Origin of the sequence: Bacillus vallismortis, assembly GCF_004116955.1 — a bacterium.
Lineage (GTDB): Bacteria > Bacillota > Bacilli > Bacillales > Bacillaceae > Bacillus > Bacillus vallismortis.
Map to the genome: position 1 here is coordinate 3347501 of NZ_CP026362.1, position 56429 is coordinate 3403929.

Here is a 56429-nt window from a genome sequence, read left to right on the forward strand (position 1 = left end):
CTTATATTCCGTAATATATCCTTAGAAAGGAGGTGATCCAGCCGCACCTTCCGATACGGCTACCTTGTTACGACTTCACCCCAATCATCTGTCCCACCTTCGGCGGCTGGCTCCTAAAAGGTTACCTCACCGACTTCGGGTGTTACAAACTCTCGTGGTGTGACGGGCGGTGTGTACAAGGCCCGGGAACGTATTCACCGCGGCATGCTGATCCGCGATTACTAGCGATTCCAGCTTCACGCAGTCGAGTTGCAGACTGCGATCCGAACTGAGAACAGATTTGTGGGATTGGCTTAACCTCGCGGTTTCGCTGCCCTTTGTTCTGTCCATTGTAGCACGTGTGTAGCCCAGGTCATAAGGGGCATGATGATTTGACGTCATCCCCACCTTCCTCCGGTTTGTCACCGGCAGTCACCTTAGAGTGCCCAACTGAATGCTGGCAACTAAGATCAAGGGTTGCGCTCGTTGCGGGACTTAACCCAACATCTCACGACACGAGCTGACGACAACCATGCACCACCTGTCACTCTGCCCCCGAAGGGGACGTCCTATCTCTAGGATTGTCAGAGGATGTCAAGACCTGGTAAGGTTCTTCGCGTTGCTTCGAATTAAACCACATGCTCCACCGCTTGTGCGGGCCCCCGTCAATTCCTTTGAGTTTCAGTCTTGCGACCGTACTCCCCAGGCGGAGTGCTTAATGCGTTAGCTGCAGCACTAAGGGGCGGAAACCCCCTAACACTTAGCACTCATCGTTTACGGCGTGGACTACCAGGGTATCTAATCCTGTTCGCTCCCCACGCTTTCGCTCCTCAGCGTCAGTTACAGACCAGAGAGTCGCCTTCGCCACTGGTGTTCCTCCACATCTCTACGCATTTCACCGCTACACGTGGAATTCCACTCTCCTCTTCTGCACTCAAGTTCCCCAGTTTCCAATGACCCTCCCCGGTTGAGCCGGGGGCTTTCACATCAGACTTAAGAAACCGCCTGCGAGCCCTTTACGCCCAATAATTCCGGACAACGCTTGCCACCTACGTATTACCGCGGCTGCTGGCACGTAGTTAGCCGTGGCTTTCTGGTTAGGTACCGTCAAGGTGCCGCCCTATTTGAACGGCACTTGTTCTTCCCTAACAACAGAGCTTTACGATCCGAAAACCTTCATCACTCACGCGGCGTTGCTCCGTCAGACTTTCGTCCATTGCGGAAGATTCCCTACTGCTGCCTCCCGTAGGAGTCTGGGCCGTGTCTCAGTCCCAGTGTGGCCGATCACCCTCTCAGGTCGGCTACGCATCGTTGCCTTGGTGAGCCATTACCTCACCAACTAGCTAATGCGCCGCGGGTCCATCTGTAGGTGGTAGCCGAAGCCACCTTTTATGTTTGAACCATGCGGTTCAAACAAGCATCCGGTATTAGCCCCGGTTTCCCGGAGTTATCCCAGTCTTACAGGCAGGTTACCCACGTGTTACTCACCCGTCCGCCGCTAACATCAGGGAGCAAGCTCCCATCTGTCCGCTCGACTTGCATGTATTAGGCACGCCGCCAGCGTTCGTCCTGAGCCAGGATCAAACTCTCCGATAAAAGTTTGACTGACTACGCACATTGCTGTGCGATTTATAAAAATGAATTAACAGGTACGTTTTGTCTTGTTTAGTTTTCAAAGATCATTTTTTTGTGCGCTTTGTTAAAGCAACTTTATTAGTATATAACGTTACTTCTTCAAAGTCAACAACTTTTTCTTATTTAATTACACTAGCGTGCAACTGCTTGGCGGCGTCCTACTCTCACAGGGGGAAACCCCCGACTACCATCGGCGCTGAAGAGCTTAACTTCCGTGTTCGGCATGGGAACGGGTGTGACCTCTTCGCTATCGCCACCAAACAAATGCCTTCAGGATGAAGGTACTGGGCGTTTCTCACAGGATGTGAGAGCCCTTAGCGGAGTTTCTTTCCGCCTTTTAGAGAGATGTTCTCTCAAAACTAGATAACAGATATGACATCAATCAAAATGTGGTTAAGTCCTCGATCGATTAGTATCTGTCAGCTCCATGTGTCGCCACACTTCCACCTCAGACCTATCAACCTGATCATCTTTCAGGGATCTTACTTCCTTGCGGAATGGGAAATCTCATCTTGAGGGGGGCTTCATGCTTAGATGCTTTCAGCACTTATCCCGTCCGCACATAGCTACCCAGCGATGCCCTTGGCAGAACAACTGGTACACCAGCGGTGCGTCCATCCCGGTCCTCTCGTACTAAGGACAGCTCCTCTCAAATTTCCTGCGCCCGCGACGGATAGGGACCGAACTGTCTCACGACGTTCTGAACCCAGCTCGCGTACCGCTTTAATGGGCGAACAGCCCAACCCTTGGGACCGACTACAGCCCCAGGATGCGATGAGCCGACATCGAGGTGCCAAACCTCCCCGTCGATGTGGACTCTTGGGGGAGATAAGCCTGTTATCCCCGGGGTAGCTTTTATCCGTTGAGCGATGGCCCTTCCATGCGGAACCACCGGATCACTAAGCCCGACTTTCGTCCCTGCTCGACTTGTAGGTCTCGCAGTCAAGCTCCCTTGTGCCTTTACACTCTGCGAATGATTTCCAACCATTCTGAGGGAACCTTTGGGCGCCTCCGTTACCTTTTAGGAGGCGACCGCCCCAGTCAAACTGCCCACCTGACACTGTCTCCCCGCCCGATAAGGGCGGCGGGTTAGAAGGTCAATACAGCCAGGGTAGTATCCCACCGATGCCTCCACCGAAGCTGGCGCTCCGGTTTCCAAGGCTCCTACCTATCCTGTACAAGCTGTACCAACATTCAATATCAGGCTGCAGTAAAGCTCCACGGGGTCTTTCCGTCCTGTCGCGGGTAACCTGCATCTTCACAGGTACTATAATTTCACCGAGTCTCTCGTTGAGACAGTGCCCAGATCGTTGCGCCTTTCGTGCGGGTCGGAACTTACCCGACAAGGAATTTCGCTACCTTAGGACCGTTATAGTTACGGCCGCCGTTTACTGGGGCTTCAATTCGCACCTTCGCTTACGCTAAGCGCTCCTCTTAACCTTCCAGCACCGGGCAGGCGTCAGCCCCTATACTTCGCCTTACGGCTTCGCAGAGACCTGTGTTTTTGCTAAACAGTCGCCTGGGCCTATTCACTGCGGCTCTCTCGGGCTTGCACCCTAACAGAGCACCCCTTCTCCCGAAGTTACGGGGTCATTTTGCCGAGTTCCTTAACGAGAGTTCTCTCGATCACCTTAGGATTCTCTCCTCGCCTACCTGTGTCGGTTTGCGGTACGGGCACCTCTCACCTCGCTAGAGGCTTTTCTTGGCAGTGTGGAATCAGGAACTTCGCTACTATATTTCGCTCGCCATCACAGCTCAGCCTTATGGGAAACGGATTTGCCTATTTCCCAGCCTAACTGCTTGGACGCGGATATCCAATACCGCGCTTACCCTATCCTCCTGCGTCCCCCCATTGCTCAAATGGTGAGGAGGTGGTACAGGAATATCAACCTGTTGTCCATCGCCTACGCCTTTCGGCCTCGGCTTAGGTCCCGACTAACCCTGAGCGGACGAGCCTTCCTCAGGAAACCTTAGGCATTCGGTGGAGGGGATTCTCACCCCTCTTTCGCTACTCATACCGGCATTCTCACTTCTAAGCGCTCCACCAGTCCTTCCGGTCTGGCTTCACAGCCCTTAGAACGCTCTCCTACCACTGTTCGAAGAACAGTCCGCAGCTTCGGTGATACGTTTAGCCCCGGTACATTTTCGGCGCAGAGTCACTCGACCAGTGAGCTATTACGCACTCTTTAAATGGTGGCTGCTTCTAAGCCAACATCCTGGTTGTCTAAGCAACTCCACATCCTTTTCCACTTAACGTATACTTTGGGACCTTAGCTGGCGGTCTGGGCTGTTTCCCTTTCGACTACGGATCTTATCACTCGCAGTCTGACTCCCAAGGATAAGTCATTGGCATTCGGAGTTTGACTGAATTCGGTAACCCGGTAGGGGCCCCTAGTCCAATCAGTGCTCTACCTCCAAGACTCTTACCTTGAGGCTAGCCCTAAAGCTATTTCGGAGAGAACCAGCTATCTCCAGGTTCGATTGGCATTTCACCCCTACCCACACCTCATCCCCGCACTTTTCAACGTGCGTGGGTTCGGGCCTCCATTCAGTGTTACCTGAACTTCACCCTGGACATGGGTAGATCACCTGGTTTCGGGTCTACGACCACGTACTCATGCGCCCTATTCAGACTCGCTTTCGCTGCGGCTCCGCATCTTCTGCTTAACCTTGCACGGGATCGTAACTCGCCGGTTCATTCTACAAAAGGCACGCCATCACCCGTTAACGGGCTCTGACTACTTGTAGGCACACGGTTTCAGGATCTCTTTCACTCCCCTTCCGGGGTGCTTTTCACCTTTCCCTCACGGTACTGGTTCACTATCGGTCACTAGGGAGTATTTAGCCTTGGGAGATGGTCCTCCCGGATTCCGACGGAATTTCACGTGTTCCGCCGTACTCAGGATCCACTCAGGAGAGAACGAAGTTTTGACTACAGGGCTGTTACCTCCTATGGCGGGCCTTTCCAGACCTCTTCATCTACCTCGTTCCTTTGTAACTCCGTACAGAGTGTCCTACAACCCCAAGAGGCAAGCCTCTTGGTTTGGGCTAATCCCGTTTCGCTCGCCGCTACTCAGGGAATCGCATTTGCTTTCTCTTCCTCCGGGTACTTAGATGTTTCAGTTCCCCGGGTCTGCCTTCTCATATCCTATGAATTCAGATATGGATACCACTCCATTACGAGTGGTGGGTTTCCCCATTCGGAAATCTCCGGATCAAAGCTTGCTTACAGCTCCCCGAAGCATATCGGTGTTCGTCCCGTCCTTCATCGGCTCCTAGTGCCAAGGCATCCACCGTGCGCCCTTTCTAACTTAACCGTTAAAAAGTATCACTATGTGATATCTTGTCTTACTAATTGAATGTGATGTCTACTGTTATCTAGTTTTCAAAGAACACGTTTCGAAGGAATGATCCTTCAAAACTAAACAAGACAGGGAACGTTCTGTTTATAAGACCCAAGGTCTTATATTCCGTAATATATCCTTAGAAAGGAGGTGATCCAGCCGCACCTTCCGATACGGCTACCTTGTTACGACTTCACCCCAATCATCTGTCCCACCTTCGGCGGCTGGCTCCTAAAAGGTTACCTCACCGACTTCGGGTGTTACAAACTCTCGTGGTGTGACGGGCGGTGTGTACAAGGCCCGGGAACGTATTCACCGCGGCATGCTGATCCGCGATTACTAGCGATTCCAGCTTCACGCAGTCGAGTTGCAGACTGCGATCCGAACTGAGAACAGATTTGTGGGATTGGCTTAACCTCGCGGTTTCGCTGCCCTTTGTTCTGTCCATTGTAGCACGTGTGTAGCCCAGGTCATAAGGGGCATGATGATTTGACGTCATCCCCACCTTCCTCCGGTTTGTCACCGGCAGTCACCTTAGAGTGCCCAACTGAATGCTGGCAACTAAGATCAAGGGTTGCGCTCGTTGCGGGACTTAACCCAACATCTCACGACACGAGCTGACGACAACCATGCACCACCTGTCACTCTGCCCCCGAAGGGGACGTCCTATCTCTAGGATTGTCAGAGGATGTCAAGACCTGGTAAGGTTCTTCGCGTTGCTTCGAATTAAACCACATGCTCCACCGCTTGTGCGGGCCCCCGTCAATTCCTTTGAGTTTCAGTCTTGCGACCGTACTCCCCAGGCGGAGTGCTTAATGCGTTAGCTGCAGCACTAAGGGGCGGAAACCCCCTAACACTTAGCACTCATCGTTTACGGCGTGGACTACCAGGGTATCTAATCCTGTTCGCTCCCCACGCTTTCGCTCCTCAGCGTCAGTTACAGACCAGAGAGTCGCCTTCGCCACTGGTGTTCCTCCACATCTCTACGCATTTCACCGCTACACGTGGAATTCCACTCTCCTCTTCTGCACTCAAGTTCCCCAGTTTCCAATGACCCTCCCCGGTTGAGCCGGGGGCTTTCACATCAGACTTAAGAAACCGCCTGCGAGCCCTTTACGCCCAATAATTCCGGACAACGCTTGCCACCTACGTATTACCGCGGCTGCTGGCACGTAGTTAGCCGTGGCTTTCTGGTTAGGTACCGTCAAGGTGCCGCCCTATTTGAACGGCACTTGTTCTTCCCTAACAACAGAGCTTTACGATCCGAAAACCTTCATCACTCACGCGGCGTTGCTCCGTCAGACTTTCGTCCATTGCGGAAGATTCCCTACTGCTGCCTCCCGTAGGAGTCTGGGCCGTGTCTCAGTCCCAGTGTGGCCGATCACCCTCTCAGGTCGGCTACGCATCGTTGCCTTGGTGAGCCATTACCTCACCAACTAGCTAATGCGCCGCGGGTCCATCTGTAGGTGGTAGCCGAAGCCACCTTTTATGTTTGAACCATGCGGTTCAAACAAGCATCCGGTATTAGCCCCGGTTTCCCGGAGTTATCCCAGTCTTACAGGCAGGTTACCCACGTGTTACTCACCCGTCCGCCGCTAACATCAGGGAGCAAGCTCCCATCTGTCCGCTCGACTTGCATGTATTAGGCACGCCGCCAGCGTTCGTCCTGAGCCAGGATCAAACTCTCCGATAAAAGTTTGACTGACTACGCACATTGCTGTGCGATTTATAAAAATGAATTAACAGGTACGTTTTGTCTTGTTTAGTTTTCAAAGATCATTTTTTTGTGCGCTTTGTTAAAGCAACTTTATTAGTATATAACGTTACTTCTTCAAAGTCAACAACTTTTTTAAAAACATTTAGTGGAGCCTAGCGGGATCGAACCGCTGACCTCCTGCGTGCAAAGCAGGCGCTCTCCCAGCTGAGCTAAGGCCCCATTGGAATGGTCGGGAAGACAGGATTCGAACCTGCGACCCCATGGTCCCAAACCATGTGCTCTACCAAGCTGAGCTACTTCCCGATTGTCTATTCATTTAAAATAATGATGGCGCGCCCGAGAGGAGTCGAACCCCTAACCTTTTGATCCGTAGTCAAACGCTCTATCCAATTGAGCTACGGGCGCAACAAGTGCATTTTAAAATATCCCACTAGGATAAAAATGGAGCGGAAGACGGGATTCGAACCCGCGACCCCCACCTTGGCAAGGTGGTGTTCTACCACTGAACTACTTCCGCATATCGCAATAAAAAAAGCTTTCTCCTTTTTGAGAAACCTTGATAATAATACCTTAATAAAGCTTCCAAGCGGGCTCGAACCGCTGACCTCTTCCTTACCATGGAAGAGCATCTTGAAAGTTTATATCCGGTTTCTTAGGACAAAAGTAATTATAGCAGGGTTTTGATAAATGTCAATACGGTTTAAACAAATTTAGAAAGGTGGCGAATAATCGTGTTTGCCACCTTTCTGCCACCCTGGGTGGCGGACACCTGAAATTAACCCCGAACAAATAATTCATTAAAATTAAAAATGAGCCCAAAATAAAAAACCATCTATTATAAGATGGCTTTCATTTAACAACTTTCAATGTTCTTGGTAATCCTTCTTCCCAAGTTACATATTCTTTTCTTCTTAATGCATCCAAAAGGCCTTTTACTGTGCTTGTTGATTTCAAACTTAGTTCTTTCATTAGTTCTCTATATGATGGAGGAAACCCCTTTTCCTTTATATGTTTTTCAATTGCCTTCAACGCTTCTAATTGTCTCTCTGTGATTTTACGCATAATTCCTGACCCCTCTTTTAGTTGTTGCAGGAGAAACTGCAAGGATATTTTCGATAGTAAACGTCTTTGTTTGTCGGCTGGTGAAACAATAAGCTCGAATGTAACCCTGCTTAATTTGCCGAACAATAATTGATCTCTTTGTGATAAGGCCGTCATTTTTCATATAAATCATATCTAATGCTGTTTTCTCATTTAATGAACGTTTTAAAATCGATTCCATGCTTTCCTCCTCCTTCTTTACCATTATTTTATACGAACGTTAGTTCTGTTTCAAGTTGAAAAGCGAATGTTTGTTCTGTTATTATTTACTCAAGGAGTGATGAACATGTCTGAAGGAATTTTTGATAAACGGTGGGAACAAAAATTTATCTTGCCCGAACACAGAGAAGCTTTATTACATAGAAAGATCGAAACCAAAAAAATTGAAAAGCCTGTTCTTGATGGATACCAACTTGAGGAAATGGCGCGGGTTATTTCTGAAGCAATGGAGAACAATGCGGCTATGACCATTAGTTTTTATAGAAATGGCTTTATTGAGGACGTAACCGGACATGTTCATTACATAAATGAAGTTAATCAAAATCTACATGTAAAGGATTTTAAAGGGGATACTAATTATATAGCATTTGATTGGCTTGTTTTTGCAGAAACAAAATAACCCTCTCTAAACGAGAGGGGCACTGCAAGTTATGTTTGTAATCTTGCAGCCATTTGCATTTCTTCTTTTTTTGTGTTAGATAAATCAGTATGCACTTGCAAACTGCCTCCAATAAAAGCAATTAACCCAGCCACAATAACTATGGAGGAAACAGACAAACCGATTTGCTTTTTAATATTCATACAAGCAATCACCTCGCTGAATTTGAAGTTGTGCCTCAACCATCTGATCATAATACATTGTAGCATTTTCATAGTCTTTTGACTCTTTGAAGTAATTAGCTGTGAGAAGTGTCAATTCTTCTATATATGAAAACATGTGGATATTTTTTAGTTTATCTAATATTTTGGTGAGTGCTTTCTCATTACCACCTTCGACGTATAATGCTTTCAAATACTCATTCAACAATACAAAAAGATGATCTTCATATTCTTTCGATAACTCTAAACCCTTTTGTAAGATTATACTTGCCTCATCCTTTTTCTGTTTGAACAAAACAATAGCCAATGAATAAAAACAGTGAGGGAGTGTCTGGGACTTTATTTCTTCACCAACAGCAATAGACTCTTTTAAATACTCTTCAGCTATATCAGTTTGGTCCATATAGTGGTGACTCTCGCCTAGATTGTAAAGTGCTGAAGTAATTAGCCTTTTATGACCTAATTCTTTAGCCAACTTTAAAGCTTCTTCAAGATGCTGTAAACCTTTTTCGTAATGTTTAAAGTCGAGATAGTTACCAACAACTACGAATAGACTTTGAATTTTACGGACTTTGTATAGTGGGTGCTGATCATATACTTCAAGTGCTTTCAATATATGATGCATAGAGACGTGCGTTTGTTTCATATTGTAATATGCTTCAGCTACTTTAAAATGAAATTCCGCCTGCTCAATTTCATCCTTTACAGCATAAAGTTCTTTTTCTGCTTTACGATAAAAGTTTATGGCCTCTACATATTCTTTATGATCAAATTCATACATACCGCGGAAAAATAACGAGTAATACTTCAGGAGTCCAGTTAGTTTTTTTTGTGGAGTTTCAATCTTTTCAAGTAATTCAGCTATACTCGGTCGTGACGTCCTATACTTTTTCTCCGGTTCTAAGTAATCGAGCATCAACTGATGACGAAAACACATAAGAGAATAATATATCAGTAAATCCTGGTCCTCTTCCATTTTTTTAATTTCCTGTTCAACTTCAACTTTCAAAATTTCAGCATCCGGAACACTGAATTGACGAATCATTTTATACCAGTCGTTGATTTTAACGCCTACATGTGACGATGGCAAAACCAAATCCATGGCTTAACCTCCCTCTCCATCCTTTTTATGTAATATTTTATCATTTTCCATATAATGCTTGTCCGCAAAAAAACCGCAAACTTTTTCTTCGGTTCAATTCATAATTCTTAAAAATAAAATTCATAATAAAAAAGCAGGCGTTACGCCTGCTTTTTTGTAAGGACTCTATCAATTAAAAACAAAAACAAACTGAATAACAAGGACATAACTAACATGTCGAGTATAGTTATCCCCGAATCTCTCTTTATACCGAAGAACAAAATAGCTTGTAAAATTAAAGAGACCAAGAAAAACAATATGTACTTCATACTTTTCATGTTAGAACATCCCCTTTAGCGTTTTTATTTACCGATACAACGTACACTAAACCAAGCTAAACTTGCAGCTAAACCAACTACTCCGCCCTTAATGGCATTTTTACCTACTATTTTAATGATCTGAATTGCAGCTTCTTTCCAGAGTTTCTTTTCAAGTAATTTTTGTAAACCACCTGTAATAAAGCCGATTCCAGTGAAGTCAATGATCTTGTCTTTCAAGCAACCCATATATGATGCTGTCGAGAAATCTCCTGCAGGATTTGGAACACCTACTAGGTCAGATTCAGTGAGCTCCTCACCATTAACCATTTTAACAAAGGCAACGATAGGCGCAACGTTCTCAGGTCCGAATTTTTCAGAGACTAATTGCTCATTTACAACATATTTGCCATTTTCGAGAGTAGATGCTTCATCAAATATAAACTGCATTTCCTGTGCTAATTGGTCTTCTTCTGAAAGATTTTGCGCATTAGCAAATGGCGTAAACACCGCTACAGATAAAGCTAAAGCACACATCAAGGCAACAATAGACTTCCAATTTTTCTTTAAGGTAATCAACTTTGAAACTCCTCCTTTGGAAATGATTAGTATTACCTAATATTGTTATATCAATTATCCATGCACTTATCAACCATATTTTACATAATTATCAATCACGTGGTAATATTTTGATATCAAAACAGTTTAGAAGGGATAGATAATGAAAGTATTTGAAGCTAAATCACTGCTTTCTGAAGCTGAAAACCGAGCAAAGGAATATAAAGTAACAAGGAATCAAATGGTTAAATTAAAGAAAGCATTTAAAGCTGTCGCTGATTTAGATGATAGTGAGTTTTCTGGTAAAGGCGCCAATAACATTAAATCATTTTATGAAGATCAGGCTGGCATTGCTGACCAATGGATTGATCTAATTGAGATGAAAATTTCTTTTTTAACGAGTATTCCTGGTATTTTGGAAGACGCTAGCTTATCAGATGCCTACATAGAAGAATCTTTCTTAGAGCATGAGTTGGCCAATGCTAATTCTAAATCAAAATCCATCATGTCAGAACAGAAAAAGGCCATCAAAGACATCTTAAATGAAATACACGATATCCTTCCCTTAGATGTTTTTTCAACGGAAGATTTTAAAAATGAGTTATCTTCTGCTGAGAAAAAACGAAAAAATACAGTCGAGAAAATAAGTGAAGTCGATGAAAACCTAACGTCAGAATACGCCCTTTCAGAAGCAAATGAACAAATGATTCAGGCTGATTACCAAGCACTCATGAACGCTACAGCAAAAGGCAAGAGCGCCTCTCCCATCCACTATAATGCCAAGGCTTATAGGGACAGTGAAATTCATAAGATGACCGAGGATGTAAAAAAACAAACTACTGACTATATTTCCTTTAAAGATCAGCAGGCCGAACAAAGAAGAATTGCGAAGGAACAAGAGGAGCTCGCAAATAGGCCATGGTATGAAAAGACCTGGGATGTCGTTTGTAATTTTACGGGGGAAGTCTCCGGATATTATGATTATAAGAGAGCTGCTGATGGCGTCGATCCAGTCACCGGTGAAAAATTAACTGATGGGCAACGGGTGGCAGCTGGCGCAATGGCTGCGGCAGGATACATCCCTATAGTTGGCTGGGCCGGGAAATTAGCCAAAGGCGGAAAAGCTGTTTACTCAACGAGCAAAGCCATCTATAGGGCAGACAAAGCGCTTGATATCTATAAAACTTCTAAGACATTCCCTGCCCTTCAAAACTCCAGTAAAGGACTCTACGGTCTTGCGTCAGCGAATGGTTTTAGTGAAGCAATAACCGGCCGCGATATGTTTAGGAATAAGATTTCCGAGGAGAGACGTGAAAACAGCTTAAACAGTGCGCTTGCCTCAATTGCTCCGATAGGAATGATTGGTGCAGGTAAAGCATTAAAAATAAATTCTGGCGCAGGTAAACCTTCCAACTTATTCAGAGGAGAAGATTTCCCTTATGCAACAAAAAGACCAAATGGTATCGGTAAATCTCATATTTCACCTGAGACCGGGAACCTTGTCCCCGCAAACAAAAGTGGAATGTATCAAGGCCGTCAGGTAACTGTTACAGAACATATTTTAGGAGGGTATAGGAAAGGTGGAAAATCCAATAGTCCATATACCAGTTTTACAATTAACAAAAAGATAGCAAAAGGTTACGGGGAATATACTATTGAATTAAATATATCAGCTCTACGAAAAGCCATACGTTCTGGAGAACTAAAAGGAGTTGCTATCCTAAATCCAAAACAAATTGAGAGACTTATAAAAAACGACACGAGACAAACAGAAAACTGGAAGAAAAAAGCTCTAAAATGGACTAGTAGAGATACAGAGTATTTTGTTAAGGGTGAGATACCAAAAGAATACTTCAAAATGTTTCCTAAGGAGTGAAGAGAATGTTTCTTTATTATCAAAATGAGTGCTTAGGTGAGATAGATGGAGCAACAATAGAAGGACCTTGGGCTTATGGAAAAATTAAACCTAATGACAATATGGAAAAATTCAAAGATTTTTTTAGAGCAGTGGTGGATGAAGATGATCCCTCTGCAATCGAGAAGTTTGATGATGCTCTACTAGATGATGATAATTGGTTTATCATCGATGATGAGCAAAAAAAAGTAGGGATTTCTTTACCAGGAATCTACGAAGAAGATAACGAAATAAACTGGAGATGGAGATAAAAACAAAAAGGCCCCCTCATAAAGAGGCAGGGCCTTTTTCATTTCAATTTCTCTTCAATTTTCGCTTTTGTCTTAGGTCCATAAACGCCATCAGCAGTCAGACCACTTACTGACTGGAATCGTTTGACTGCATTTGCTGTTTTCGGCCCATAAACGCCATCAATGCCATTATTTTTCGCCCCTTTATCCGGATAAAAATAAAGAGCAGCAAGAGCATTTTGAACTTGTCTGACATTTGTTCCTTTCGTCATCGGACTTGTCACTTTAATAATTCCGGAAGGAAGCGGGTATGATGTCTTTTTGCCGCTTGTTTTAGCGCTGCTGGATGAAATGGATCCTTTTAGTTTCAACTTTTGTCCAACTGTAATTTTATTCGGATCTTTAATGTTATTCCAGCTCTGAAGATTTGCCACACTCACTCCGTGCTCTTTTGCTATTGCAGAAAGAGTATCACCTTTTTTCACTGTATATGTTGTTCCGGATCCTGAAGAGCCGCCTGAAGACGCTGAGCTTTCGCCTCCGATTTTTCTTAATTCATCAGCGATAGCGGCTTTTACTTCATCCCATCGACCCTCTGACAAAATCCGGTGAGGGCAAAATTTCCCGTTCCAGTCTTGATGTTTGCGAACTCGATCAACACCCCAGCCGCGTTCTTTAAGCAGCTGCGCCACAAACTTGATCGCCAGCTTTTCAGCAGCGTAGTATTTAGCACCTCCGGACTCGCTATAACAGATTTCGACACCAATCGACTTACGATTCCCGGGACCGTTTGTTCCGTCACCTGTGTGCCATGCATTGCGATTTAATGGTAGTCCTTGAATAACCTCTTTGTCATCAACGGCAAAGTGAAAACTAGTTGAACTGGTGTTTCCAATCATGTAACTGATCTCGTTAGCAGCTGACGCATCATTTGCCGTGTTATGGATGGTAATGTATTCCGCCGTCATGGGGTTTGGACATTTCAAAGCATATTTAGCTTCTGATACAAGATTCTTTTTAACTGAGATTGTCATATGTTTCCTCTCCTATTCTTTTTTTAGATAAAAAAGGCTGCCAGTTACCCAGCAGCTTGTTCTTTGTTTTTAGTTGTTTTTTCGTTGTCTTCTTCAATTACATGAAGCCGGTCCGTGATAGCCGCCGGAATCTTAACGCCGATCTGTGCCAGGTTCTCAGTAATTGAAAGCCCCTCATTTGCAATATAAAAAAGAACGGTTCCAAATGTTAGAACACCGTTCAGATTGAGAATAGTATCGACGATATTTGCCAAGATGACCACTAGAAAGCTAAGCATTTTTCGGACATAACCAAACCAAGCACTTCGGCTACGTAACTTCTTGAATTTCCACGCCTTAATTACGCCTGTTATAACGTCAAGGATGCTGAGAACTAACAATAAATCAAGGTACTTCACACCACCAAACAAATAAATTCTCGCTAAATCCAACGTTTCAAAGTTAATAAACACACTCGTTTCCTCCATTTCTTTATCACCTCCTTAGAGGCAAAATAAAAGGACAGCCTGACTTTATGAGACGGCTGTCCCTCTTACTGAAAAGTTTCCATTCGTCAAAGATTTGAGTTCCATCACGATTTCTTTAAAACCGGTAATATCAAAAGACCAGGCTTCTGACTTCCCTGTTGTGCTAGTAGCAAACGTGCCATCGTCCACTTTTTGCCCTCTCAGAGCTCGTTTTGTACCAGATAAGGATTTACCCCAAAATATTAATTCACTTGTCTCAGCTGTCCCATAAACCTCAATGAGCAACGTTTTAAATGATCCAACAGTTAACAGAGTACCTTCCCCGATTGTTTCTGTTTTATCATGAAAAACAACATCCATTGTTTTTGCTTGAGTGTCTAATGAGCTGATATTCAAGCCTTCAGTCTGAACTTTTAAGCGGCCATCATCGGTTAAGTTGCTCTTATCTATTTGCATTGCGAGCGGAGCAGCTGACGTAATAGGAACAGCTTGTTTAATATTTATATCTTCTTCCCCAGCGCCAAGCGACTGATAAAGCAAGAATTCGGACTGTTGCAGATTACCGTTTGCATACCTGAAGCGGAAATATCGCTGGGTTAAATAAATCCATTCAGTCTCGCCAAGCGTATTCGCTTTAACAACCAATGATGAAACTGTGGACCACGTATTCGCATCATTACTTTCTTCGATGAATAATGTTCCTTCACGATCAGAATAAGCATGACCTTTTACCTTTGAAATTAAGACTTGACCTAATCGATCTTGGCCATACTGTGTATATACCTCGGTTGCTTTTAAGACTTTGTTTGTCAGCAGCTCTGCATTACCCGAAATGGCAGCTACCGGCACTACAAAATCTCTGTTTCCTTCTCTGTATGGCTTGGCTGCCCCCGGTTTACCTGCTGCATCTGTTGGAAATTGAAAACTATACATCACCATTTACAAATCCTCCTTACTATTGTTTATCTTTAACTGCCAATCATAGGCGTTACATCGCGCCCACCCCCTTTCAGGCAAAATAAAAAAGCCCTAAATGGCTTCTCCTGTGATCTCCTTATACTGTTCTGCAGTGATTAGATTTTTTTCTATTCCTTCCTGTAAATCTTCGGGCGAGCAATCTTTGTAATGGATTGCCTGCTTCACCATTTCAGCAGTAGCCCAGTTATAATACAAAGCCAATACCCAATAATTCATACGTTATTCTCTCCTTGTAAGGAAAGCAGCTGTAGCTTTATTTCAGACAGAGCATTTCCTAATGTTTGGTTTAATTCTTCAAGCTTTTTGCGGGCCAGCTTCTCTTGTGACAATTCATGTGCAAGTAACTCGACCTGATCAGGAGGCTCATATGGTGGATTGCTTTTAGATTCTTCCCACCAGGCTTGCAATTCCTCCTGAGTAGGTAACGGCGCCCGGAGATTCCATTTCTCAATATATGAACCGTTACCGTCGTTCCGCAATTCATAGTCCTTTCTCGGTACCGCATTAGGATACTTGTACATAATTGCATCATACAAAATCATAAATGCACCTCCTAAAATCTCGGATAATTTCTTCCACCCATTTCAGTGATATCAAAATAGTTATACCATCCCGAGTTGTCAGTAATATAACGTTGAACATCCCCGTCATATCCAACATAGAGATAAATCTCTATATAATCGCCTGCATTAGCCGGAACAGTGGCGGCTCCATAAACACCTACATTGAATTGTGTTGTATCAGAAGGATTTGCTGGACTATTTCTGTAATGTGCTATGTTTTTATAAATCTTTCCGTTAAGATAAATCTCCATCTCATAGTTGGCATATCTTTGAACGTTCTCTATATATAAACCTGCATTGACTAAAAACATACCGCTATTAGGACAGATAAACCGGTTATTAGTGACATCAAAAGCATTATGACTGTCTTTTATCTTTCTATTAAACCGAACTTTCTGCTGTTCCCCTTTTATAAGAAGCTGCTTCCCGGTTGTACCAATATTCGTATGCACAAATCCAGATATCTTTTCCCACGGAGTCCACCCCGAACCACTCCACCAATGCCTGATCCATACACCCGTACTGTCAATATAAGTTCCAGACTCATTACCTGTGCCGTAAAAGTATTGTGTGAAGCGAGAATTATTAAACTTCTCGTTTTTTACAATTCCATATCGCAAAGGATATCCAGTCGTATTTCCTTGGCCAATATCCATAAGAGTAAGCCCAAGCGGATATGATTCTCCGCTAGTTCTCGCGTCTTGAATTGCATTTGTTCCCGTGAGGAGGGTGAGCTTCTGATTTGTAAAGTTGTTTTGAACAAATGCTTTTGCATCTGAAAGAGCCTTGTCAGCTTTCTCTTGTGATGCATTTTCTGTTTCGAGCTTCTTCCACCCCTGCCATCCGACAGTATTACTGTCCCAATAATTCGTAAAGACATTATTTCTGTAGTCCATGGCATAAACCCAGCCATAGCTGCCTTTACCATCAGATGATTGGTTTGTCATTTGATAAAACCCTCTCGTAGAGGCGGTAGAAGGAGAATTTACCGCTTTTCCATTTGCATAAAAGGTGCCCATACTTCTACCTCTATCTATAATTGCCTGGAGCATATCTTCGCCTTCATGCACTGCAAAAGATACACCCCCAACATCATTTGTAATTTTAGATAGTTGAGCACCATTCCATTTATCCTTATCACTTTTAGTAACATGGATATCTGTTTTATTGGCATGCGCATCGACTTTCTTTTGAGCTCCCTCTTCGGTTTCCATCTCAATCCAAGGTGTCCACGTTTCCCAGTCGTTTTTACGGATTCGATTGAAGGTTTTCAAACCATTCATGGCATCATACGCAGTTTGAACGAGCGTATTTCCATAGCTCATAACAAGGAGAAAGCATTGGGTCAAGCCTGGCCCGTTTAATCCGGCATTGTATATCAGATACATCCCAGTGTCAGTAAGTTCATTATAATCAGTTGTTTCACTGCTGGTTTTATAAAATACCCTGCCATTATCTTGCGTTAGTTTATAGAGCTGTCCTGCATTCCATTTGTCTTTCTCGTTTTTTGAAACATGGCGCTCATTGTTAAAATTATGTTGTCGAAACTCATAATAATCAGCCTGTTTGACGTCATCAACATTCCCCAATCCCAATTGTTCCTTTGTCACCTTGTGAGGGTTGTTCATGTCATTTTTATGTGCGGCTAAATCTTTATGCGCGTCTTCAATACCTTTCTCCCAACGGTTCACATCATCCTCATTGATCGGATCATCCGGCAGCCAGTCTGTTTTTGCTTCATATGCCATTTGTTACACCACCTCAAAAGTAAATCTAAAATCCAGCGTTCTGTTGTTACTTACATCTAAATCTGTTGTTCTTTCCGTAATCACGTTGTTTTGCTCATCAAGGACCTGAACACTCTCAATGTGTTTAATATCTTCTTCTCGATGAGTAAGTACCGTGACAACTGCGCCCTGAATGGTTATTTCCACAATCTTTGTTTCATTTCCATTCAGCAGCACTTTCGATATTCTACTTTTCAAATCTGCAGCTGTACGCTCTCTATAAACTTGCGTAATCATGGTAAAACCACCTCGTTATTATTGAGCGTGACGGAATAACCCACCATCAGCTCACTTACCTTTCGATATCGTCTGTTATTCAAAATGACAGTATCTTTTATTTGGAGTGGCTCATTTAAAGCAGCTCGCAAGGTATATGCCAAATGAGCTGGCTTCATATTCTCCAATGTTTCTATGAGCTCGCTCATGTGCTGCATATCATCTATATCAATATCAACATTAAAACGGTACTCTCCAGGAAGTAGCCGGACCTGAGTGGACGGATTCTTCAGGAACCTATTCAATGCCTGTTCAATGGCCATATATGTTGCGGGCGGTATATTGGACATTTTTGAGATCAGCCGCAGCCGGCGGATCTCGTACGTATCACCGGACTCTCGAGGCACGTTCAATATTTTTTCCCACCGCTCAAGTCCCCAGGTTGCTGTTGTGACAAACAGCTGATCTGTCAGATCAAAGATGCTATTATTTTGCTTTTCAAATTCTGGAGCTTCTACCTGAAGAAGTTCAGCCATTTCTTTCAATTTGGTAAGGAACGGCGGCAGGTAAGCAATCATTTCATCGATTTTGCTCAATGATGTTCACCTGCCCCAATTTAGGGATCTCCACGTCACTCAGAACCAAATTTTCAGCCAAACCGTTTATTTTAATATCTGCGTAATCACTTACTGAAGGTGAATTGTAAACGATATTATTGATCTGTGATAAGCGGATAACGTTATCTTCAAAGGCCATCTTTTTAAAGAGATTTAAAACACCTGATTCAATTTCCTGCTTCACCTGGTCAATAGAGCTATTGACCTCAGGAAGTACCTTAGCCGATATCTCTATCTCTTTCCAAACCGCACTCTCTACTGTGACAAAGGCACCTATTGGCGCTTGTCCCTCGCCTTGTCCGGGTTCAGGATCAATATAGTTCTTGACCTTGGAAATTAAAATATCGGATGCAGGTTCCAAGTTAGCGTTAGTCACGACAATTTTGACAGTTCCGTCCCCGTTCCAAAGCGGAAAGATTTTTGCCTTTCCGACTCCGTCAACTTCTTCCGCCCACTGCTTATAATGCTCTTTATTTGCACTAACAGCTTCCCGGCGTACGCGGGTAAAATATCTCGCTCTTAAACTGTCATCATTCTCTTCTTCACGTCCAGGAATCAGGATCTCTTTCACAATTGCTTTTTGAAGTCCTGGAATGGTATCCAATGACAATAGATTCTGGCCGGAAATATTCGCGTTCCCCGCTTCCCCGGCTGTTTCACATTCCAACGTCCCGTCAGCTGTATATTGAAAATAGAGGTTATCAACAAAAAAGCGGGAACCCACTGGAATGGTTACTCCTTCAGTAAACTCCGCTGCCCTGACTGCTTTCGTGGCAGCCGTTCGCTCGATGCCGGCTTCAGTAGCCCGACGATCTAAAAATTCCCCTTGTGCTGTGTCCGAGAAGACAAGTTCCAGTACCGTATCGAGCCAAATATAAGACTTGGCCAATTCTGCGGCTGCGGGAGCTAAGGCATTATAAATCACGCTGCCTTCCCTTGTATCAATGTCTGCTGAAATTCTGTTCAGCATTCGGTCCATGATTTCTTCAAGGGTTTGATCTTCAAACATCCTCACCAAGCACCTCCTCGATCTCCAATGTTCCCTCGTCCGTTTCGACTGTAAAGGAAACATGGAACGAATCACCTTGTTTTTCTATTTCAAAATCTGACACAGAGGAAACACGATCGTCATAGATCAGTGCTTCCTCTATCAGCCGCGGGATCTCCATTTTCTTATATGCGTCTGTTGTTTCATTATCTGCTAGGACGTCTTGAAGCTCATTTCCAATGTCATGGCTGAAAACAGAATAGGCGTATCGCTCAGTATGAAGGGATAAATATACAAACTGCTTGATCGCTTCAAGGCCTGTGATGATTTCATTTGTGATACGGCCATTTTCAAAATCTATTTTGTAGGTTTGCGAGGTCTCTATGACTTCGCTGTTATCTTCAATATCATCAAATTCAATTTCTGGCGAAAGGGCCAACCCAGGCACCCCCTATATTTTGTCGAGAATAAAAAATGATTGTCCGCCTTTTAAGGAGACAACCATCACATTCTCACCCATCTTTAGTTCTTCATCTCCTCCAGCGCGCAGCCGTTTAGGAATAATAATCAAATCAGACGGAATAATTAGCTTTTCATTTTCATTGAGTTTAATTTCAACAGGAGAAACGGAAACCACTTCAGCCGGCATAATATCCACCGGTGACTCAGAATCAACTGCACCGACAGCCAAATGTTTGATTGCTTCACTTAATCTCATGAGGAAACACCATCAGGGATAGAATTTTTCTCAACCACATCAATGGTCATCGTGTGTGTCGATCCTTTAAATTCGTGTTTGTCTGTATCGATCCAGTATGTCTTCTTAACCCCAACTTCCGGAATTGAAATATAGACGGGCAAACCACTCTGAAGATCCGGAATCCCAATCGCTTGAATACTTTTGAGTTCTTTTTTTACACCCTTTCTCTGTGCCTGTTTGACTTTCGCACGCTCCTGAAGCTGCGCCTGGTTAATGTTATCGGAAACCGTTTCTACATACTGAAGCACGCCGTATTTGCTGATACCCGTGTTGTCACTTGCGGTAGCCGTATAAGTTTTATTGTCTTTCTGACGCCGCAGCTTTACTCTTGTGGCTGTGTCATTAATGGACGTGCTGTATTGATATCCGGTGATATTCACACCCGTCTCCAGCACCCATACTTCTGACGGATCAGGCCAAGCGCGAAGTCCAAGCTTTCCCTTCGCAGAATATAATTGATAATTCCTTCCGGTTTGGCTTTTCGTTTGTTTCAAGGCTTTCAGAATCATGTCATAAAGGCTCGTATCGTCTTTGAACACAAGGGATTTAATGGTGTAACCCGTATTTGCAATGGACGTCGTCGGGATTTGAAAATCCCTCGCCAATCGTTTTATAATCTCGTCTGCACGCTTATTGGAGAACACATAAGCATCTTTGTTCTTAACCAGATATTGCAGCATGTCATAAGCCGTAAAGGTCAGCCCATGTTCTTCCGGATTGCGAGAAAACACAATACCTCGAAACAGCTCTTTCCCTTTCCACTTAAACAGAACCGTATCCCCTTCTGATACGCTGTAATATGAATGGGTTCCTTGTTTCGTTATGATCTTTGCTGTGATCGATCGGGGTGCCTGATACCGTTGTCCCTCAAGAGAAACACTTTCAGTTACCAGCTCAAGCCACTCCGTTTCTTTAATGACGAAAAGTTCTATCATGTCATCACCTGCTTACTGCGGTATCTTTAATTTTTGACCAGGAAAGATCCAGTGTCCTGGCTGTCTAATATTCCGTCTGCTACGCTTAATCATAGCCTTTTTATTGACGTTCCAGATCTTGCGCCATTTTGTACTGTCTCCATAAAACTTGCCGGCAAGGTCCCACAGTGTATCGCCTTTCTTAACGGTGTATGTTTTAGGAGCTGATTTAGATGGCCGTTTCTTCTTCGTCTTTTTCTTCTGCTTGATCTTCCGCGGCGAAGCAGTTTTGTATTCCTTCAGCTTTATTTCATAATCACGATCACCTATATCTTTTTGGCCCTCGCTATAAGAAAAAACCTCGATACTGCAAGTTAAATTAATTTTCGTTCCAGTAATTAAGAATTGAACCGGCTTTTTAAATTTCACCCATTTCTCGATCTTTGCAATAGCATTTTCAGGAGAAGGAAATCCTTTATACTCAGCAAGCGGGCTGTGTTTCTTTGGAAAAAAAGAAGAGAACGAAATCTCTTTCGCTCCCGGTTTATCTATAAAAGTGATCTCCCCAAAACTGGCCACTTTTACTGATTCATTTTGAATTGTGTTGGATATATCAATTTGTTCAGGAAGGACAGGAAGCCGCAGCTTGTCCTTCCCTTGCGAAATCCAAAATTCATAAACGGATCTAGTCAAACGCAACGACTCCCTTCGTCCCAATGTTGATATCTTGTTCAAGTTCATCGACAAGGGCCTGCTTAATTTTAGACACAAAGCTGTTCACGTCTTGATCATTATAGAAATGCTGATCACCATTAAACTGAATGACAACCTCTTTACCGCCTGCAGCTGTCACAGTTGTTTGATTGCTTCCTGCGGTAGCAGCTGTGACTTGGCCTGATGGTAGTTCAGTTTGACCGGTTTGAGCCGGGTCTGTGACTTCCATGCCGAGCGCCTTAGCTGCTTGAGCTAACAAATAGCGCCCGCGGATCCCCCGTTCTTCCGGAATGATCCATTCACGTTTATTTCCTTCCCCGACACGAGCAATTTGTTCTTTTGTGATCAGGCCGCCGTTAGCATAACCAACATACGGACCGCCATGTCTCAAGCTTTTAATGCCAGGCACATTGTCAATTGAGCCGTATCTGCTTTTAATGTAGCCGATCGCGGCAGCAGCGTTATGAATCGGGTTTCTTATGTTACCCATACCCGGCGCTTTATGCGCATTAAAGGTACTCGGTATCGTCTGCATGAGCCCTTGGGATGGATGTCCTGCCTTCGCGTTACTATCCCACAGGTTAATAGCGTTCGGATTACCTCCTGATTCATGCTGAGCAATCGTCAAGAGTCCCGGTAGCCAGCTCAACGGTGTTTTTGTGGCCATAAGAGCGGCCATAATCCACTGTTTCACATTCCCGCTCACCGCACCCATTCCTGAGTAAGCAGCAGCCAGTGATCCAGCTTGTTTTTCAGCATATTTTTTCACATCAACAGAATCCAACCCTTTTACAACACCGATAGAAGCAAAACGACCGAGACTCATCATAACTCGAGAAGGTGAATGGATATCTAACTCTTCACGGAAAGCTTTCTCGACTTTTTTTGCTAGTTCCTTGGCTGCCTCATGGACCTCACTGCCCTTTGAATTCATACCTGAAACAAAATTCCCGATCATTCCGGTTCCCCATCCGTTTGATGATTCTTTAGACTTCAAAAACGGCTTATTCACATGAGTATTTACATACTGATCAGTGCCAGTTTGTGAACTATTTTGACCGGACGCAAACCCTTTGATCGTACCAGTTCCCCATGAAGAGGATTTATTCACAGTGTTCTGGAATGGTGTTTTGACTTTCGTCTGCAAGAAGCCATCTGTTCCGGTTGCCGTACTGTTCTGGCCGTTAGCATAACCATTGACCACTTGTTTTCCGTAATTCGGAGAGTAGGAGATCAAATTTTTCATAGGTTGGCCAACGTTTTTCTGTTTCCAAGCATCCATTGAAACGACGTTATCTCCAATACCTTGATCAAAGCCCTGCGTGAACTGTTGACCGAAAGAAGCAGCCTGTTCATTAAGGCTCGATGTGTCAACGGTAGGAGATACTGTAGCGGAAACTGTTGATCCGCCGGCTAATGGAGAAACAGCAGTTTCACCACCTGCTGATGAAGCAGAAGCCATGTCATCAACAACGCTCATTCCTAATTTAGAAGCGGCTTGAGAAAGAAGCATTTTACCGCGTCCCTTGTTGTTATCAACAGGGATCACAAACTCTTTACCTGCTTCACCAATCCACGAAATGGTTGGTTTCGTAATATAGCCGCCCGTCGCATTCCTTTCAGCTTCAAGAACGCTTTTTTGTTTAGGAAAAATACTTGTTGGCGCTGATGGCTGAGACTGAGCAAGACCAATTCCTCCGCCACCGCTAGAATTTTTACCGGATGAGGATTTAACAGATCTTTTTTGATGAAGACCTGTTGCATCTTCACCTCTCCCTATGATATTGCCTATGATCTCCCCTCCAGCGTCAGCTAATCCTTTTAGCTTAATGACCCACCAGAAGGTATCTTCAAACTTCTCCTTAATTCCGTCAGCAATTTCACCTAAAGGATCACCCACATTTTTAGTGAACCAAGTTTTAACACCTTTCCACGCGTCTGTCACTGCTGTTTTTGCTGACTCAAATTTTTCTGAAATGGATTTTTTGGCATCTTCCACTTTTGAGACAATTGGATTCCAAACATTTTCACTAAACCAAGCTGAAACAGCACTCCATTTGTCAGATATCCATGTCCATGCTTCGTTAAGCTTTGTCCAGATCCAGTTTGCTGCATTAGTGACAGCATCACTTACCGGCGTCCACACATTATCCATAAACCAAGTTGAGACTGTAGACCATAAATCTGAAATAAAAGTCCATGCTTCGTTGATCTTCGTCCAAATCCAATTTGCTACGTCACTAACTGCTGTACTGATTGGATTCCAGACGTTGTCATAGAACCAAGTTGCCACTTGAAGCCATTTTAATTGGATCCAGATTCGCGCATAATCAATATGATCTTGTATCCAGCCAGCCACAGTTGCCACTGCATCACTAATGGGATTCCAAACATTATCCATGAACCAAGTGGAGACAGTTGACCATGTGTCTGAGATCCAAGTCCAAGCGTCATTTATTTTTGTCCAAATCCAATCAGCAGCATCAGTGACACCGTCAACTAATGGATTCCAGACATTATCCAGGAACCAAGTGGAGACAATCTTCCAGAGAGCTTGGATACCGTCCCAAGCAAATAGAAAGGCACCAACTACTAAATTTATAATCGGAACTGCTGTGTTATAAATAGGTGTCCACACGTTATCCACAAACCAGGATGATACGTCATTCCAGGTATCAGTTAGCCATTTCTTAGCATCCTCGAATTTGTCAGTGATCTTATCAATCTTGTCGCCGGCCCAATCACTAACTGGGTTCCAGACGTTATCCATTAACCAATCTGAGAAATCAGACCAAGTATCCTCGATCCAATCGACGGCATTTCCTGCACCGTCTACAATCCCATCCCATGCTTTTGACGCGCCGCCATCATCAAACCATTTGCCAATAGAGGATCCTAAATCAGACCCCCCTATACCGCCTGCGATACTCCCGACAACTCCGCCAACCGCAGTACCGACAACAGGGACAACAGAACCAACGGCTGCTCCCGCGGCACCACCTGCAGCAGCTCCGCCAAGATTTCCCGCAAAGGAACCAACTTTTTCACCTGCATTTTCTTTGGTCATCCCGAGCAAATCGGTTGCCGCTAATGCAGTTCCCAACAGAGGGATACCTTTCGCAAATTTACCGACACTTTTCAGAGGACTTAAAGCTTTCCCGAACTTTGAGGCTCCGCCTGTCGCTTGGCCTGCTGCACGAAGTTCGGAACTGGTGGTGTTTACTGAAGCTCTAGAACCTGCGCTTCTAACAGGATCAGCTGCTGTTCTTCCTGAACGCCTTCTTTCTAGCTGTTCGGATGAAACAGTAATAGATCTATTAGAAGGGTTCACACTGGTTGGATTTCCGCGCCTGCCTGAAGCATTTTTCCCTCTCCCTTTACGACTGCGGTCACTTCCGCCAATACCGCTACAGCAACAACATGTTAAGCCGCCGCTCCGTGGTAGACTAGTTGGACTCGAAGCAGTTCCAGAACGGCCACCCCGCCTTCCTGTATTACGAGCAGCCTTTCCATTCCGTCTGCCGCTTCGTGTATTAGGGTCACCTCCGGGAGTACGGTTGGGAATCAACTTTCGAATTACTCCCGCTGCGTCACTTCCGACAGTTCCAATTCCTTTTAAGAGCGGCCGTAGGATTTTCAAATATGCAATCAATCCAATTAAAGAAGGAATCACAACTTTAAAGGCTGTTTTTAAATCGTCCCAATGATTCACCGTCCACTCAATGGCCACATTCAGCTTGTCACCTATGGCCTCGCCAAGATCAGTAATATCCTTTTTGATCTCTTTGAGTTTTTCTTGACCTTCCTTGCTGTTTAGGAACGAGTCGATCTTGTCAAAGGCTGGGCCTAAACCGGTAAGCAGTGAGGTTCCCATATCCTTAGATATGCTTTCAAAATCCCGCATGGCGTCATTAATCGGCGTCATTGGGTTGTTATCCCGAAGCTGAGAAAAGCTGCGTTCCAGTTCACCTGTTGTTTTTGCACTTGTGCCAATGCCTTCAGCCATATCTAAAATCGGCTGCTTCAGGTCCTCATATTGCGTTCCTATTAGCTCCGTGGCGATAGATGCCCGCTTAGTCTTGTCTTTGACTTTTGATAAGGCATCAGCAACCTTAAATAAGCTTTCTTGGCCACTGATTGAACCATCTTTAAACCCTTTGAACATCTTCTCTGTTTCTTTGGCTCCGAATAGCGATTTGAACGCGTCCACTTGACTATCAGACATTTCAGTACGGCGAATGTTAAATTCACGCATACTGTCAGCGAGGTTGTCGAAGTTTCTCGCCCCGCCCTTTGTCCCTTTAATCATGGCATTAGCGATCTGGCCGCCTGTGAGTTTCATGTCTTTAAAAGTGGAACTGTATTCATTCATCGTGTCCAGCAAATCGTCGGCCTGGTCACCGGCGTTCCGGTACACATACGCGATTAAATCCCCACTGTCTTTCCCGGACATTTTCAAGTTGTTATACATTGAGCTGAAGGCCCGGTCCACTTCCGCCTGATCAGCATTCATGAGCTGTGCGATCTTGCTAGATGACTCAGTCAATTCAGCTAGGGCTTTTTTAGATGCCCCTGTCTGTTGTGACAAGGTTCTCAGAGATAAGCTGACTTCTTCCCGGGATCCTCCTGCTTTGTTGTCATAATAGATCTGGTCTGTCATTCTAGCAGCGTCTTTTTTGCTGACTTTCGAAGTCGCTGAAACATAAGCGTCTTGGGACATAGCACTTTTCCCGCTACCCATAATTGCACCAGCCGACAGTCCGCCGCCAACTGCCAGGGTGACAGTAGCGTTTTTCAGGCCGTCTAATTTTGCCTCAATTGCATCCAGAACCGCTGAAGCTTTGTCTTTAATAGAAACAGTAGGTTCAGCATGTTCGCTGTCTACATCGGACACATGGCGCCGGATCTCATCTAATTGGTTTGACGCATGATCACGAACTGAAACAGTTGGTTCAGCGTGCGAGCGACTCAAATCAGAGAGACCTCCACGAATTAAGCGAAACCGTGGTGTAGCTTGATCATTAACGGAAACCGTCACCTCATGGCTACCCTCAGTAAGATCCTCTGTTTGCTGGCGTATAGAATGCAAACCATTTGAAACCCGATCATCTAAACCGACTTCAATTGATCGAGTCCGCCCAGTCAAGCGGCTTGCTGATCGGTCAATTCTTCTTATAACCCGCTCTGTTCGATCTTCAGCATCAAAAATAAGAGGGCCATTAGCGGCCCTCTGAAGTCTCTCTGCATTCACTTGTATCTTTCGAAGCTTTCGGGTGATCTTATCTTGTAAATCAAACGTAGCTGTTAGTTTAGCCATAGTTAATTACCTCCCTTCTTCGCTTCCTTTTCTAACAGCTCAAGCTTGTAACTGATCAAACCATATAAGAGCGCCTTGAATTCTCTCGGCGCCTCATATAGTTCTTGTAATTCTGACGGGGCATATTTGAGCTCGTGCATAGCGTAATAAAGATACACGGTCTCTTTATCCCCGCCCTTTATTAGTTTTTTGCTGCTTCTTCAAGGTCTTCAGGATCATCCTCAAAACCATTGATCTCAATTGCTTTGTTCAGCCAGTTTGCATATTCACCGCCGACCGAAAGAACACGTTTTGCAACTTCCACCGGATCCTCTGTTTTGTAAGCTTCGCGCAGCTCTTTAGATTTAAAGTTCGGGTAAACAGTCGTTTCTACTGCAATACGAGCATAGAAGCGTTGGCTGTCCAAATCTTTTACACGGCCGCGTCCTTTTACATTTTTGTAAGTGGTGTTTTCTTTCTCAAGCTCGTCAATGCGTTCTGTCGTGATCGCTTTGAAAATAAATGGTACGATATTTCCTTTTTTATCAACAAAACGTTTAGAAATCGGCACTTCTACTTCTTCCGCTTCGATTGTTTGTCCTGGCATAAAGAATGAAAGATCATATACTTTTTCGTTTTGTTTTTCGCTCATGTTAATTAGCTCCTTTTGTTTTGGTTGTCTTTAGGCAATAAAAAAACACTCTCGGAGTTTGAGAGTGTTATGGTACAATATGGTTTAAGTACAAATGATTCGGCTTTCAAGGTGGGCGGCTACACCCTTCAGAAAGGGGGTGTTGCCATGACAACTTATCAAGCGATTTACTTAATGATTGCTTTCGGTATGTTCACCGTGAGCCTTCTGACGTTCATCGTTGCCTTGTTGTCGCTACTAAAGAAAAAATAGACCCACCCTTGAGAGCCCGCTAAAGTTCTAAGGGATTGGTCTATTCGAAAATCCTTCAATGAGCTGCCCATTGGGCCTCATTCATTTGTACCGACCCGGTGGCCGCCGGGTCTTTTTTTATTTTATGCATTTCAACAAAAAGAAATACATTGAAGCTTATCTAGTTACTATCAGTAGTATCGATACTATCAATACTATTCCCGTTGGAAGTGATTATAACACATTTATATAATTATTTGTGTCATCTGTAACCTTTTTCTGTTACTTTATTTATCTAAAAATTAGAATGTTGATTTCAACTGTTCAGGAAGATCAAAGTCCTCGAAGGTAAACGGTACTTCCTCTTCTAATGCTTCGGAATCCACATCCAGTCCTGCAATCTTTGCAGAATCAAAGTTCACATCATAGAGAGTAACCCGCTCAGTCCCACGGCCAGATGATTTATCATCAAGCACCGCTTGCAGAGTGAAATACGGATCTTCACCTTTTTTCACATAATTAAGCATCAGCTGCACAAAGCGGGATGTGACTTTATAAAATGTCGCTGTACCTGTACCGTTTGCGCCTGTCGTTTTATGACCGGTCATGCGGCGCCCCATAACGTTGACTTCCGATTTATTTTTCTCCACATTCGCTTCAAATGTTTTGATAAACGCCAGTTCCTCACCGTCCAAGAAAAGGCGTCCCTCTTTACCAGATATCGTATTCTGTGCTTTAAAAGCCACCTTACTTCACCTCCACATTAAAGTAGAATTTCTCAGCTGCATCAACTGGCTGCACAGCAAGATCAATCAGGAAACCGTCACGATCGCTATTCAGGGCGATTGTGATGTCATTCTCTGAATCAAAATTGGTAATGCCCCCGTTATCTTGAAGAACACTCAAGTATTGAGTAATCAATGTTTTCACGAATTGAAGACCGTCATTTGTAGCAGGAACGTCGCTGCCGCTCGCTTTACGGGACTTAATCAATGCTTTCAATTGTGATGTCAGGTCATTATTGATTGCATCCAGCACCCGCACAATTTTGTTTTTCTGGAACATCTTATTCTTCTCAGCTGTAAGACTTGTGAGAGAATTAATATCCTTCTCAACAGAAACAGATTTGTCTCGAGAATCATAAGTAAACAGGAATTCCCCGTTCGCCAGCCGCTGAATTACCTGGTCGTTATCCAGTCGAGTAAGGACGTCCACCGCTCCCGCATATTCTACGAACGTCAGCGACTGATTGAACGTCGCTCCCGCGCTGGCGCCGGCAACCCAAGCAGTGGCTTTTTCCGGAGTGATCTCCGTTCCATCTTCAAGCAGAACCCCGCCTGTGACATTAATAATACCTTCGTGATCGCCTTTGTAATTAGAGAGTACGCCTTGAACCTTTAAGCCTTGATTGTCTCTCAGACGTTTGATGAATGCGACAAACGTCGCTTTCAATTGCTCATTATCCTCAACAGGCAGCGCGATTGTATCAAAGTATTCAGTTTCAGCCGCTTCTAAGAAAGCAGTGTAATCGGCATTTGTCGGTGTCTTATCTGTTCCACCTGACAAGCGGATCCCGAAAGATGCCGGAAGATCCCCGCTGACGTCCTCCGGAGCTGTGCCTGTTAGTGGAATAGAAACTGTTAAATCCCCTTGTCCCGTAAACCCGACCAACTTATTAGCTTTCAGTTCCTCGGCTTTGGATACTGTTTGTTTATCCACTTCAGACTGATCCAGATAGGTTGTGACATCCACTTTTGAAGAATCAATAACGTTTTCTGTAATTCTGATAATGATGTCATTTCCTTTAGTCCCGCCATAAAGAGCGGTTGCCTTTACGCCTTCACTAATGTCTGCTTGAGCACGCAGCCCCTCCGTCAAACGGTAAAGCAAGACTGTACTTGCCTTCTTCATTGCCTCACGAAGAAGCAACAACGAAGGATCATCAATGTTCAATCCCACTTTTTTATTCAAATCCTCGATGGAAGAGATAGAAATGAATTTCTTAACCTCTCCCCAGCTGGATGCTATCGGCAGCGCCACTGTTCCACGTTCGCCTACTGATACCCGATCCTCTGCGGTCGTTTTAAAGTTAAAATAAATACCGGCACGCTCTTTTTCCTTACCGACTGTAAATGTTCCGCCGTTCATCTATTTGACCTCCTTCTGAAGAAACTGAGTGATCAACTTCTTCGCTTCTGATTTAGTGATGCTGTTTTTTTCTACATGAAAAAGAGCACCGTCAAACACCTCGGGCTTTACCCCAAAGAGCTCTCGACTGTGCTCTCGCAAATTCTTAATATAAAAAGCGTTTTCCGCTTTCTCTTTTTTAGTGGCCATCATTTCACCCCGCTTGTAAAATCAAAGTTTTCAAGAGAAGGATGCTGTTCTCGTTCATACCAATAGCGACTCGTCCAATTTAAGACAATGCTCGCATAATCATCTGAGATACGGGTTTCTATACGTGATAAGCGAATAAAATTACCCGTATCTTCACCAGATTCCCGTATGAGCGGAATTAATCCTCTCTTACTCCTAAGTGTATCCGCAATCCTTTCCGCCTCGTTATGTGCCTCCTGCGCGTTTTTGTGAAAGAGTTTCACGTTTAAAACATAGGATTTTTGAAACGTAGATACTGTGTCCACCCCATCGACTGTGGAAGCCGGTGGAAGGTAAAGAGATGGGACAACAAAATCCTGCGGTATTTCTTGACTATACACTTGTACAGGATACAGTTTGTATAGGTAGCCCATAATTGAGCCCACTTCTTGATTCATGGCAGCACCGCCTTAAAATTCTTCATCGATCCACTGCTGCAGCTTCCGCTCAAGACTTCTCTCAAACATTAGTTCAAAGATGGTCATAGCATTATCCCAAAAGCCGGACCCATCAACCCATTGGAATTTCAGCAGCATTCCGGTTTTGGCAGCGGGATCATATTCGAACCGTTCACCCTTCCAGCGTCCGGGGACCCACCGGCGATCCTGATTTTTAGATGGATCAATTGTAAAGTGCCCGTCATTCACGTATGAGGCGTATTCCAGATTTGTTCCGACATCCAGTTTTAAGCTGCCTGATGTCATTGAAAAAATATTATCCTGGTCACCTTTCTGAAAGGAATTGAGCAAGCGGCGGGTGTCCACGGTCTTTGTCCTGATAATCTCATCTTGGATGGTATCTAAGAACTCAAAACCCATTGCTTCAAGCCACTGCTCATATTTCCTCTTCATTCCCCCTCGAGAAGCCCGGTCTAATGATTGTATGAACTGATCGAGACCCCTAATTTTCATAAGTATTCCACCTCCCGGACTGCCGTCACTTCCCAATGATGATTCTTGATCTTGCGCGGCTTTTGTAATTTATAAGCTGTACCTTCCCAAATAACCCTGTCGTTCAAGCGAATATCTGCAGAAGCTGGGAAATGGACCAGAAATGATTGATATATGGCCGTGTTCGGTTCCTGCTGCACAATGGATTGGTTCTTTTCTGTGAAGTAACACGGCAGTCCCGCTATATCTGGAACTTCAGGATATGAAAAAGCCGGCTGAACATCTTCAACCGGCACCCCAAAGGATTGTTTTTTGTTTTCCGCTTTCTCCTGCAGGTGATAAACATCGCATCGATGAGTTAATAAAGATCGATAGCTCATATGGACCTCATCCGCATTTTTACTTCTGTACCTTCCAAACTTGGCTCAGATGATACAACATAATCTTTAATGAGTGTGTAGACGTCTGGTTTTTGAATAGAGCTGCCGTTTCCAAGAGAATATGAATAGTCTCCGATCTTCTCGGTTGTATATCCTTTGGTGATTGACTCATCAGAATTAATTAACGCGAAATACTGCGCCATTTTTAATAAAGCCAGCCGAACCGTTTCAGGGAGCGGATCATATTCTGGGCCTGAAAAATCATGGCCAACTTGATAGGTTATTTCAGCTATACCTTCTATGATGTCCTGAGTAAGAAGGGAATCAGACCGATCCTTTACAGAATCAAAAACAGTGTAATTCTTAAGGTCAGCAGGAGTGATTAACACGCCGCTCACTCCCCGCTGTTTTCTTGCTGATTAAGGATGAAGGCAATTCTTTCGTCTGCGTTTTTGAAGTGAGACGGATTGCCACCAAGATTAGAAATAATGGTTTCATGATCCGGTTTGTGCATACCTTTCAATTGATCTTCTGTATAATGTGTCGGCTCTTCTCCGCCATTTTTCTTGTCTTGCACCTCATTTACTTCAAAGGCTTCGTTTTGCTTCAAGTAAAGATACAATTTTCTTGAAACCGGCTGTTCTTCTCCGATTTTAAAGACTTTGTCCATTACGTGATAGTTCTTGCCTTTAATGAGTTTAGCTTTATACATAGCTCCTCACCTACTCTTTCACTTTCACGATTTTAGCCACAGCATCTTCCTCTTCGAATGTGCTATCCAGCTTAGCTGTCAGGACGATGATAAATTTACGCGCTCTAATATCTTTATCTACTTCAATTCTGATATTACGAGAGAAGCCTAGAATGATATTCTTCGGATGTGTAAGGATGATATCAGAAACATCAGAAGCCGTATCCCCTTCGCCAATCGTATAAGGCTGCATGTTCGCAATTCCCTTGACCGGAACACCAAAAGCGGAAGAAAGCCCACCTTGAACAGCTGCGTCCCCTAAGCTCGTTTGTCGATCAGCAACACGATCTTTCCACTCAACCTCAATACCAGGAGAAGTATAGAAGCGGAACTCCTGCGGAATACGCAAATATTTAGGCGGAACAGCTTTATATCCGCGTTTAAAGATTTGACGTGACAACTCTTCGCCCGCTGCGTCAACAATATGAGAAGCGGCTTGTTTACGGATTCCGTTTATCTGAGCTAGAAACGGATCAGATGAAGTTGTATCCCCATTGACAATTAGCTCTTCAATATCAACAGCGGCCCGTTCCGCTAGAATTTGCATGATTGTATCCTGGAGACCTTCTCCTTCAATGTTATTTTCGAGAGTGTCATAAGTGATATCAATCTCTGCAATTACTTCTTTTGTGCTGAGGTTGACGGTACTTGTTGTCGGTACTGCCTTTTGATCATCAGCCAGAGCCTTTCCTTCTTGGGCTGCTCTTAAAATACGTTGGCCAAACCCGATTTTTTCGATTTTCTGAGTGTCGTGATCCATTTGAATAACTCGAGAATCCTTCAGGATAGTTGGTGTATCTTGAACCATTCGAATAAATGCACGTGCCTGTGTAGGATTCATTAAACCGCCGCTTTTTAAGCTAGACAGCGTCATTTCTGCTTTTCTAATTGCCTCTTGGTTTGTCACTTCATTTCCTCCTTATGAAAAGAGTCAAGGTTTAAAGGAGCCCTGACCAGATTGATTTATTAACTTGTGTTTCAGTTTCGGAAGTTGTTTCATCTTGCTTGGAAATTCCGCGGCTTTTTTCAATCGCTTCAATACGATCAGCGAGCGGTTGAACAGCATCAGTAATAGCTTTTTTCAACTTCTCAGCTTCTTTTTCAGCCTCTTCTTCCTCAGCTGCTTTTTCTTCGTCTTTCTTCTTTTTAGGATCCTCATCTTTTTCTAATTCTGCGAGCTGCTTCTTAATTGGATCTAATGCTTCTGCAATGGATTTTGCTACATCTTCTGCGTTCATTTCTTCTTCCTCTCCTTCCGTCTCCACCTGACTCAGCAAATTGCCGAGAGCGGTATGAGCGCTTTTAATTTCTTGTAAGTTTGAAGCCGAGAATTTCCGGCCGGCTTTTTGCAGTTCTTCAGGCTTTGATCCGATCGCTTTCAATATGTCATTAGAGATCAACACTTCCTGAGCGATATTCACAAAGTCTTGCAAGGCTTCTCTGATTTTTTCGGGATCCGTCTCCATACCTTCGGAGTAATCCCATTTGAATAAAGCAGAGTTTAACGCATCTTGTGCCGCCCAAAACTCACGGCGTTTACGTCCTTCATCATACTTGTCCTGTACAGCGCCTTTAGAAAGGCTGATATTCCCGGCAAAGAAGTTTTTGAGAAAATTAAAAAGCCCTTTCTCGTCTGGAGAAACAGGCTCTTCTTGTTTTGCTATATCAGCTACACCAGCCATGGAATAACCGGTGATCTCGCCTTTCTTAATTTCCTCCCATACTTCCTCGGAGGCTTTTGTCACAAGGACCCAGGATCCTTTTTTAATGGTTTCCCCATTCATTTCAAAGTCAGCGGGTGCGACATAGGACTCTACCACCGCGCCAACGCCCCCCTGAAAGTCATGCTGCTTATCAATTTCACGGGCATCTTTAAGGAATCCATGAGCGGCCTTTTCGATTTCTGCAGCTGTCATGAAATCCCCGTGAGCGTCCACTGTATCAGGCTCATATACGATACCGTACACAAGTTTTTGCTCGTCTGCTTCTTTTGCAATGACCTTGACTTCCTTTTGAAAGTCCGGCTGTTTTTCTGATTTCATAAAAAAGAACTGCTTTTGATTAGCAGCCTTGTCTACATAAGAAACATGTGTGATTTTGGCGTTTACCAATTCTCTTGGCATGTTGTTCACCTCCTTCCAAGAAATTAGTTTTCAACATTAGATTTTTGAGTGTATTTACTTAATGCTTTGGCTGTATTTAGACAACGAGTACGAAAAAGAAGTGCATCATCTCTTGTTAACAGGTTGTTTTTATCTAACAAGAGGTCTCGTAATTTCAAGAGATTGAAAAGTGCTTCCGCTAACGAGTCAGGAAGAATTCTAGTTAAATAATTAATGCTATTTATAGTTATGGTCCGTTCAGCTTTACCTTCTCTTTCAATTATTAAATTTCTAATAATGATAGCAACTTCTTTCCATGACTCCCTTATAATAATTCTCGGTGGTTTAACATATTGAGGTTTTTCTGTTTGAGTATTTTCAGATTCTTTCACACTCTTAGAATCTACCTTTACTTCTTCAGATAGTTGACTTGCCTCTTCTAAATTCTGATCCACTTTTTCCAAGAGTCTATCGAAAATAATTTCCACGTTCCCCACTTTAAAGCTAAATAGCCTATTTTCTATAACCGTATTTAGACTTTTGCGAATAGCAAATACTATTACTACTGCGGCCAACGGCCATGAAGTTAAAATTGTTTTTAGAAGATCAAAAACCTTGCTCCATTCCATAGATAATTCTCCATTCCTAGTTTGATATGGAGATTATACTATTTAATTCCATGTTTGCTAAGGCTTCTCTTCGAATCTCTTCTTTTTCTTCAGGCGATAAGCCTAAAATATCGTTATCTACAACCGGGGATAAAACACAATGGCAATGTACCCGCTCGCCTGCTGACAGTTTAGAATCCCTCGGAAACATGCAAGTCTCACTGCTACCTGGTATCTGGAATTCTTCATCTACTCCAATAACTGTACCATCAAGATCGATGTGATTTTCACGCGGGTTGTTCTTCTTTCCTCCGCTGTGCCGCCATTTCTTTTTCTTTACTGCCGGCGATTGTGCATAAGATTCATGCTGCGCGGCAGAGGAAGCTGCAAGCACTTCAGTTATGGCCGTGGTACGTGCCCGGTCCCTATCAAACTGCGGCATGTCTTTGAGCGTCAGCTCAATGTCCTGTATGGACGAACCGTTCTCAATGGCATCTGTCAGTACGTTTTCCACTGCTTCATGAGTATTCAGCTTCATGATCTTGGCCAACTTTTCAGACCAACCTTTGATCCAATCCGCTGCCCTGGTAGATAAAGCTTCAAATGGGACATCCGGATCCAATGAATCCATGATCACTCCGGCCAGTTCCTCAACGGTCTGCTGCAGAAATCCCTCGGTAAGCTCCTGAAATTCTTCCTCGAAGTCATCTTCTGCAAATAAGTTCTGCGTAAAAAACACCAGAAGAGTTTCCAGCGTCTCTTTTGAGTCTTTACCTATAAAACCATTCAGACCATCTAAAAACTTCTTACGCTGGCGTCTGAGCAATCTGGCGATGCCTTTTTCATATTCTTCGACAAAATCGGGTATCTTAGACAGGCCGGGGAAATCAGGTACGACCTCCACGATCTTCTCTCTCTCATCTTCCTCGGCTTTTTGAATAAAGAGATTTAAACTTTCCAGCAGCTTATCCGTTTTGTTCATCGCTTTAGATCCTCCAGAACATCCCGCATGTCTTTTAGTATGCCGATGACATTAGGAGTGCCGCTTTTAGACTTAAAGAGCGCAGCCAACGGATCAGAAGCGGGCGCCGCGGTATTTTTACCTATCGGCCTGCTGTACTCTTCCTCTGGCCATTCTTCAAGTGTCTTACCAAGAATACGTCCAGCAAGATCACGCAGATCATTCGGTGAGACTGCGCCAGCATTAATAAAAGGAGTCAGAACCTTTGCTATCTCGATAGGATCCCGGAAATCCGGTCCTTTTAACTGCAGCTCGACCTTATGAATTTCAAGATCATTTAAGAATAAAGCGTTCAGCTTACCTGTGATTAATTTTCTTTCCGGCTGAAATACTTGTTCCTCAGTGATCTTTCTGGCCGTGTCAGCTGTCGCCTTGTTATAGTCCTGGGCTTCGCCAGTATAGAGCGGCGGCAACCGGAAGGCAGAGCGGAGCTTGTCCCTGCTCTTTTGGTCATATTCCAGGAATAACGCATCTTGCTGAAGGATTTCAGCCAATGACTTGATTTCAACTTTAACTGGTGTGATTTCCTCATCACCTTCAATGTTTTTCCCCTTGGCTATCCCTTCCGCTTCAAGCAAAAGAAACTTATGAGCGTTTTCCACACCTTCAAGACCGTTCATATAGTCCTGCAGCTGCTTATATGAGTCTTCAGAGAGCATTCCATTTTCAATGGTTATAGCAGCGGGAACGTGCCGGCCCTGTTTGAAGTACATGAAATTCAACTCTTCAGCCTTACGCGCGCCGTATAAATTGACAATGTGGCCAATCCACCGCGGCTTCCCGTATGCTCCGCTCCCTATTTTAAAATGCACAACCTCATTGGCCTGTTTATCAAAAGGAGTTTTGTCGCTATATTCTCCTGTTTCGGAATTCAAGATTCGAGGATCTCCGTATTCTTTGAAAAACACCCTTTTGCCATTGACGATCTGCACATATTTCCGGAAGCGTTTTTGACGCCGGATCTTCTTTAACGTACCTGACTCAAAATAATTGTATGGAACCTCAATAGGTTCTGATAATGAGCAAACTCGGACATATTCAGATGCCATATGTTCAATGCCAGCCGGTTTCCCGCTCCCGTTTCGTATTACTTCGATATATCCATTACCGGTCTTTTCCCGGTCTTCTATGCTAAAACCCAATAATGTTTCAGCTGATTCATCAAAATGAATATACTTAATGAATTCTTCAAGTTGCTGCCACTCTTTATCCGCTGCCGTTTTTTCTGCAGAATCCACTTCATCAGAATTGATATCCTTTGAGTATTTCATCTCGAAGCCGAAGCCCACTATATTGGTCTTGTACGCATCGACACACTGCTGTAAGATCGTCGAATACTCTGCGATGTGTTTAAGCTCTTTAAGGTTATACGGCGGGGGTATGATATTTTCTCCGTACATATCTTCAAATTCATCTTTATAAATCTGTTTTGTTGTTTCAGTAGGCGGAGCAGCTTTAAATACTCGCGCTTTAACTGTAGATTTACTCATTCACTTACCCCCTTTCTCTGCTTCGTGGTCTTGACCGTTTAGGTCTTCCTTTTGATTCTTCTTTCAAATCGGTTACCTCGTAATCATCAAGCGCGTACCATATCGCTGAAAGTGTATGCGGGTCTATGGTGAACTCGTCTTCTATGATATGGCCCAGCTTATCTTTAGCGTAGGTGAGCGGCTTCAGTTCATAGATCGTATTCTCACATCGATCAGAACAAATAATTTTCTTGAACCGCTTGATCTTCTTTGTATATTGAAGGCGGGATCCTTTATATTTGTGGGCGCCCACCATGTTGAATCCTTGCCGTTGAAAATAACGGATCGTTTTGGGCTCCGCTGAGTCCGCCTTTATTAATTCCTTAGTCTCAGTAAATTCACTGAGTTCTTCGGCCGTCTGATCGTCCGTCATTCCATTTTTGTAATACTCCCAATAGATATAAAGGTATTTCTTTTCATGGTCCACAGCGAGCCGGACAACGGCGTTATACGACTCCTCAAAACCAAAGTCCATGCCTACCCGCTTAAGCGGTCGATTAATATTAGCGATTGCTGTCATAACCTCTTCATGTGACCGCTCTTCAAACTGCGGCAGCACACGAACCCCATTCACGCCAAAATGACCTTTCCGCGCAATTCGGTAAAGGTCTGGATCGTATTCTTTCATTTCATCGAGCTGCTTCACATAGCTTTTCGGAAGAAATAAATTATCGTCCGCTGTTGAGTGGTGATAATAGGTGTCGTTAATTACGACAGTCCGCTTTTCGTATAGCTCTTTATCGTCGAGCACAAACCGTTTTTGGCGGTCATCTTTGAAGAAATGTTTATATGTCCAGTTATCTTCTCCGACCGGGTTTGTTGAAAGAATCATATGAAGCGGCAATGTTGGGTGACGCAGACGTCCAAGCAGCTCCTTGAACCCCTCATACTTCACCTCAGAACATTCCTCAATCCATATGAGAGAAACGTTATTGATCGATTTCAGTTTGGCCGGCTTATCCAGCCCTTTAAATATGATCCGACCGCCGTTTGGAAAGCGGATCTGCATTGGTGAAGAAACGCATCTAACAATATGATCGATCTCAAGGTCATTGATAATTTCATCAAAGAGGGAAAAGGTTGAGTCCCTATGCGTGTCGTATACTTCCCTCACGACAAGAACGGTCCGCTTCTCTTCCAGTAATTTAAGAACAATCTTGAGTGCCACATGATAACTCTTCGAGGATCCATAACCGCCGACTAGAAACTGAAACTTTTGATTCCAGTCAAAAAGAAAATCTTCAAAGTGTGGATTTACTTCCTTGTTAATCATTTGCCCTCATCCTTATGCTTACGCTCAATAGTAATGTGAACAGAATTATCGACCGGACGGGCTGTGAGCCTTTCAAGTTCTGCCTGCTTGGTCTCATTTGTAAGATAAATACCACGTAGCTTCAATTCTTGTTCATCCATGGATCGAATCATTTCGTATTTCTGACGGATGGCTTTTAACCGCTTATCAGTGACGCGGGTCATCGCTTCTTCCAAACGAAGAATCTTATCTACACTCGGCTCAGATACCTCTTCAATTTCGGTAACGACAAGGCGCTCATTCATAAGTGCCTGGTGCTTTACTAAACCTGTTTTCTGGTCCTTGGTCGGCACGATGTCTTTTACCTTCCGCAATTGCTGAAGGACGCGGCGTTGCGTTTCATTCAAGCCGTTTTCTATTTTGCTTATTCTCTGCATCATCCGCCGCTCCCGAAGGTTCAGCTCCCTTATTGTTAGATCAATTTGATAGAGCGGGTCTGTTTCGATCTGGCCAAACAGCTCTTTTTCTGTATCATCCATGAAATCAAATAAGATTGATTCATACTCACCAGTTCGCACAGAGTTTTTATTTCCTTTTGGAGCTGCGCCGCCTCTATTCCCTTTGGCGTTTTGATTGCCAGGCGGCGCTTTTCCCCCCTTATTCCCTTTGGCGTTCTTACTTCCTTTTGGAGCACCAGGGCGTTTAGTAACGTTACCATTGGGTTTATCATTTTGTTTAGTAACGTTACCATTCAATTTTTCTTCCCAATGATCTTGGTTTTTCCACTTACGAATAAGTGACGGGGAGCAACTGAGCTCCTCAGCTATATCTTTTAGTAAGCGGGTTCCGCCGCTTTCTTCCCACAGACGAAACGCTTCATCTCGTTTAGGATCTCGTGGTCTCGGCATTACATCTCACCCACCTCCGGACCTCATAATTAAGTTTGAGTTTGTTTTTAAATTTCTTCGTGTTTAAGCAGATATATTTCAAGCTCGACAAGCTTTTTCAGATCATCAACAGTGCTGAGCTTTATATGGCCATCTTTGAAGTCTCTGACCCATTGTGCTATGCCTGCCTGTGTGATTTTCCGATAATTTTGGATTGATTTATTAAGACCTTCTGCAAGTTCCGCTTGGTGCAGGAGAAGGAGATTTTCTTTTTCATCATCAGAAAGGGAACATACGTTTCTGTTTTCTATTGCCATCCTCCCTGTCCTCCAGTACAATATGAGATTAGAGCGTGATGTTTCCACAACGCGGCCGCGTCTTGATCACGCTCTTTGACAGGGAGTTTCTCTCTGTTTAGAAAAGGAGGGTGTTGTCAGCACCCTCTTTTTTTATCTTTTTGGATATGGTTTGCTTAAAGGCAAGATTTTCTTTCGAATCTTTTTATTTAATGGCATTAGGTATTTGTGTTTTCCAGTAGTGATATATTTCTGTGCGTTTGGATCAATATTTTTTCTAATCCAATCTATCCTTTGACTGCCCTTGCCGTATTTCGAATGTATGGATTTAGGATGTGTCTTTTTCCCATTGATAATAAAATAATGTTCACCATCGGTTTTACCTGCATAAATCCAGTTAGTGGCTTGATAAATACCGCCATGGTGATGTTGTTCTGTGTCAGCATAGCTGACTATCAATTCAATATTTGGCGATTGCTCCTTTAAAAACTTTATTGATTTAGCCAGAATTTCTGAAACAAATGACTTATGTTTGGTCAAAGCCACTCTTGTTAACTCACAACATTCTTTTTGAGTTAAGCCGTAAGGAGAACCAATTCTGCTATTTGCTCCCCTACTAAAAATCACAACACCGATAAATTTCCCATCTTCCCATGCACCTATTTTCACTAACTTACCAGCTGGCAAGCTTTTGCTGTAATGAAAATTTTCACAGGCGAATTTAGCAGCTTCATGAGTTGCCCAAGCAATTTTTAGGTCTGTCAATCTCTTTCAAACTCCTCTCCACAGTGTGGACAAATAACCAATTTTGAACTTAAAACTCCCAAGTCTCCCTGATCTTCTTCAGATCCTTCTTCAAAATTAGGAATCTCTATATCTCCCAACATACGTTTTAGATCAACATCGCTAAAACCAGTTAACGCTAAATCTATTTCACCTTCATTACTCAACTCTTCTAACAGAACCGATAGTTTATCCTCATCCCAATTACCACTAATCTTGTTTAATGCAACGTTGAGAGCCTTTTCTTTATTCTCATCTAAAGAAACAACGGAGACAGTAATTTCTTTTGGACTTTCCTCCATTAGAATCTTGTATCGTTGGTGACCCCCAACAAGGTTGCCGGTCTTTTCATTCCAGATAAGTGGATCAATGTATCCGAATTGTTCTATGGATTTTTTCAGGGCATTGTATTCCGGATCGCCTGGCTGAAGATCAATACGAGGGTTGTATGCAGCGGGGTTAATCTTTTCTACAGGTATTGTTCTAATATTCATGCTGTATCGCCTCCAATAAAAAAACACCTTATTCAGTAAGGTGTTTGGTGCTTTTTTATACTCTTCTTCTAAAATATCTTTTCTCCGGCATTTCATCTAAACACTCTTGTAATAATCTTTTATAACTGCTTATCTTTCTTAGTCTCCCAAACTCCTCATTGGATAGGAGACACCATCCTAATAGTGCAGCAAGAAAAAGTAACAATATTGCTAAAGGAGCCATATCAAAGCTCCATCCTAACTTTTCTAAATTATTCAGGGCAAAATTTATTGTACTCCCTATAACCAAAGACGAAATTGCAAAAAGAGCCGTGATTAAATAACCTATTGTTTTTCTAATTTCGAACTGATCTTCAAGCCTTCCTATGAATAATTGTATTTGCTTCTTATCATGCCGCTTTTTGATTTCTTTTTTGAATTCAATTTGTTCGGATAAGCTTTTGTTATGTATACCTTTTTTAACTTGTTCCAAATATGCGAGGACGCTCTTAATCTCACCAAACTCATTTATTTCTCTACTTTTACTCATAAAAAATCACCTCCTAGTCTATATCGGAGGTGATTTCTCAAAATTTAGGAACTAAAGAGACAGCGCTTATTTGATGTAAAATTCGTCAGTATAGAATGTGCCTTCTGTTTTGATGTGATTTCCTTTGGAATCATAGCGCTCTACTTCAACTTTAACGCGATATGTGCCTTTTTTGTTGTCGAACATCTCCTTGATGCCCCAATCATCATAATCCTTCTGATCGGGCTTAAGTGGGTTTGGAGAATTCGAGTTAAGAGTCCTCCACTTCCCGCTCTCTTTCCGCTGAGGAATAAGGTTAGGACCTGCAATATAGTCATTGTCATTTTTGACTGCAACTCTAACGATCTTGTCCTCTCCTAAAATGTGATTCTGTTTTGTTGGATTGGCGCTTACTCCCTTTAATGAAGCCATTCCGATTTCCTCCCTTATTTTGTTTTTGTGCTCCTATCCCTCTCCAAAGCACCGGGCATCCATACTCCCGATACATGATGGCTGTTCCCATCATTTCACTTTCTCCGGATCCGGCCGCCTACACGTCTGAAGGTGTCACGTCTCGTTCCCATGATTTCTTCCCAATCCCTTCTCGTCAAAGGTTCATCTGCCTTTGTTGAGGGACTTAACACTTTTTTTAGCTGCTGTTTCGTGTCAGCAGATAAAACGTCTCTCATCTTCATCTTTTATTTCTCCTTGCCGAATAAGCACCGCCTTACGCTATTCGCTTTTATTTATTTGTGGCCCGCCGATTTCCCCCAGGAGGTAAGCAAAGAAAATGGAGAGCCGGTTTAAGACTTTCCTTGCAAGCGGGATCTCACCGCTTGCGTTCCCCGTGACTATCGCGCGCAATGCTGCATAGACTCCAGTCGCTCCTCCTGTGAAGCTAACGACCTTCATAGTCATTCGATACATCCGGGTGCACACTTGATAAAGGAAAGGTGCGTCTCCTGGTTTGGCCATAAAAAAACGGCCACTAATCAGCTGTACAAATTTCCATGTACAAAAGATCAGCGTCCGTAGGTATCTCCTTTTTGGACTGTTATTCACGTTCGTTTTCTTCTTGTCTCTATCGTATGACAAAACGCTATCGAAAAAAGTACCCATTTTATCCCCTATTTTGTCGGCTTTTTATCGGGTATTTGTCGGTAATTTTAGAAATACAGATACTAAAAAAAGAGCAAACCATTTAGGCTTGCTCTTTTACATCAATCCCACCATTTTGTAGAAACACTTGTTGCTGGGTTTGTTAATTTCTCAAGGTGTAACTCCGCTTTTTTATTATCTCCATCAACAAAACTACGCACATTGAATATTACTTCATATGTTCCTTTTTGGTTAGATAAAGTAAAGCGAGAAACTGTATCATTAAAAGTTGGATCCTCTTCTACAAGTTTATACATCCATGTGATACCAGGGCCAATATATGGCTGAGATATCTGAATTCCAAGGTCTCCTCCACCTGAATAGAATGTTTTTGATTGAATCTTAAATGTTGAAGATCCTAAATAATCCCACTCACCGGCTCCTAGAAGAGAAAATAAGCTTACGTCATCTGATATTTTTCTAATCTTAGGTTGTACGCTAGATTCATCGTTAACTCCATCTTCTGGACCATCTTTCGCTACAACTGGATCAATTACGTCAGATCGCCCATCTTCCGAACCAATTTTATCGCCAATAGGATCAATTTTATACTCTTCCGCTTTAGCCTCGCCAACACCGACAATAGACATGAAGAACCCTGCAACTATAGCACTTACAAAAAATACTTTTTTCACTTTCCCTTATCCCCCACACAAATTATTTTATTTTTTCAATTGATTTAACAGGTACTTCTGGCGGATTCAAATACAGGTCAATCCTTTGAACAGTCACAAAGACGACAGAAAAAATCAGTGAACAAACAAACGTTAATAATAGTATTTTCCAAAGTTTTAAGTCTTTCATCATCTCTCCCTCTTTTCTTATTGGTAATATTCTACCTATTCCAATAATAGGACCAATAGGTAAATAGTTCAAGTGGGGATAAGGGGTTATTTGTTAAAAACTTTTGAACATGAAATTCAAAAAAATAAACAGAACAATTATCGTCACAACAATAATTGCTTCTCTTGTAAGATTCTTGTCATCTTCTTGTTGCTGCTTCTTTTTCTTAATCTCTTCTCTATATTTTCTCTGAACCTCTTTCTTTTTATCATCCATTATTCATTCTCCTCTGAGTCCATTTTCTTTTTGATCATTTGCACCCCTCCTTTCAGTTATTGCAATTTTATCGTGCAACAAATAAGTTCACCAGTGAAAAAAGCCTTGCCTATAATGTGTTACTAACCCTTCTTACTTGGCTGCGACCCCATTTGATGAATTTAAACATAAAAACAGCCCTCAGATTATTCCGAGCGCTGTCGCGATGTTGTATATAGCTTGTCTTTTCACCTGATAGAACTTATCTCTTTTAAGACCCAGCTCAATCATGATTTCAAGATCCTTTATTTTCTCCGGAGACAAATATTTCTTTTCTATGATCCTATATTCATCTTGATCAAGGCAGTTCTTTAGCGCCCTGTCCATCTGCTTGACCTTCAGCTCATTATATTCGGTGTTTTTACGAAGCTGCGGAAATAAACCAATGACTCCCTTTTCCTTTTGTTCTTTCCTATTCTCCGCTTGAATTTTTAAAGATCTGTATGTCTTAAGCTCTTTAATAACAGTGTTTCTTACTTCTTTTTCATTTACATCCGGAAGAAATGACAATTGTTTAATTACTTGCATAGATTCTCTCCTTTTTAAATTAAAATAGACATCTGATATCAGTATTAACTGATTTCAAATGTCCTTAGTTTCACTTATTTTTATATAAATCGTATATTTTGAATGCCTTTTCAACTGTATCATGGAAGCCTGGAACACATTCATCTTCTCTTAATTCATATATTTTATCTTTTTCAATCCACTTTATTTCAGAATGTATTTCTTTATTATAACTAAGTTCATCTTCTTGATTTAATATTTCAGCAACAAATAAAATGCCAGGCACAACCCTCTTTTCTGACGTTATCCGTATATTATATGTTTTTACTGGTAATGGTTCTTCTTCTAAAAAACCCAAATCAGCATTAAAGTCATTTTTATAATTTAACTCTAAACATGTTTTAACAGATTGATTCATAGTTAGTTGACCACAACCAAATTCCCACAATCCCGCCAACCTTTTTTTACTTTCTGAACGTTTTGCTATGAATACTCTATTTTTGTTATCCAAACAGACAGCTGCACAGTGTATTTCAGCTAACCTTTCTCTAGGAACTTTATACTTTACCCCAATCTTTTTATTTACCTTTTTGACCTTACTAATTTTTTCGATTATATTTTCCAAATCTTTTGTTTTATTTAAATCTGCTATTATTTTTCCAATTTTATTAATATCCTGATGTTTTTCCTCGATTACATTCCTTACCAGTAGCGATTCAATATGTTCATCATAATCATAATCATCTTTACTCCAACTATCACCAAACCAAATAATAGGATAGCGTCGATTATTCCATATTCCTTTTAAAGTTTCATAGGAAACTATTTTATATGAATCATCAATTACCACCCTGTCTTCTCTTTCAAATGATTCAATTTCTCCCTTTTTCCTATTCAAAATATAGGCCAGATCCGCACTAATAAGCACTTTTGATTTTTGGGCAAACTTGGATAATCTAAAACCTAAGTCAATATCTGGTCCTAAGAAGTCAACCTGTGAGCCATCTAACCATTCAGGATTGTTACCTACAAAAAAAACAATGTTTTTAGCGGTAGTTTCATTTTTATTCGGCTCATTGGGTTGTTGATAAATCACATCAGCCAACCAAATAGTACTTTTAATAAATATTATCTGTTTCGCATAAGGATAGTCCTTGTATAACTGTTGAATTACATCTTTTATTACTTTACTAACTATTGGAGCACATTTATATATCTGATCAAACTCTGTTACTTTTAAGTATAACAGCACTTCATCTCCAATATACTTCCAAAGCTTTATTTCCTCTCCATATTTATTCTGAAGTAATGTTTCTATTAATTCATAAAACCTTTTAAAAACCTGTTGCCATTCCTTAGTTGTTTTAAATATGGTGGAGTTGACTAAATCAAACGAAAAGAACAAATACACTCCATTGTATTGACTATTATTAAGATCTTCCTTCACGTCAGGTCCTACTTGAGATAGTGCATCTTTAACTAACTGTGCAGATACAGGTCTTCTTTCCACTACTTAATCACCCCAACTAAAAATACCAAGCCATCTTCCTCTTAAGGTTGCAGCTTCTTCTGAAACATCGAATTCACTAGCTATATTTGTAATATTGAATAATCCATCAACTAAATTAGCTCGAGCTACTTCTTTAAATTCATGTTCTGGCATGAGGATCGCAGCAGCAAATTCATTAGCTTCATACTCTTCTGTGCTGTGCCCTAGTCTATAGTAGACAGAATCCCTGTAATCACCAACCGACTTCCAAAGATTGTCATCAATTAAATAACCCATATGTAAAAAAAGATGGCCAAGTTCATGTGCAATTGAAAATCTCCTTCTATTAAATGGACTGTTTGGAGAAATTTGAATTATGAAATTGTCCTCATGTTTTGAAATCATAGCCTCTAACTTATCATCATCAAATTCTTCATAGATAAGAGTGCCTCCTAACATTTCAGGAACTTTTTCAATTTCCACAGGAATCTGCAAATCCAATGCATTTTTTATTGAGTTTGCAATATCATTTATAGCCTTTCTTTTTTTCGAGTCCAAATTTAACACCTACTTTAATAAGATCAAAAAAGTTCCAATATTATATACAAAATTACAACTAATATTGTTATCGTGCTACTAACACTAAAAAATTTATTTTTCCTTTTTATAAGAGTTCCAATTGAAATAACTTGTGTTGCTAAGTCATATGAATAGTTATCATTATAGGAAATATCCAAACCGTATCTTTCGTTTAGGCTTTTAATAAGAGACTGTTGGTTTAAGTTTTCTACATTCTTATAAAACATTAAGTTATTAAGATAATTTTGATTCATGCAGTTACAGTTGTTTTTAAATTTTACTCCTTTAGATGGCTTAAATGAGTAAAGATTAATTAATAGGTTTATTATCAGTATTATTAAACAAGTTTTTAACCCTAAAGACATCTTTCCATGTAACTGTTGAACATATTCCGTCGCACCAAATAATAAAGCTCCATTAAAAGTTAATAAGCCAGCATTTTTTGCTTCTGAAAACTTTAACCATTCGTTAAAGTCTTGGTAAAGTTCTTTGAGATAAATAATATCATTACTTCTTGGCAAGTTAACATCTCCTCCATGAATAAAGAATACCTTTACATTCCGGAAAGTCAATTACCTATCCTAAAAATTCACAAAAAAATTAACTCAAGGATAAAATAACATTTTCACGGTTTATATCCATAATCAAAATGAATTCTTGTATATTTATTGCCAGTCGTATGCACGTTTGTAATGCCGTACTCAGGTGTATCTGCTAAATATGCGCAGCCATCATTGCCGTCAAGAATAACCAGTTTTATTTTGTTTCGTTCAATTAAGTCTCCAACGGAAAGTTGGTGTAAGTTTTCAAGTTCAATAGGTCGGTTCATTTTTCAGCACTCCCCGTGTTATAATTAATTGTCGAGATTAACTAAACCGGGGCCTTGTGCTGCGGTTTTTTATATATCCTCTTCCTCCTCGCCCTCTTCTTCTTCCCAAGCCATCTCAAAAGCAGATTCTAAAAATTCCAATCGCTTTTCAAGTTCTTCATCTGTCATCTTAGAAAGATCCGGTCCGTGCTGGGACCATCCTGAAATCTTCCGTAAGACGTTTTATAAGATACTCTCTCCTTGAGGCCACCAATAACCCTCCATCCATTTTTAAGCCGCTGGAGCAGCTCGTATTTTCTCAAAGGCTCATAGAGGTGGACTGCTCGTCCATCCTCCATGCGAAACAGCAAATACCAACGCCGCTGCCTTTTAACCATTAAGCCGCTCCGTGTTCACCCTCATCCTGGTTGTCTTCCTCTTTTTCATCTGAGGAGGATGGATCAGCTTCATTGTTTTGATCTAGAGGAACAGGGGGCGCTTCTTTTTCCAAAGGTTCCGCTTCTGCAGCTTGATCTTGTTTCCAATCCCACCAAGCTTCAGCAATTGGAGCAATTTCTTTTCTGTACTCGTTAATGAGGTCTATAGTGGCACTTGGAGACATTCCAAGCTCATCTGCAAGCCTGCGGTATGATTCCCCTTCAATACGGCGTTTTGCAATTTCATCAATATTTTCAGGAAAACCATCACGAACTGGAGGCGTACCTTCAGTGATGAAAGAATCAACAATTTCTCGATCTATCTCCATTGGTTTTTCTTCAATTCTTGGTTTTTCTTCGGGGAGCCCTAACTCTGCCTCAAGTTGTTCCGGTTCAGGATCCGCGACATTAACAATTCCTCTTTGATCAACCGTGTAATTTGTAATTGGTTTCTCAGTTTTCGCATTTATTTCTAAGACATATTGAACTGTTTCTGATTCCAGCTGAGCTTGTACTTCCTTATCAATCATTTCAGAAAGGCGTGAAATCCTAGATCCACCTAATTCTTTTGTGCTGACCTCCAAAACGATTTCAGTAATACCTTTAGGCTTCATATTCACCTTTTTAACGAGAGATTTTAGATTAATGAAAGACATAACTGCTCCTCCTCTTGTGATAGTGGCTTCACCTGTATTTCGATTCTTGGATTTTGGCTATAATACTTACTGACATGAAGGTCTACAATTTGGCTGTCATCATGCCAGATGACTTTATTTAGTCCGTCCTTAATGCCCTTTATATAGTTATCAACATCTGGCTTTTTGCTCGGCCTTAATAGCCCTTGTTCTGCTTCTGCAACTTTTTTCTTACTGAAGCTTTTCAGAGTGGATTTATAAACCCTTACTGACAATTCAAGTGGTCCTTCTAGCAATTTAGATGGCCGATAATCTGAAGCAGCCAGCTTTACATATTGCTTAAAGTCTCTTGATTTCTTTGGATCATATAGCCTGGTCATCCCATTAACCGTGGTGGCTCTCGGTCTCCCTTGGGCTACTGGCTCACCGTAAACTGTAAAACTAATCAATGCTGTTACCTCCCGTCAGCTGATTCCAGCTGCTCTATTTCAGTCATTATTAAATCCGCGTTCATGATTATGAATGTTAAGGAGCGGAGCGTGCCGAGCATCAATCTCCCTCCTCGAAGGACATTTCACGGCCAAACTTGCATTTAACGTTAATATGTAGCCGCTCCAGTTCCGGCAAAGACAGTTCATACAGCTGTTGCCCGTCCTCCGATTCATACTGGCCATACTTGATAAGCTCATTCGTTAAAAATTCCCGCCGCTCGTCTGTGGCAGTCTGTGTTATATCTGAAGGCATAATATGTGCTCCTTTCTTTTAAGCGAGCTTCTCTTCCATTTGTCTATCAAGGTTTAAGAATCGGCCGTACTCTTTAATAAAGGCAGCCATGACAGTGCCAACCGAGCCGTTTCTTTGTTTTGCAAAAATGATCTCCACTATGTTTTTTAGGTCGCTTTGCTTATCGTAATAGTCATCCCTATAGAGAAAACTAACGATATCGGCATCTTGTTCAATGCTGCCTGAATCTCGAAGATCAGACATCATCGGCCGCTTATCTTGTCGCTGCTCAACACCGCGAGAAAGTTGAGAAAGCAGAATGATTGGAATATTGAATGTCCGGGCTATGTTCTTCAATTCGCCTGTTATGCTTGCGACCTCTAAGTTTTTCGTTTCGAATTTTCCAATAGGTCGGATTAATTGAAGATAATCAATCACAACCAAATGCTTTTGATCCGGGTGTTCCTTTGTGGTCTTCCGAATGGCAGAACGAATATCAGCCACTGACTGTGACGGTTTGTCGTGAATATAGATGTCTAGTTTTTCATATTCACCGATGGCCCGATTCGCGTTTTCATAGTCTTTTTCACTGAAATACTTGTGCGGGTTTCTCCATTTTGTACCTTCGATTGAACCTAAATTGCTGAGCATCCGGTTAACAAGTTGACGGTCGGACATCTCCAAAGAAAAAACATCCACAACTCCACCTTTTAACGCCGCATTCTGGGCCAAATTTAGAGCGAAAGCTGTTTTTCCCATGGAAGGCCGGGCAGCTACGATAATTAAGTCGCTATCCTGCCAGCCTCCGGTCATAGCGTCTAGATCAGCTAGCCCAGTTTCCACTCCTGTTATTTCGCCTTTCTCTTGATACATGTCGTTGTATATTTCAGTTAAAACATCCATCTTGGTGCGATTATTTTTAATTCCAATCTCCTGCAGCTCCACGGTCTTCTGATAGACTTGCAAAATACCCTCATCGCTTGGGTTGTTTGCAAAATCAAGCGCTGTTTTTTGCATATCTCGAAGTTTAAAAGCTTCATAGATTAATGTTTGATAGGTTTCAAAATTAATAACAGAAGGAACCGCACTTGCTAGATCTACAAGATAAGAGGTACCACCGATCGCTTCGACTGTATCCCCTAACTCTGTAACTACTGTCACCATTTCAACAGGCTGTCCGGAGGAATCAACATCACGCATAGCCTTAAAAATCCGTTTATGCCGCTCATCTGCAAAATGCTTTGGCTCCAAAGTGGTTTCCTTAATCAGCTCTCCTTCAACAAGGATACAGCCCAACAGGCTCTCTTCTGCTTCAAGGTTTTTTAGCATGTTTTGCATTTCGTTCCCACTCTTTCTGTTGCTCTAAAAATTCATTTTTCTCTGGTTGTTTGACGCTAATCTCCGCAATTGTTGGAGGGAATGGTTTATTTGCAATATGCTCATTTATCTTTGTTTTTGCGGCTTCGAACGGCATTTTTTGAAGATGGTCCATCCACAATTCAATTCGCTCTTTCCCAACATCGCCGCTTAAATCAAAACGCGGATATGCTGCGGAAAGCCGCAACAATAATTTCATTGCTTCTGCTTTTTCCAAAGTAATCACCTTCCTAATTCACCTTAATGCCGTTCTCTCTAGCATAATCCTCGAGAGCAGCAAAGCTTTTTTCTTGTATCGATCCTCGCGGCCTAAATTCCGAGACATTAGAAGGCTGTTTTTCGCTTTGTTTAGCAACCCATCTATCACGAATAATTAGTTCACAGTAAGAAAAAGAATTTATCTTGTCTCCTGGATATTTAGGTTTATATTGATCAAAAATTTCATCTATCCAAGTCAAAACATCGTCGATAGGTATCTCTGCCTCTATGACTCTTTTGATTGCCGCTGTATCTACAGCAGATAAAAATAGAGAGCCTTTTCTCGAAGTGAATTTTTCTTCGATTTTTTGGAAAGAAGTCGAGCCCTCGTCCTTCTGTTGAGGTGCTTTTGGCTTTTCTTTAGCCTTATTTTCATATGTAGGCTCTTCAGCAGCACCTTGGAATTTTGAATAATTTAATACAGTCCAAAGCATTCCGTATTCAGTTTCCTCTGCAGTAATCATTCCTTTTGCCTGAAGCCTTTCAGCTGCAGCTTTGACTGCGGCTCTTGTGAATTTTGTTAAACCTCTGCCCTTTTTAATCGCTAAGTCATCACATAGTTTTGAATATGAGCGGATATACTGGCCTTTTTTTAACTCATAATCATTAATCTTCATACCGTCCTGAAACGCAGCTTTGGCAATTAAGAAAGTGAACAACCTAAAGCCGACATTATCTGTAAAGATCTCATGATCGACCATTGACTTATATAGCCTCACCCATCCAGCCAAGGGCCTCGCCTCCTTTCCATCGCTATTTCTTTCTGCAGATAGCTTTTAAACCTTTGATTGTCACAAGAGTAAGATTGGGTTCATATTTTCGAAAATACGTTGAAACGTACATTAGTAGAGTGTCCTTACGCATATCTGGGGCCACTGTCTTGGCCAATGACACATAACAATAAGGGTAAGGAACCGCAATTAAGTCATTGTCAGTCATGGTATATAAACAACCTTTCCAGTCAATTTCATGATGTCTTCTTTAAAAAGCTCCTCGTCGCTGTTTGATTCAGAAAGATGCAGCAGCCAAATTTCCTGAACCCTGCTCAAGTCATTTGCCTTCAAAAACTCTTTTACGTTTTCTAAACTGAAATGCGACTGTAAGAGTCGTCTTTTCATAAATAGCGGTGTACGGCCGCTTTCGATGTTTTCGTTCAGTATTTCATTCGAGTAATTGCATTCCACCATAATGTGAGTGAGTCCTGGAAACTTATATTTGATGTAATAGGTATCAGTGGCAAACAGAAGCTTGTCACCATCCTCATTAGCCAACAGAAAGCCATACGGCTCCGCCACATCGTGCTGCACGTCAAAGGGCATAATAGACCAAGAACCAACTTTAAACGGCTGTTTAGCGCGCACAGGCTTTATTCTGTGATGAGAAATGCCAATTGCTCCGGCCGTCCCAGGAGACATGTAACAATCAATGCCGGCTTTCAGAACATCCTTAATTGCTTTGCAGTGATCCCCATGCTCATGAGAAACAAGGCAGCCAGCGAATTGAGACATTTTGTACTGAAACCCCTTCTGCATTTGTTTAAAGTTGATGCCGCATTCCAAAAGAAGCGGGGTCTTACCATCGGTAACCCGATAGCAATTCCCCTTACTGCTCGATGACAGGGCTGTAATTTCAATCAAAAATCTGGCCCGTCCGATTCAAAGACTGAGGGCTTCTCATCTTTTTTTGTTGGTTGGGGCTCCAGCTGTTCTGTTTGTGGATCCGGAATTGGTTCGATATCGATAACCTCTGCATTCGCTTTTTCATTTACCTCACGGCGCACCCGTTCTTCAGCTGGTATATCATCGTTAGCCTGCTCCTCTTCCTCTGTGTATAGATTCCCTAAGTTATTAGGGAAAGCTTCACGCAGGGCATTTACTATTGCTGTTTTTCGAATCATATTTAAGGGCATTGTCTTCCACGTGGATTGTCCTTTGCTGAATTCATCCAGGCTTATACGCACTGAAATTGGTTGCTTCCTATCCGCACGGTAAACGTCAGCCCATCCTCCAATTAGATTATCCTTAGGAAGCTTGATTGCACCCTCTATTTCAACCATATCTCCTTCACGCTCAACGATAATCCCAGCTTTAAACCCTTCAAACTGCTCGTTATTCTCTGCACGCTTCATAAATGCTTCTTTACCAACAATCATTTGAGCCGGTGAGCCTTTAAATTTCACAAGGTAAGCTTCATTTAAAAACGGATTGAGTTTTTGATACTTGCAAAGATTTATAAACATTGCTGCTTCTTGATCAGTTACATCGGAGTTTCCACGAACCAAAAAATTCTTTACTGTTTTTCCTGTAAGCTTCACGGATTCACCGTTTACTGAAAACTCAACGGGCTTAGTCATTAATTCATTTTGTTCACTCATTTGAATCCTCCTCGTCTTCGTACACAAATTTCACTTTTTTTCCTTTATGCTCAATCAAGAAATCTTCAAGCAGATCAGCAAAGTCGGAGGGTCCTACTAAATCTCTTTCTAAAATCGCGTCTTCTGGACATTCAGAAAGCGGACCCACATGCATGATTTCTTTGCCATTTATAAGCAAGGTTTCACGGCGTAGATCTTCCCAACCTTTACTCCTAACAACTGTTACTGTGACAATTTCACTCATGCACTTACCTCACAATCTACTGGAATGAGCGAGCTATCATCTAATTCAATCCGCAGCTGTTTATCTTTCTCGGAAACAATCAGGCTGAGGATCTGTGAATTTGTGTTGATCAATTTCGTCACTGCTTCAGAGTTATCAACGAAAATAGGAGCAGTGATTCCGTAGTAATCATTAAGCGTGTTAATGATGTCCAGTCCAACATTAATGCGTGCAGCATTATTTAAGCCGGACGAATAAGGCACACCTCCAAAAAGGGTTTCACACGTCTCCTCAAGTCCTCCATTGATCTGGTCTTTGAAGAGCTTGAAGCGAGCATATTTAAACTTGCTGTTTATCTTCTCTTCAAGGAGATTCACTTTAGTGCGAACAAATTCCTCAGTCAAAAAGAGTTGTTGTTGCAGCTGTTCATATTGTTCTGCTAACTCTTTTTGTTCTTGCTCAAGCTGTCTTACCCGATCATTAACATGCTTTGCGTGATCAATTTTCGCTTGATCTTTTTGAAGCAGTAAAATCTCTTGTTTTTTACTGTTGATATCATCCTTAATCAATTGCACGGCTTGATCCGTGGAAGATTCTAATTCCTGAATGTCCTTCTGGATGGTCTCGATTTCAGCTTGTTTATTTTGATAAATTGGATCCGCTGAAATATCTGATCTATTGCTTTGCTCGCCCTCTAATTCTTTTTCAAGTGATAATAAAGTCTCTTCTTCACTCTTATAGGCATCCTGCAAATTAGATATTGCAGCTTCTAATTCCTGAATAGCATCCTCAGACTTTTCTTTTTGACTCTTAAACGACTTGCCTTTTTCATTGATTTCAGCTAAAGCTTGGCTTTTATGAAAATTGAATTTTTCAATGGCTTGATCAATTTTTTCTTTCGGTAATTCTTGGCCGCATGTAGGGCATTCAGTTTGATGTTGATCAAACGTCTCCTCATTCTTGTCGCACCAACTCTGGCGCAGCGACTCGATTTCCGTATTTAATCGATCCAAATTGTCTTTTTTAAGTGATAACTGCCGCTGATTCGACTTAATCTCCATTGAAATTTCATCAATCTTGCTTTTCACAGGGTATAGCTGCTCTTTAATCTCATTGATCTTTTTGTATTCTTTTTCCTGATGATCATTTTTGATTTCCTGAAGATCATTCTGCAGCTGGAGAATTACTTTCCTCTTCTCAAAAATAGCTTCACCATTACGAGCTGAACGAAGTTTCTCCTCCAATGACTCAACTTCTTTTTGAAGAAAATTTATCTCGTCATGTAATTCTTGTTCATCTAGACCAGATGTATCTTCGACTGTGCGCTGGATTTCATCGATTCTTACCGGTATTGCATCGAGCTGTTTATTTATTTCACGCTGTTTTCCCGCGATCACCTTTCTATGCTCTTCAAGCGACCGTTTCTTTAAGATGCTTTCCAGGGCAGCCACAGAAGGGTTTTTACTGAATACTTCCTCGGCTGTTACATCGCCGCTAATCTCAAGTAGAATCTTCCGTCTGTCTTGCCATTTCAATTGCTCATTGAAGAATGATGGAGAAGTAATGAGTTTAAATTTGTCTTCTGCAATAATTGAGCTGACTCGATCATTAAACTCTTTTTTCTTTGATGGCACTTCGTTAATAAAATAGTCAGTGGTATGTCCAGAGAATACGGCTTCGGCACTACTCCGCTTTCTTGTCCACTTCTCGGAGTACACCTTTTTCAGAGACAATTCAGCTCCATCGATCAAAAACAATCCGCTGACTTCATGATTCAGTCCGCTAATAGGCTTGTTTTCTTTTGTGAGGGTTTTAATCTGAAAATCCTTTTTGTTTTGGCTGTCCTTATCAAATAAGAGCCAAATAAAAGCATCAAACAAAGTTGTTTTTCCTGTTGCATTATCACCGTAGACCTTGACGTTCTCGCCTCGAGTATCAAGAGTAAACTGTCTAACTCCCTTAAAATTGCGAAGTTCTAATTTGAGCAGTTTAATTTCCTTCTTCATTTCGCTTCACTTCCTTTCTCTTTAGACTTGAGAGAAAGATATTCATTTCGTGCCTCAGCTGTTGGGAAGTGAAAACATGCATTCCCCTTAATATCAAAGGAAATTGATCCACCTACAGTGGCAAGATTAATCTGATCGCGTCGTTGATCGCTAAACGGCTCAGTGTAAAAAAATTCATTCATTTGTCAAAGACCTCCAAAGATTTGATTTTTGGAAGGTGATACAGTACACTATCAATACCAAAGTTTGTAACACCTTCTACGGCTCGCTCTGCAAAGCGAGCTTTTTTCATTTCACTTTTTGAAGTAGTTCCTGAACACTATCAGGAATTTTGTGTTCACATTTGCTGCAATAAATTTTGTAAGATCGTTCTTCGACCTTTCCGCAATTAGGGCACTCCCTTGGCAGAATAACCAGGTAAAACACCGAAAATCCTCCTTTCTGATGCTTGTACGCATCGTCAGACCAGAGAGAGGTGGCAGTAAGTTAAAAGGGGGAATGGATGGATAAAAAAGTTCTCCCCCTGGCCTGACGACAAGAACAAGCTTGCCGTGCTCATAAAAGAGCGCTATAATACTTCCGTAACGTTTTATTTGCTTAAGCAGTGAGTGTAGGAGCTTGCTGCTTTTTTATATTTTCAATAGCCTTCTTCGCCTCGGCATTCACCAGAAGAATCTGTGCTGGATTCCTCTTTACTTCCCGACAATGACTCACAACCTCAGAAGCTTTCATTAAACGGCTTGCAGATAATACAAATTTCATTCAAATCATCCCCTCTAACTTTTTTTCGAAAAAATCTTTTGACGGAATAACTTCAACAATGCGATCGAAGTCTCGCTTGGATTTTATGTAGTGATCTAGTTGTTTTACAGATTTGCGAAGTTCATTAACCGTTTCATTCGCCTTTTTCATATCTCCGTTAGCAACAGCTTTGATCAAGAGCTTTGAGTATTCCTCTATAAAAATT

General features: G+C 42.2%; 66 protein-coding genes, 4 tRNA genes and 4 rRNA genes (1 of these 74 cut by a window edge). 4 read left to right on the forward strand and 70 right to left on the reverse strand.

Going from position 1 to position 56429, the window contains the following annotated elements; all coding sequences use genetic code 11:
• Positions 1–25: 25 nt before the first annotated feature.
• The 10 genes from BV11031_RS17575 to BV11031_RS17620 form a co-directional block, all read right to left on the reverse strand.
• Positions 26–1575, reverse strand: a 16S ribosomal RNA gene (locus tag BV11031_RS17575).
• Between the two features lie 184 nt (positions 1576–1759).
• A 5S ribosomal RNA gene (gene rrf, locus BV11031_RS17580) occupies positions 1760–1875 on the reverse strand.
• 128 nt (positions 1876–2003) lie between these two features.
• Positions 2004–4931, reverse strand: a 23S ribosomal RNA gene (locus BV11031_RS17585).
• A 170-nt stretch (positions 4932–5101) separates the two neighbouring features.
• A 16S ribosomal RNA gene (locus BV11031_RS17590) occupies positions 5102–6651 on the reverse strand.
• The 16S, 23S and 5S rRNA genes sit together here with 4 tRNA genes alongside, the layout of an rRNA operon.
• Positions 6652–6821: 170 nt before the next feature.
• Positions 6822–6894, reverse strand: a tRNA-Ala gene (locus BV11031_RS17595).
• A 7-nt stretch (positions 6895–6901) separates the two neighbouring features.
• Positions 6902–6978: transfer RNA gene (locus BV11031_RS17600), tRNA-Pro, on the reverse strand.
• 25 nt (positions 6979–7003) lie between these two features.
• A tRNA-Arg gene (locus BV11031_RS17605) sits at positions 7004–7080 on the reverse strand.
• A 37-nt stretch (positions 7081–7117) separates the two neighbouring features.
• Positions 7118–7192, reverse strand: a tRNA-Gly gene (locus tag BV11031_RS17610).
• A gap of 332 nt (positions 7193–7524) precedes the next feature.
• Positions 7525–7737 (reverse strand): LexA family protein, encoded by a 213-nt coding sequence (locus BV11031_RS17615; RefSeq protein ID WP_010330099.1) that lies wholly within the window; start codon positions 7735–7737, stop codon positions 7525–7527.
• The gene (locus BV11031_RS17620; RefSeq protein WP_010330100.1) at positions 7730–7957 is read right to left on the reverse strand and encodes a hypothetical protein; all 228 of its coding nucleotides are present in this window, start codon (positions 7955–7957) and stop codon (positions 7730–7732) included. The genes BV11031_RS17615 and BV11031_RS17620 overlap by 8 nt, the downstream gene beginning before the upstream one ends.
• A gap of 105 nt (positions 7958–8062) precedes the next feature.
• Between BV11031_RS17620 and BV11031_RS17625 the strand changes: the two genes are divergently transcribed.
• On the forward strand, positions 8063–8395 hold the full coding sequence (locus tag BV11031_RS17625; protein WP_010330101.1) for a YolD-like family protein: 333 nt from the start codon (positions 8063–8065) through the stop codon (positions 8393–8395).
• Between the two features lie 29 nt (positions 8396–8424).
• Here the strand turns inward: BV11031_RS17625 and BV11031_RS22685 are convergent, their stop codons facing one another.
• From BV11031_RS22685 to BV11031_RS17635, 3 genes are all read right to left on the reverse strand, one after another.
• Positions 8425–8577 (reverse strand): hypothetical protein, encoded by a 153-nt coding sequence (locus BV11031_RS22685; protein ID WP_010330102.1) that lies wholly within the window; start codon positions 8575–8577, stop codon positions 8425–8427.
• Positions 8567–9697, reverse strand: coding sequence for a Rap family tetratricopeptide repeat protein (locus tag BV11031_RS17630; RefSeq protein ID WP_010330103.1), 1131 nt, complete (start codon positions 9695–9697; stop codon positions 8567–8569). Before BV11031_RS17630 ends, BV11031_RS22685 begins: the two co-directional genes overlap by 11 nt.
• A 341-nt stretch (positions 9698–10038) precedes the next feature.
• Complete coding sequence (locus tag BV11031_RS17635; protein WP_010330105.1) at positions 10039–10572, reverse strand: hypothetical protein; 534 nt, start codon at positions 10570–10572, stop codon at positions 10039–10041.
• Positions 10573–10714: 142 nt separating this feature from the next.
• Between BV11031_RS17635 and BV11031_RS17640 the strand changes: the two genes are divergently transcribed.
• Complete coding sequence (locus tag BV11031_RS17640; RefSeq protein WP_010330106.1) at positions 10715–12427, forward strand: ribonuclease YeeF family protein; 1713 nt, start codon at positions 10715–10717, stop codon at positions 12425–12427.
• A gap of 5 nt (positions 12428–12432) precedes the next feature.
• Positions 12433–12717: a hypothetical protein gene (locus BV11031_RS17645; protein ID WP_014112422.1), complete on the forward strand. Its 285-nt coding sequence runs from the start codon at positions 12433–12435 to the stop codon at positions 12715–12717.
• A 38-nt stretch (positions 12718–12755) separates the two neighbouring features.
• Here BV11031_RS17645 and BV11031_RS17650 read toward each other — a convergent pair whose 3' ends face one another.
• The 16 genes from BV11031_RS17650 to BV11031_RS17720 all read right to left on the reverse strand — a co-directional run bounded on the left by BV11031_RS17650 (position 12756) and on the right by BV11031_RS17720 (position 27682).
• On the reverse strand, positions 12756–13730 hold the full coding sequence (locus BV11031_RS17650; protein WP_010330108.1) for an N-acetylmuramoyl-L-alanine amidase: 975 nt from the start codon (positions 13728–13730) through the stop codon (positions 12756–12758).
• 44 nt (positions 13731–13774) lie between these two features.
• Positions 13775–14197: a phage holin family protein gene (locus BV11031_RS17655; RefSeq protein WP_010330109.1), complete on the reverse strand. Its 423-nt coding sequence runs from the start codon at positions 14195–14197 to the stop codon at positions 13775–13777.
• A gap of 45 nt (positions 14198–14242) precedes the next feature.
• Positions 14243–15136 (reverse strand): phage-like element PBSX protein XepA, encoded by an 894-nt coding sequence (xepA, locus tag BV11031_RS17660; RefSeq protein WP_010330110.1) that lies wholly within the window; start codon positions 15134–15136, stop codon positions 14243–14245.
• Positions 15137–15226: 90 nt separating this feature from the next.
• Entirely contained in the window at positions 15227–15391 is a 165-nt protein-coding gene (locus BV11031_RS17665; protein WP_010330111.1) for an XkdX family protein, read from the reverse strand.
• Positions 15388–15717, reverse strand: coding sequence for an XkdW family protein (locus tag BV11031_RS17670; RefSeq protein ID WP_010330112.1), 330 nt, complete (start codon positions 15715–15717; stop codon positions 15388–15390). The genes BV11031_RS17665 and BV11031_RS17670 overlap by 4 nt, the downstream gene beginning before the upstream one ends.
• Positions 15718–15728: 11 nt before the next feature.
• Entirely contained in the window at positions 15729–17486 is a 1758-nt protein-coding gene (locus tag BV11031_RS17675; protein WP_010330113.1) for a pyocin knob domain-containing protein, read from the reverse strand.
• Positions 17487–17489: 3 nt separating this feature from the next.
• Positions 17490–17762 carry a hypothetical protein gene (locus tag BV11031_RS17680; protein WP_010330114.1) on the reverse strand — a complete coding sequence of 91 codons (273 nt, stop codon included), beginning with the start codon at positions 17760–17762 and terminating at the stop codon, positions 17490–17492.
• Positions 17759–18337, reverse strand: a complete 579-nt coding sequence (locus tag BV11031_RS17685; RefSeq protein ID WP_010330115.1) for a YmfQ family protein — start codon at positions 18335–18337, stop codon at positions 17759–17761. Before BV11031_RS17685 ends, BV11031_RS17680 begins: the two co-directional genes overlap by 4 nt.
• Complete coding sequence (locus BV11031_RS17690; RefSeq protein WP_010330116.1) at positions 18321–19367, reverse strand: baseplate J/gp47 family protein; 1047 nt, start codon at positions 19365–19367, stop codon at positions 18321–18323. Before BV11031_RS17690 ends, BV11031_RS17685 begins: the two co-directional genes overlap by 17 nt.
• The gene (locus BV11031_RS17695) at positions 19360–19785 is read right to left on the reverse strand and encodes a DUF2634 domain-containing protein (RefSeq protein ID WP_010330117.1); all 426 of its coding nucleotides are present in this window, start codon (positions 19783–19785) and stop codon (positions 19360–19362) included. Before BV11031_RS17695 ends, BV11031_RS17690 begins: the two co-directional genes overlap by 8 nt.
• A 12-nt stretch (positions 19786–19797) precedes the next feature.
• Entirely contained in the window at positions 19798–20064 is a 267-nt protein-coding gene (locus BV11031_RS17700; protein WP_010330118.1) for a DUF2577 family protein, read from the reverse strand.
• Complete coding sequence (locus BV11031_RS17705) at positions 20061–21041, reverse strand: XkdQ/YqbQ family protein (RefSeq protein WP_010330119.1); 981 nt, start codon at positions 21039–21041, stop codon at positions 20061–20063. The genes BV11031_RS17700 and BV11031_RS17705 overlap by 4 nt, the downstream gene beginning before the upstream one ends.
• 12 nt (positions 21042–21053) lie before the next feature.
• A complete protein-coding gene (locus BV11031_RS17710; protein ID WP_010330120.1) occupies positions 21054–21713 on the reverse strand; it encodes a LysM peptidoglycan-binding domain-containing protein in 660 nt (219 codons plus the stop codon).
• Entirely contained in the window at positions 21706–27051 is a 5346-nt protein-coding gene (locus BV11031_RS17715) for a phage tail tape measure protein (RefSeq protein ID WP_010330121.1), read from the reverse strand. The genes BV11031_RS17710 and BV11031_RS17715 overlap by 8 nt, the downstream gene beginning before the upstream one ends.
• Before the next feature lie 2 nt (positions 27052–27053).
• Complete coding sequence (locus BV11031_RS23050) at positions 27054–27191, reverse strand: hypothetical protein (protein WP_180960774.1); 138 nt, start codon at positions 27189–27191, stop codon at positions 27054–27056.
• A gap of 41 nt (positions 27192–27232) precedes the next feature.
• Positions 27233–27682 carry a phage tail assembly chaperone gene (locus BV11031_RS17720; protein ID WP_010330123.1) on the reverse strand — a complete coding sequence of 150 codons (450 nt, stop codon included), beginning with the start codon at positions 27680–27682 and terminating at the stop codon, positions 27233–27235.
• 147 nt (positions 27683–27829) lie between these two features.
• On the opposite strand from BV11031_RS17720, the gene BV11031_RS22690 reads away from it, so the two are divergent.
• The gene (locus BV11031_RS22690) at positions 27830–27934 is read left to right on the forward strand and encodes a putative holin-like toxin (RefSeq protein WP_164834088.1); all 105 of its coding nucleotides are present in this window, start codon (positions 27830–27832) and stop codon (positions 27932–27934) included.
• Between the two features lie 281 nt (positions 27935–28215).
• On the opposite strand, the gene BV11031_RS17730 is transcribed toward BV11031_RS22690, so the two are convergent.
• The 41 genes from BV11031_RS17730 to BV11031_RS17930 form a co-directional block, all read right to left on the reverse strand.
• Positions 28216–28659: a phage tail tube protein gene (locus tag BV11031_RS17730; protein ID WP_010330125.1), complete on the reverse strand. Its 444-nt coding sequence runs from the start codon at positions 28657–28659 to the stop codon at positions 28216–28218.
• A gap of 1 nt (position 28660) precedes the next feature.
• Positions 28661–30061, reverse strand: coding sequence for a phage tail sheath family protein (locus BV11031_RS17735; RefSeq protein ID WP_010330126.1), 1401 nt, complete (start codon positions 30059–30061; stop codon positions 28661–28663).
• A complete protein-coding gene (locus BV11031_RS17740; RefSeq protein WP_041952578.1) occupies positions 30062–30253 on the reverse strand; it encodes a YqzN/YkzM domain-containing protein in 192 nt (63 codons plus the stop codon).
• Positions 30250–30687: a phage tail terminator family protein gene (locus BV11031_RS17745; RefSeq protein WP_010330128.1), complete on the reverse strand. Its 438-nt coding sequence runs from the start codon at positions 30685–30687 to the stop codon at positions 30250–30252. Before BV11031_RS17745 ends, BV11031_RS17740 begins: the two co-directional genes overlap by 4 nt.
• A 12-nt stretch (positions 30688–30699) precedes the next feature.
• Entirely contained in the window at positions 30700–31200 is a 501-nt protein-coding gene (locus BV11031_RS17750) for an HK97 gp10 family phage protein (RefSeq protein WP_010330129.1), read from the reverse strand.
• The gene (locus tag BV11031_RS17755; RefSeq protein ID WP_010330130.1) at positions 31197–31559 is read right to left on the reverse strand and encodes a YqbH/XkdH family protein; all 363 of its coding nucleotides are present in this window, start codon (positions 31557–31559) and stop codon (positions 31197–31199) included. The genes BV11031_RS17750 and BV11031_RS17755 overlap by 4 nt, the downstream gene beginning before the upstream one ends.
• Positions 31556–31948, reverse strand: a complete 393-nt coding sequence (gene yqbG, locus BV11031_RS17760; RefSeq protein WP_010330131.1) for a protein YqbG — start codon at positions 31946–31948, stop codon at positions 31556–31558. The genes BV11031_RS17755 and yqbG overlap by 4 nt, the downstream gene beginning before the upstream one ends.
• Positions 31949–31953: 5 nt before the next feature.
• The gene (locus BV11031_RS17765) at positions 31954–32271 is read right to left on the reverse strand and encodes a YqbF domain-containing protein (RefSeq protein ID WP_010330132.1); all 318 of its coding nucleotides are present in this window, start codon (positions 32269–32271) and stop codon (positions 31954–31956) included.
• Between the two features lie 10 nt (positions 32272–32281).
• Positions 32282–33217 carry a phage major capsid protein gene (locus tag BV11031_RS17770; protein ID WP_010330133.1) on the reverse strand — a complete coding sequence of 312 codons (936 nt, stop codon included), beginning with the start codon at positions 33215–33217 and terminating at the stop codon, positions 32282–32284.
• 31 nt (positions 33218–33248) lie between these two features.
• The gene (locus tag BV11031_RS17775; protein WP_010330134.1) at positions 33249–34433 is read right to left on the reverse strand and encodes an XkdF-like putative serine protease domain-containing protein; all 1185 of its coding nucleotides are present in this window, start codon (positions 34431–34433) and stop codon (positions 33249–33251) included.
• Positions 34434–34456: 23 nt separating this feature from the next.
• Positions 34457–35041, reverse strand: a complete 585-nt coding sequence (locus BV11031_RS17780) for a hypothetical protein (protein ID WP_010330135.1) — start codon at positions 35039–35041, stop codon at positions 34457–34459.
• Positions 35042–35057: 16 nt separating this feature from the next.
• On the reverse strand, positions 35058–36002 hold the full coding sequence (locus tag BV11031_RS17785; RefSeq protein WP_010330136.1) for a phage head morphogenesis protein: 945 nt from the start codon (positions 36000–36002) through the stop codon (positions 35058–35060).
• The gene (locus BV11031_RS17790) at positions 35999–37531 is read right to left on the reverse strand and encodes a phage portal protein (RefSeq protein WP_010330137.1); all 1533 of its coding nucleotides are present in this window, start codon (positions 37529–37531) and stop codon (positions 35999–36001) included. The genes BV11031_RS17785 and BV11031_RS17790 overlap by 4 nt, the downstream gene beginning before the upstream one ends.
• Before the next feature lie 4 nt (positions 37532–37535).
• On the reverse strand, positions 37536–38843 hold the full coding sequence (locus tag BV11031_RS17795; protein WP_010330138.1) for a PBSX family phage terminase large subunit: 1308 nt from the start codon (positions 38841–38843) through the stop codon (positions 37536–37538).
• Positions 38840–39730 (reverse strand): phage terminase small subunit, encoded by an 891-nt coding sequence (gene terS / locus BV11031_RS17800; RefSeq protein WP_010330139.1) that lies wholly within the window; start codon positions 39728–39730, stop codon positions 38840–38842. The genes BV11031_RS17795 and terS overlap by 4 nt, the downstream gene beginning before the upstream one ends.
• A 47-nt stretch (positions 39731–39777) precedes the next feature.
• Positions 39778–40026: a hypothetical protein gene (locus BV11031_RS17805; protein WP_010330140.1), complete on the reverse strand. Its 249-nt coding sequence runs from the start codon at positions 40024–40026 to the stop codon at positions 39778–39780.
• 132 nt (positions 40027–40158) lie between these two features.
• Positions 40159–40770 carry a Mom family adenine methylcarbamoylation protein gene (locus BV11031_RS17810; RefSeq protein WP_010330141.1) on the reverse strand — a complete coding sequence of 204 codons (612 nt, stop codon included), beginning with the start codon at positions 40768–40770 and terminating at the stop codon, positions 40159–40161.
• A complete protein-coding gene (locus BV11031_RS17815; protein WP_010330142.1) occupies positions 40767–41282 on the reverse strand; it encodes a ParB N-terminal domain-containing protein in 516 nt (171 codons plus the stop codon). The genes BV11031_RS17810 and BV11031_RS17815 overlap by 4 nt, the downstream gene beginning before the upstream one ends.
• Before the next feature lie 55 nt (positions 41283–41337).
• Positions 41338–41811 (reverse strand): hypothetical protein, encoded by a 474-nt coding sequence (locus tag BV11031_RS17820; protein ID WP_010330143.1) that lies wholly within the window; start codon positions 41809–41811, stop codon positions 41338–41340.
• 66 nt (positions 41812–41877) lie between these two features.
• A complete protein-coding gene (locus BV11031_RS17825) occupies positions 41878–42222 on the reverse strand; it encodes a hypothetical protein (protein WP_010330144.1) in 345 nt (114 codons plus the stop codon).
• A gap of 95 nt (positions 42223–42317) precedes the next feature.
• Positions 42318–42485 carry a hypothetical protein gene (locus tag BV11031_RS22695; protein WP_010330145.1) on the reverse strand — a complete coding sequence of 56 codons (168 nt, stop codon included), beginning with the start codon at positions 42483–42485 and terminating at the stop codon, positions 42318–42320.
• 525 nt (positions 42486–43010) lie between these two features.
• On the reverse strand, positions 43011–43583 hold the full coding sequence (locus BV11031_RS17835) for a hypothetical protein (RefSeq protein ID WP_010330147.1): 573 nt from the start codon (positions 43581–43583) through the stop codon (positions 43011–43013).
• 262 nt (positions 43584–43845) lie between these two features.
• The gene (locus BV11031_RS17840; RefSeq protein ID WP_010330148.1) at positions 43846–44007 is read right to left on the reverse strand and encodes a hypothetical protein; all 162 of its coding nucleotides are present in this window, start codon (positions 44005–44007) and stop codon (positions 43846–43848) included.
• Between the two features lie 180 nt (positions 44008–44187).
• On the reverse strand, positions 44188–44574 hold the full coding sequence (locus BV11031_RS17845) for an ArpU family phage packaging/lysis transcriptional regulator (protein WP_010330149.1): 387 nt from the start codon (positions 44572–44574) through the stop codon (positions 44188–44190).
• 70 nt (positions 44575–44644) lie between these two features.
• Positions 44645–46063, reverse strand: a complete 1419-nt coding sequence (locus BV11031_RS17850; RefSeq protein WP_129550795.1) for an NUDIX hydrolase — start codon at positions 46061–46063, stop codon at positions 44645–44647.
• Positions 46064–46066: 3 nt separating this feature from the next.
• Positions 46067–46600, reverse strand: coding sequence for an ImmA/IrrE family metallo-endopeptidase (locus BV11031_RS17855; RefSeq protein ID WP_010330152.1), 534 nt, complete (start codon positions 46598–46600; stop codon positions 46067–46069).
• Positions 46601–46623: 23 nt separating this feature from the next.
• Positions 46624–47142 (reverse strand): Pycsar system effector family protein, encoded by a 519-nt coding sequence (locus BV11031_RS17860; RefSeq protein ID WP_010330153.1) that lies wholly within the window; start codon positions 47140–47142, stop codon positions 46624–46626.
• Between the two features lie 104 nt (positions 47143–47246).
• Positions 47247–47450, reverse strand: coding sequence for an XtrA/YqaO family protein (locus BV11031_RS17865; RefSeq protein WP_010330154.1), 204 nt, complete (start codon positions 47448–47450; stop codon positions 47247–47249).
• A 376-nt stretch (positions 47451–47826) separates the two neighbouring features.
• On the reverse strand, positions 47827–48522 hold the full coding sequence (locus BV11031_RS17875; protein WP_010330156.1) for a hypothetical protein: 696 nt from the start codon (positions 48520–48522) through the stop codon (positions 47827–47829).
• Entirely contained in the window at positions 48504–48950 is a 447-nt protein-coding gene (locus tag BV11031_RS17880; protein ID WP_010330157.1) for a RusA family crossover junction endodeoxyribonuclease, read from the reverse strand. Before BV11031_RS17880 ends, BV11031_RS17875 begins: the two co-directional genes overlap by 19 nt.
• Positions 48951–49050: 100 nt before the next feature.
• On the reverse strand, positions 49051–49245 hold the full coding sequence (locus BV11031_RS17885; RefSeq protein ID WP_010330158.1) for a Fur-regulated basic protein FbpA: 195 nt from the start codon (positions 49243–49245) through the stop codon (positions 49051–49053).
• 18 nt (positions 49246–49263) lie between these two features.
• Complete coding sequence (gene dnaB, locus BV11031_RS17890) at positions 49264–50562, reverse strand: replicative DNA helicase (RefSeq protein WP_010330159.1); 1299 nt, start codon at positions 50560–50562, stop codon at positions 49264–49266.
• Complete coding sequence (locus BV11031_RS17895; protein ID WP_010330160.1) at positions 50537–50818, reverse strand: replicative helicase loader/inhibitor; 282 nt, start codon at positions 50816–50818, stop codon at positions 50537–50539. The genes dnaB and BV11031_RS17895 overlap by 26 nt, the downstream gene beginning before the upstream one ends.
• A gap of 13 nt (positions 50819–50831) precedes the next feature.
• Positions 50832–51590 (reverse strand): hypothetical protein, encoded by a 759-nt coding sequence (locus BV11031_RS17900; protein ID WP_010330161.1) that lies wholly within the window; start codon positions 51588–51590, stop codon positions 50832–50834.
• Positions 51591–51794: 204 nt separating this feature from the next.
• Positions 51795–52496 carry an MBL fold metallo-hydrolase gene (locus BV11031_RS17905; protein ID WP_010330162.1) on the reverse strand — a complete coding sequence of 234 codons (702 nt, stop codon included), beginning with the start codon at positions 52494–52496 and terminating at the stop codon, positions 51795–51797.
• On the reverse strand, positions 52493–53233 hold the full coding sequence (gene bet, locus BV11031_RS17910; RefSeq protein ID WP_010330163.1) for a phage recombination protein Bet: 741 nt from the start codon (positions 53231–53233) through the stop codon (positions 52493–52495). Before bet ends, BV11031_RS17905 begins: the two co-directional genes overlap by 4 nt.
• Positions 53226–53477, reverse strand: coding sequence for a hypothetical protein (locus BV11031_RS17915; RefSeq protein ID WP_010330164.1), 252 nt, complete (start codon positions 53475–53477; stop codon positions 53226–53228). The genes bet and BV11031_RS17915 overlap by 8 nt, the downstream gene beginning before the upstream one ends.
• Positions 53474–55462, reverse strand: a complete 1989-nt coding sequence (locus BV11031_RS17920) for an AAA family ATPase (protein ID WP_129550796.1) — start codon at positions 55460–55462, stop codon at positions 53474–53476. Before BV11031_RS17920 ends, BV11031_RS17915 begins: the two co-directional genes overlap by 4 nt.
• Positions 55459–55644 (reverse strand): hypothetical protein, encoded by a 186-nt coding sequence (locus tag BV11031_RS17925; RefSeq protein WP_010330165.1) that lies wholly within the window; start codon positions 55642–55644, stop codon positions 55459–55461. Before BV11031_RS17925 ends, BV11031_RS17920 begins: the two co-directional genes overlap by 4 nt.
• Before the next feature lie 415 nt (positions 55645–56059).
• Complete coding sequence (locus tag BV11031_RS22700; RefSeq protein ID WP_164998438.1) at positions 56060–56224, reverse strand: hypothetical protein; 165 nt, start codon at positions 56222–56224, stop codon at positions 56060–56062.
• A protein-coding gene (locus BV11031_RS17930; RefSeq protein ID WP_010330167.1) for a hypothetical protein crosses the window boundary here: on the reverse strand, positions 56225–56429 show its 3' portion. It continues 56 nt past the right edge of the window; only the last 205 of its 261 coding nucleotides appear in the window; the start codon falls outside the window, past its right edge — the gene reads right to left on this strand; the stop codon is at positions 56225–56227.

Bases quoted from the DNA above. Each gene is read 5' to 3' on its own strand.
- BV11031_RS17615 (WP_010330099.1), bottom strand. From the start codon at position 7,737: ATGCGTAAAATCACAGAGAGACAATTAGAAGCGTTGAAGGCAATTGAA.
- BV11031_RS17620 (WP_010330100.1), bottom strand. From the start codon at position 7,957: ATGGAATCGATTTTAAAACGTTCATTAAATGAGAAAACAGCATTAGAT.
- BV11031_RS17625 (WP_010330101.1), top strand. From the start codon at position 8,063: ATGTCTGAAGGAATTTTTGATAAACGGTGGGAACAAAAATTTATCTTG.
- BV11031_RS22685 (WP_010330102.1), bottom strand. From the start codon at position 8,577: ATGAATATTAAAAAGCAAATCGGTTTGTCTGTTTCCTCCATAGTTATT.
- BV11031_RS17630 (WP_010330103.1), bottom strand. From the start codon at position 9,697: ATGGATTTGGTTTTGCCATCGTCACATGTAGGCGTTAAAATCAACGAC.
- BV11031_RS17640 (WP_010330106.1), top strand. From the start codon at position 10,715: ATGAAAGTATTTGAAGCTAAATCACTGCTTTCTGAAGCTGAAAACCGA.
- BV11031_RS17645 (WP_014112422.1), top strand. From the start codon at position 12,433: ATGTTTCTTTATTATCAAAATGAGTGCTTAGGTGAGATAGATGGAGCA.
- BV11031_RS17650 (WP_010330108.1), bottom strand. From the start codon at position 13,730: ATGACAATCTCAGTTAAAAAGAATCTTGTATCAGAAGCTAAATATGCT.
- BV11031_RS17655 (WP_010330109.1), bottom strand. From the start codon at position 14,197: ATGGAGGAAACGAGTGTGTTTATTAACTTTGAAACGTTGGATTTAGCG.
- xepA (WP_010330110.1), bottom strand. From the start codon at position 15,136: ATGGTGATGTATAGTTTTCAATTTCCAACAGATGCAGCAGGTAAACCG.
- BV11031_RS17665 (WP_010330111.1), bottom strand. From the start codon at position 15,391: ATGAATTATTGGGTATTGGCTTTGTATTATAACTGGGCTACTGCTGAA.
- BV11031_RS17670 (WP_010330112.1), bottom strand. From the start codon at position 15,717: ATGATTTTGTATGATGCAATTATGTACAAGTATCCTAATGCGGTACCG.
- BV11031_RS17675 (WP_010330113.1), bottom strand. From the start codon at position 17,486: ATGGCATATGAAGCAAAAACAGACTGGCTGCCGGATGATCCGATCAAT.
- BV11031_RS17680 (WP_010330114.1), bottom strand. From the start codon at position 17,762: ATGATTACGCAAGTTTATAGAGAGCGTACAGCTGCAGATTTGAAAAGT.
- BV11031_RS17690 (WP_010330116.1), bottom strand. From the start codon at position 19,367: ATGTTTGAAGATCAAACCCTTGAAGAAATCATGGACCGAATGCTGAAC.
- BV11031_RS17700 (WP_010330118.1), bottom strand. From the start codon at position 20,064: ATGAGATTAAGTGAAGCAATCAAACATTTGGCTGTCGGTGCAGTTGAT.
- BV11031_RS17705 (WP_010330119.1), bottom strand. From the start codon at position 21,041: ATGATAGAACTTTTCGTCATTAAAGAAACGGAGTGGCTTGAGCTGGTA.
- BV11031_RS17715 (WP_010330121.1), bottom strand. From the start codon at position 27,051: ATGGCTAAACTAACAGCTACGTTTGATTTACAAGATAAGATCACCCGA.
- BV11031_RS23050 (WP_180960774.1), bottom strand. From the start codon at position 27,191: ATGCACGAGCTCAAATATGCCCCGTCAGAATTACAAGAACTATATGAG.
- BV11031_RS17720 (WP_010330123.1), bottom strand. From the start codon at position 27,682: ATGAGCGAAAAACAAAACGAAAAAGTATATGATCTTTCATTCTTTATG.
- BV11031_RS22690 (WP_164834088.1), top strand. From the start codon at position 27,830: ATGACAACTTATCAAGCGATTTACTTAATGATTGCTTTCGGTATGTTC.
- BV11031_RS17735 (WP_010330126.1), bottom strand. From the start codon at position 30,061: ATGAACGGCGGAACATTTACAGTCGGTAAGGAAAAAGAGCGTGCCGGT.
- BV11031_RS17740 (WP_041952578.1), bottom strand. From the start codon at position 30,253: ATGATGGCCACTAAAAAAGAGAAAGCGGAAAACGCTTTTTATATTAAG.
- BV11031_RS17745 (WP_010330128.1), bottom strand. From the start codon at position 30,687: ATGAATCAAGAAGTGGGCTCAATTATGGGCTACCTATACAAACTGTAT.
- BV11031_RS17750 (WP_010330129.1), bottom strand. From the start codon at position 31,200: ATGAAAATTAGGGGTCTCGATCAGTTCATACAATCATTAGACCGGGCT.
- BV11031_RS17755 (WP_010330130.1), bottom strand. From the start codon at position 31,559: ATGAGCTATCGATCTTTATTAACTCATCGATGCGATGTTTATCACCTG.
- BV11031_RS17765 (WP_010330132.1), bottom strand. From the start codon at position 32,271: ATGTATAAAGCTAAACTCATTAAAGGCAAGAACTATCACGTAATGGAC.
- BV11031_RS17775 (WP_010330134.1), bottom strand. From the start codon at position 34,433: ATGCCAAGAGAATTGGTAAACGCCAAAATCACACATGTTTCTTATGTA.
- BV11031_RS17780 (WP_010330135.1), bottom strand. From the start codon at position 35,041: ATGGAATGGAGCAAGGTTTTTGATCTTCTAAAAACAATTTTAACTTCA.
- BV11031_RS17785 (WP_010330136.1), bottom strand. From the start codon at position 36,002: ATGAACAAAACGGATAAGCTGCTGGAAAGTTTAAATCTCTTTATTCAA.
- BV11031_RS17790 (WP_010330137.1), bottom strand. From the start codon at position 37,531: ATGAGTAAATCTACAGTTAAAGCGCGAGTATTTAAAGCTGCTCCGCCT.
- BV11031_RS17795 (WP_010330138.1), bottom strand. From the start codon at position 38,843: ATGATTAACAAGGAAGTAAATCCACACTTTGAAGATTTTCTTTTTGAC.
- terS (WP_010330139.1), bottom strand. From the start codon at position 39,730: ATGCCGAGACCACGAGATCCTAAACGAGATGAAGCGTTTCGTCTGTGG.
- BV11031_RS17805 (WP_010330140.1), bottom strand. From the start codon at position 40,026: ATGGCAATAGAAAACAGAAACGTATGTTCCCTTTCTGATGATGAAAAA.
- BV11031_RS17815 (WP_010330142.1), bottom strand. From the start codon at position 41,282: ATGAATATTAGAACAATACCTGTAGAAAAGATTAACCCCGCTGCATAC.
- BV11031_RS17820 (WP_010330143.1), bottom strand. From the start codon at position 41,811: ATGAGTAAAAGTAGAGAAATAAATGAGTTTGGTGAGATTAAGAGCGTC.
- BV11031_RS17825 (WP_010330144.1), bottom strand. From the start codon at position 42,222: ATGGCTTCATTAAAGGGAGTAAGCGCCAATCCAACAAAACAGAATCAC.
- BV11031_RS22695 (WP_010330145.1), bottom strand. From the start codon at position 42,485: ATGAAGATGAGAGACGTTTTATCTGCTGACACGAAACAGCAGCTAAAA.
- BV11031_RS17840 (WP_010330148.1), bottom strand. From the start codon at position 44,007: ATGGATGATAAAAAGAAAGAGGTTCAGAGAAAATATAGAGAAGAGATT.
- BV11031_RS17845 (WP_010330149.1), bottom strand. From the start codon at position 44,574: ATGCAAGTAATTAAACAATTGTCATTTCTTCCGGATGTAAATGAAAAA.
- BV11031_RS17865 (WP_010330154.1), bottom strand. From the start codon at position 47,450: ATGAACCGACCTATTGAACTTGAAAACTTACACCAACTTTCCGTTGGA.
- BV11031_RS17875 (WP_010330156.1), bottom strand. From the start codon at position 48,522: ATGTCTTTCATTAATCTAAAATCTCTCGTTAAAAAGGTGAATATGAAG.
- BV11031_RS17885 (WP_010330158.1), bottom strand. From the start codon at position 49,245: ATGCCTTCAGATATAACACAGACTGCCACAGACGAGCGGCGGGAATTT.
- dnaB (WP_010330159.1), bottom strand. From the start codon at position 50,562: ATGCAAAACATGCTAAAAAACCTTGAAGCAGAAGAGAGCCTGTTGGGC.
- bet (WP_010330163.1), bottom strand. From the start codon at position 53,233: ATGAGTGAACAAAATGAATTAATGACTAAGCCCGTTGAGTTTTCAGTA.
- BV11031_RS17915 (WP_010330164.1), bottom strand. From the start codon at position 53,477: ATGAGTGAAATTGTCACAGTAACAGTTGTTAGGAGTAAAGGTTGGGAA.
- BV11031_RS17920 (WP_129550796.1), bottom strand. From the start codon at position 55,462: ATGAAGAAGGAAATTAAACTGCTCAAATTAGAACTTCGCAATTTTAAG.
- BV11031_RS17925 (WP_010330165.1), bottom strand. From the start codon at position 55,644: ATGAATGAATTTTTTTACACTGAGCCGTTTAGCGATCAACGACGCGAT.
- BV11031_RS22700 (WP_164998438.1), bottom strand. From the start codon at position 56,224: ATGAAATTTGTATTATCTGCAAGCCGTTTAATGAAAGCTTCTGAGGTT.